Consider the following 56,794-nt stretch of genomic DNA (forward strand, 5'->3'; position numbering starts at 1 on the left):
TGCGCCCGCCGTGCGCCCCGCGAACCCCGAGGACACCACGCACACAGACCCCGCCCCAGCCTCCCCCGCGGCGCGAAGCACTGCCGCCACCTCCTCGCCCGGGACCGAGATGACCACGAGGTCGACCGGCTCTCCGATCGCGGCCAGGCTCGGCACCGCCGCCAGCCCGTCGATCGTCACTGCCTCGGGGTGGACCACGTGCAGGGGACCGTCGTAGGGGGACGACCGGATCGCGTCGAGCAGGCCGTGGCCGTAGCCGCCGGCGGCGCGTCGTACGCCGACCACCGCGACGCTGCGCGGGTAGAGCAACGGCCGCAGCGACAACGCCTCGGCCCGCCACTGGCGGCGATCCGCGGCGTCGACGGCCTCCTGGCTGGCGTCGGTGCGCAGCACGAAGGCGACCTCGCCCTCCTCGGTGCGCCTGGTCCCGGCGAACCCGGCCCGGCGGAAGACCCGCAGCATGCCGTAGTTCTCCTCGAGCACGTCTGCCTCGAAGCGGCGTACGCCGTGGCGCCGGCCGAGCGCGGCGAGGTGCTCGAGCAGCAGGCTGCCCAGCCCTCGGCCGCGGTCCTGGTCGGACACCAGGAAAGCGACCTCGGCCGTCTCCTCGTCGATCTCCTCCGCCGTGGCGAGCGCGAGGATGCGCCCCCGTGACACAGCGACGAGCGCTGCGGACGTGGTGTTGTCGGGATCGAAGAGGTGGGCGACGTAGGTGCGTCCCGCCTCACGGTTGGCGCTGAAGAAGCGCAGCCGCAAGGTGTCCTCGGAGACCTGCTCGTGGAGGTCGAGCACGCCCTGCCGATCTTCGGGTCTGATCGTGCGCAGCACCGCGATGGTGCCGTCAGCCAGCAGCACGTCGGCCGGATCGGCCACCCAGTCCCGAGGAGTCACGCTCCGACTCTGCCACGCACGTCGGTGGTTGAGGAGGAGCCGCTGAGCGACGTCACGGAACCCCCGACGACCGACGTCGGCGCCCCACTCACTCGGGCTCGTGACGGTTGCTGCGCAACCTCCTCGACCACCGATCCTTCGACGACCTCAGCTCAGGTCGAGAGGACCTGGCGGACGGCCACGCCGGTGGCGACGGCCCGCCAGGCGTCGGCCACCTCCGCGAGCGGCCGCACCTCGTGGGCGAGCCGCACCTGCCCGGCCGCAGCGAGCCCGAGCACGCCGGTCAGCGCTTCGGCCCGTTGGTCGGGGGTCAGCGAGTTGTTGGTGTAGCCGAGCACGGTCAGCGACTTGCCGCGCAGCACCGCCGACGAGAGCGTGGCGCCGTCGCCCGCCGAGCCGCCCAGGTTGACCAGCCGGCCACGTGGCGCCAGCGCCCGGCACGCGGCGCCCGCGACCCAGCCGAAGACCGGGTCGACGACCACATCAGCGGGCCCGCCCAGCGCTGCCTGCATCGCCTCGGCGAGCGCGACGTCGTCCTCGCCCTCGGGCAGCGTCACCACCTCGTCCGCGCCGGCGGCGGCCGCCCGGTCGGCCGACGCGCCGGGCCGACACACCGCGACCACCCGTGCCGCGCCGCGCGCCCGGGCGACCCCCAGGGCCACCTGGCCGACAGCGCCACCGGCGCCCAGCACCAGCATCCGCTCACCGTCCTGCAAGGCCGCACGCGTCACAGCACCCCAGGCGGCCACCCCGGAGAGGCCGAGCGCTGCCACCGCGGTGTCGACGAGCGCCACCTCGACTGGTACGACGTCGGCCTGCGACACGACGTACTGCTCCGCGAGCGTGCCGTCACCGGGAGCCATGCCGGCCGACGAGTTCACCCACACGCGCGTGCCGTCGTCGAGCCGGCCGACCCCTTGGACACCGGGCACGTAGGGCAGCGCGGGCGGTCCGAAGTACGACGTCCCGGAGGCGCACAGCAGGTCGAGGGGAACCACCGGCGCCGCGGTCATCCGCACCAGCACCCGGTCGTTGCCGGGCAGCGGGTCCGGGTGCTCGGCGTACTCCGGCGCCTCCCCGTGCGCGGTGACGACGGCTGCCTTCATGACGGCTCCTGCTCGGCGCTCGGGTCGACGTACACGGCGTTGCGGTCGACGGTGAGGTAGGCCTCCATCCCGATGGGGCGGCGCTGCTCCTCGGCGATCTGCCCCAGCAGCCCGGCCGCCCGAGCCAGCAGGGCGAAGCCGCGCAGGAGCTCGACCGGCAGCCCGAGGTCTGCCAGGGCGGCGCCGCAGACCCCGGCGCCGTTCAGCGGCAGGGTTCGTCCGAACACCTCGGGATGCACGCGACCGATCGCCTCGAAGAGGCGCAGGTGCGGGCCTCGCAGCCCTTCCTCCTCGGCGATCGCGAGGAGCCGTGGCGTGCGCGGGTCCTCCACCTTGTGGACCGGGTGGCCGAGGCCGGGCACGAAGGCGCCCTGCTCACGCGTGCGGCGCACGGCGGCGAGCGCGAGCGCGTCCCAGCCCGCCTCGTCGGACGGCAGGTCGCCGTCGACCGTGGCGAGCACGTCGTGGAGGTACTGCCCGCAGTCCTCGGTGACGCCGAGGAACCGCGAACCCCCGCCGAGCAGGCCTGCGGCGAGCGCACCCTGGAGGGAGTCGGGGGCGGAGAGGTAGGTCAGCCGCGCCGCGATCGCGGTCGGCGTGAAGCCGTGGTCGGCCAGCGCGACGAGCACCGCCTCGAAGACCCGGGTCTCCTGGGCCGTCGGCCGGCGCAGCGCCACCAGCCAGAAGGCCAGCTCACCGAAGCCCACCTTGCCCATGAGGTCCTCGGTGAGGTCCTGACCGAGCAGCCTGATCTCGTCGGCGGTCGAGGTGCCCAACGAGGTGGGGAACCGCAGCCCTGGCTCTTCGTCGCTCATCGAGGCTCCTTCAACCATGCCCGGATCTCCTCGCCGTGCTGGTCGAGCCGTGGCGGCGGCCGGTCATAGCTGACCGGTGTCTCGGAGAAGGTGATCGGGTTGCGCACCGACGGCACCGCGTCGGCACCCTCCCCCACGACGACCACAGGGTCGAGGCCGACGCTCTCGGCGAAGGCGACGCCGTCGTCGATGGTGTTGATCGGGCCGCAGGGCACGCCGGCGGCGGTGATGTCGGCGAACCACTCCATCGCCGTGCGCGTCCGCAACCGCTCGACCAGGAGCGGCCGCAGCTGGTCACGGTTGGCCGTGCGGTCCTCGTTGCGCGCGAACCTCGGGTCGTCGGCCAGCTCGGGCACGCCGAGCACCTCGACCAGCCTGCGGAACTGCGCGCTGTTGCCCGAGGTCAGGATCAAGTCCCGGTCGGCGCACGGCAACGGCTCGTACGGGTAGAGGCTCGGGTGTCCGTTGCCCATACGCATCGGCACCACGCCTCCGGCGACGTAGGCGCTCGATTGGTTGACCATCCCCGAGAGCGCTGACGACATGAGGTTGACCTCGACGTGCTGGCCGAGCCCGGACTCGCGGCGTACCTGCAATGCGGCCAGCACCCCGATGGTGGCGTGCAGGCCGGCCATCACGTCGAACACCGAGATGCCGGAGCGGTACGCCGGCCCGTCGGGGCTCCCGGTCAGGCTCATCAACCCGGAGATCGCCTGCACGATCAGGTCGTAGCCCGGGAGCGCGGCCCCCTGCTCCTGGCTGCCGAACCCGCTGATCGACGCGTAGACGACACCTGGGTTGGCGGCCGACACGGTGTCGTAGTCGAGCCCGTAGCGGACCAGGCCACCCGGCCGGAAGTTCTCGATCATGATGTCGGCCCGCGCGGCGAGCTCCTGGGCGACGGCGAGGTCGTCGGCGTCCTTGAAGTCCAGCGCGATGGAGCGCTTGTTGCGGTTGACGCCGAGGTAGTAGGTCGAGATGCCGTCCCGCACGGGCGGCACCCAGGTGCGGGTGTCGTCCCCCGCCGGGCCCTCCACCTTGATCACCTCGGCGCCCAGGTCGGCGAGGAGCATCGTGGCGTAGGGGCCGGCCAGGATGCGGGAGAAGTCGGCGACCACCAGTCCGGCGAGGGGCCCCGTGTGTGCGCTCATCGCGCCTCCTTCGGACAGTCGTCCGGGCGTGGAGATGACTCTTGACACGGGCAATCTAGCGGGACAAGGTGCTCAGATCGACTCGGGTTGACCGTCAGACGGACATGCGTCCGAGAAGGAGTCAGCGTCATGAGCGCGCCAGCAGACCACCGACCGGTGCTCTTCCGCAACGGCACCGTCCTCACCATGGACGACGCGCACACCGTGCTGACCGGTGCCGACGTCCTGGTCGTCGACGACACCGTCGCCGACGTGGGGACCGGCCTCGCCGCCCCCGACGGCGCCGTGGAGGTCGACGCCTCGGGCGGCATCGTGATGCCCGGCATGATCGACACCCACCGGCACATGTGGCAGACCGCCATGCGGGCCTACGGCGCCGACTGGACGCTGACGCAGTACTTCGTCTGGTACTACCTCGAGCACGGCAAGCACTTCCGGCCCGAGGACATCCACGCCGGCAACGTGCTCTCCGCCTGGGAGTCGCTCGAGGCGGGCGTCACGACGACGGTCGACTGGTCCCACGGCCTGCAGACCACCGACCACGCCGACGCGGCGGCCGACGCGCTCGAGTCGGTGCCCGGCCGGTTCGTGCTCGCCTACGGCAACATCCAGGCCGCGCCCTGGGAGTGGACGGCCGACGCGGCCGTGCGCAGCTTCTTCGAGCGGCGTACCCGCAGCGACCGGCTCGGTTTCCAGCTCGCCTTCGACGTCACCGGCGACCCGTCGTTCCCGGAGCGTGCGGCCTACGAGTTCGCCCGCGACCTGGGCCTCGCGGTCACCACGCACGCCGGCGTCTGGGGCGCGACCAACGACGACGGCATCCGGCTCGCGCACGAGGCGGGCCTGATCGGCTCCGACGACGTCTTCGTGCACGCGGCGACGCTGACCGCCGACAGCTATCACCGCATCGCCTCGACCGGCGCGTCGATCTCGGTGTCGACGGAGTCGGAGCAGAGCGCGGGCCAGGGCTACCCGCCCACCTGGCAGGTGCGCCAGCACGGCATCCCGGTGTCGCTGTCGATGGACACCAGCGTCTGGTGGAGCGGCGACCTCTTCACCGCGATGCGGTCGACGCTGGGCGCCGACCGCTCCCGTGAGCACCTCGAGGCGCACGTGAAGGGCGACACCGTCACCCACTCGTCGTTGCGGGCGGAGCACGTCGTCGAGTGGGCCACGCGTGGCGGGGCCGCGGCCCTCGGCCGCGACGACCTCGGGCAGCTCGTCGCCGGCAAGAAGGCCGACGTGGTGCTGATCAAGAACGACCACTCACCGGTGTCGTTCCCGCTCCTGAACCCCTACGGCCATGTGGCCTTCCAGGCCCAGCGCGGCGACGTGCACACCGTGGTGGTCGACGGGCACGTCGTGAAGGCGGACGGGCGACTCGTCGGCGCCGACCTGCCGGCGATGCGCACCGCGGTGGACAACACCGTCGACTTCCTCGTCTCGACCATCGGCGAGGACGCCTGGATGAGCGGGATGAACCCCGACCTGCCGCCTGGGTCCGTGCTCGACAACCCTTACCAGTACACCGACTACAAGTCCGACGCCACCCGCGAGGCCCGCGGCACCATGTTCGGCGACCCCGGAAGCTGATGGCGGGACGAGGGCACGGTCCCGACTTCGTCGAGGCGCTCGCGCGCGGGCTCGACGTGGTCCGCGCCCTCGGAGCCGGGAGGCTGACCCTGGCCGAGGTCGCGGCCGGCGCCGACCTGGCGCGGCCGACCGCGCGCAGGCTCCTGCTGACGCTCGAGGAGCTCGGCCATGTGCGGGTGCGCGACGGGACCTACGAGCTCACCCCGCGCGTGCTCGCGCTCGGCCTGGCGTACGTCGGCGCCCAGGGCCTGTGGGAGGTCGCCCGGCCGCACCTCGAGGACCTGGTCGCCCGCACGGGCGAGTCATCGTCGATGGCCCAGCTCGACGGGTCGGACATCGTGTACGTCGCCCGCGTCTCCGTCCCGAAGATCATCGCCCTGCGCGTCGAGATCGGCACGCGCTTCCCGGCGGCGCAGACCTCCCAGGGCAAGGTGCTGCTCGCGGCGCTCGCGCCCGACCAGGTCGAGGTCACGCTGGCCCAGCCGAGCCAGGCCGGGCTGCCGCCGTACATCGGGCGCACCCCGGAGCAGCTCCAGGACGAGCTCGCCCAGGTCCGCGCGCGCGGCTGGGCGCTCGCCGACGAGGAGCTAGCACCCGGGGTCCGCTCGGTGGCGGTGCCGGTGCGCGACGGCACGGGCGCGGTCCGCGCTGCCATGAACGTCACCGCGCACGCCGCCGAGACCAGCGTCGACACGTTGCTCGACGACCACCTGCCCCACCTGCTGCGGACGGCCGGCGAGGTCAGCGCCGACTGGGCGCTGTGGCAGGCCCGCCCGCACGCCGAGGTCGCCGCGCCCGCGTCTTCTGAGCCGACCTGCCGTCCGACCTCTTGAAGCATCCGCCTACTTGAAGCGGAAGGCCGCCGTGTGCGTCGTCCCGTCGACCAGCTCGACCACGAGCTGCCGGCAGCTGTTGGCCCAGGCCTTCTGCGTCTTCCAGACGTAGGTGTAGGTCTGCGTGGTCGCGTCGTAGCTCAGCCCCGAGCTGCCCGCGGTCGACGTCTGCTCGAGCTCGTCGGTCGGCGTACCGCCCACACAGGCCACTGCTCGCGAGCTCGGCGACCCGGCGGCCAGCACGTCGACACCCTGGTCACCGCCCAGCCCGAACTTCATCGGCACCGCCGCGCCTGCCTTGGTCGTGTTGACGACGGGCGCGGCGTCGATCGGCGCGAAGAAGCCCGACCAGTCGTAGACCACGTCGTACGTGCTCGTCGCGCCGCCGGTCTGCCCGGAGTTGTCGGTCGCGGTCACCACGAACTCGTGCGAGCCCACGGTCGTCGTGTCGACCGCGGCACCGTCGGCGACGGTGCCGACGCAGCTCGCGAGCCCACTGGACCCCAAGCCCCCGTCGGCGCACGCGTAGTCGGCGGCGACCGACGAGCCGAGGACGTACGACGCCCCGTCGGCCGGCGAGGTGATCGTCGCCGTCGGCGGCTCCGGGTCGCAGGCACCCGTCACGTCGTAGATGGTCAGGTAGTGGACGAAGTTGCCGAACCTGATCGCTGCGCCGACGTTGCGCCAGGGTCCGAGCGCGAACGTCTTGTCGTACGAGCCTCCCGCAGCGAGCTGGACCCGGTCGAGCTCGGCCGTGGCCCCACCGACAGCCAGGGAGCGGGCAAGGCCGAGGTCGACGGTCGAGGTCCACCCGTTGTACGCCTGCACCCGCAGCTGACCACAGTTCTCCGTGATCGTCGCCGTGACCGTGTCACAGAACCCGGGGCGCACGTACGTCGTCGTGGTCAGCAGGACCTCGGAGCCGTCCGCGGCCTCCTCGACCACGCGGCTCTCTCCCTGGGACCCCGGCGCCGGGAGGGGCCAGCGGACGAAGAACGTGGCGCTGGCGCGTCGCGACGACCAGCCGGACGCAGGAAACACCTGCACCCCGTCCTGGTAGATCCTCAGGTTCACCGCGCCCGAAGTCGGGTTCTGCACGTTGACGCCCTGGTCGGCGCAGCTGGAGACGTGGCCGTACGCGACCAGCTGCGCATCGGCGTGAGCGACTCCCGGCGCCAGCAGGACAGCCGCCAGGCTCAGGACCAGTGCCGTGATCATCCGGCGCATCGCGCCACCTCCCCCCGCCGGCACGACGGTCGCACCGGACCGTCGGACCGTAGGCCGTGCAGCGCCGCCCCCACATCGGGCATTTGCCCGGGTTCCACGACGACTCGCCGACTGCCCCAGCCGGGGGACGTCGTACGGACGGAGCCTTGGACGGCTCCGCCCGTACGACGTTGCGAGGCGACTACTTCAGGTCGAAGCGGTCGAGCTCCATCACCTTGACCCAGGCCTTCACGAAGTCGGCGACGAACTTCTCGCTCGCGTCGTCGCTGGCATAGACCTCCGACAGGGCCCGCAGCTGCGAGTTGGAGCCGAAGACCAGGTCGACGGCCGTCGCGGTCCACTTCACCTCGTCGGTCGCGAGATCCCTGATCTCGTAGACGTTCTCGGTCTCCTTGGAGGCCTTCCAGACCGTGCCGCCCGAGAGCAGGTTGACGAAGAAGTCGTTCGTCAGCACACCGGGGCGGTCCGTCAGGACGCCGTACGACGAACCGCCGACGTTGGTGCCCAGCGCCCGGAGACCGCCGACGAGCACGGTCATCTCCGGCACGGTCAGCGTGAGCAGGTTGGCGCGGTCGAGCAGCAGCACCTCCGGCTGGAGCTTCTCCCCGGCGTGGAGGTAGTTGCGGAAGCCGTCGGCGCGCGGCTCGAGCGGCGCGAAGGTGTCGGCGTCGGTCTGCTCCTGCGTGGCGTCGGTGCGGCCGGGGTGGAAGGGCACCGTCACGTCGTGGCCGGCGGCCTTGGCCGCCTCCTCGACCGCGACGCCACCGGCGAGCACGATCAGGTCGGCGAGCGACACCTTCTTGCCGCCGGCCTCGAAGTCGGCCTTGACCCGCTCGAGCCCCGCGAGGACCTCGGCGAGCTGCTCGGGCTGGTTGACCTCCCAGGTCCGCTGCGGCTCCAGGCGGATGCGCGCACCGTTGGCGCCGCCCCGCTTGTCGGTGCCGCGGTAGCTGGACGCGGACGCCCACGCGGTCGTGGCGAGCTGCGAGACCGAAAGCCCGCTGTCGCGGATGGCCTGCTTGAGGGCGGCGACGTCGGCGTCGTTGACGAGCTCGTGGTCGACCGGTGGCACCGGGTCCTGCCACAGCTGCGCCTCGGGGACCCAGGGGCCGAGGAACCGCTCGACCGGGCCCATGTCGCGGTGGAGCAGCTTGTACCAGGCCTTGGCGAAAGCGAGCCTGAAGACGTCCACGTCCTCGGCGAAGCGCCGCGAGACCTTCTCGTACTCCGGGTCGAAGCGCAGCGCGAGGTCGGTGGTCAACATCGTCGGACGGTGCTTCTTGGACGCGTCGTGGGCGTCGGGCACGTCGGCCTCCGCGTCCTTGGCCACCCACTGGTGCGCGCCTGCCGGCGACTTGGTCAGCTCCCACTCGTGGGCGAAGAGGTTCTTGAAGAACCCGTTGTCCCAGCGGGTCGGGGTCTGGGTCCAAGTCACCTCAAGACCGCTGGTGACGGTGTCCCCGCCCTTGCCCGAGCCGTAGCTGCTGTGCCAGCCGAGGCCCTGCGCCTCGATCGGTGCTGCCTCCGGCTCGGGACCGACGTGGTCGCCGGACGCGGCACCGTGGGTCTTGCCGAAGGTGTGTCCACCGGCGATCAGCGCGACGGTCTCCTCGTCGTTCATCGCCATCTGGGCGAACGTCTCGCGGATGTCGCGCGCGGCGGCCAGCGGGTCGGGGTTGCCGTTGGGGCCCTCGGGGTTGACATAGATGAGACCCATCTGGACCGCGCCGAGAGGCTTCGACAGCTGACGGTCGCCGCTGTAGCGCTCGTCGCCGAGCCAGGTGTCCTCCGACCCCCAGAAGATCTCCTCGGGCTCCCACACGTCCTCGCGGCCGAAGCCGAAGCCGAAGGTCTCGAAGCCCATGTCCTCGAGCGCGACGTTGCCGGCGAGCACCAGCAGGTCGGCCCACGAGATCGCCTTGCCGTACTTCTTCTTCACCGGCCACAGCAGCCGGCGGGCCTTGTCGAGGTTGGCGTTGTCGGGCCAGCTGTTGAGCGGCGCGAAGCGCTGGGCACCGTCGCCCGCTCCACCACGACCGTCGGAGATGCGGTAGGTGCCGGCGGCGTGCCAGGACATCCGGATGAAGAGCGGGCCGTAGTGGCCGAAGTCCGAGGGCCACCAGTCTTGCGAGGTCCGCATCAGGTCGACGATGTCGGCCTTGAGGGCGTCGACGTCGAGGCCGGCGAACTCCTTGGCGTAGTCGACGCCGTCCATCGGGTTGGATGCCGGCGAGTGCTGGCGCAGCACCGACAGGTCGAGCTGGTTGGGCCACCAGTCCTTGTTGGTACGCGGCCGCCTGTCGGTCGACGGCGTGGGCGCGTCGATCGCGGGGTTCTCGCTCTCGCTTCCCGTCGGGGTGACGCCCTGGCCGTCAGTGGGGTTCTCGGACATGTGCAACCTTTCGCGATGGTGCTGTGTGGATGGGTGTCACGAACGTGTCGTGGTGGGGCGGGTGGACCGGTCGGCACCGGTTGTCGGGCTGGAACAGTCAGCGCAGGTGCCCCAGTAGATGACCTCGGCCTCGTCGATCGCGAAGCCGCTCGCGTCGGAGGCGGTCAGGCACGGCATCTCGCCGACGGCGCAGTCCACGTCGGCGATCGCACCGCAGGACCGGCACACGACGTGGTGGTGGTTGTCGCCGACCCGCGCCTCGTAGCGGGCCACCGAGCCGAGCGGCTGGATGCGGCGTACGAGGCCGGCCGCGGTCAGCGCGTGCAGAGAGTCGTAGACCGCTTGGTGCGACACGGCCGGGAGGTCGCGGCGTACGGCGCCGATCAGCGACTCGGTGTCGGCGTGCGGCAGCGCGCCGACCGCCTCCAGCAGCGCCAGCCGTGGCTGGGTGACCCGGAGCCCGGCCTCGCGCAGCCGCTCGGAGTGATCGGAGAAGGGCACCTGTGAATCCAAGCCGCTATTCCTGAACGAGTCAAGAAACTGGCGCGGCGGCGCCTTCAGGTGGACGGCCCTTCTCATGCGGACGGCCGTCCGGAGCGGGACCGGCCACCATGCGGGAGGCTGGGGCCATGCCGGTCACGCCTGAGTCCGCCGAACGGGTCGCCTTGGTGACCGGGGGCGCCCGCGGCATCGGTGCCGCGACCGTCGCCGAGCTGCTGCGCCGGGGGTACGCCGTCACGGCGCTCGACGTGGCCTCCGGGGCCGACGTTCCGGCTGGTCTGGGCTACCCGCTCGCCACCCCCCACGACCTCGCTGCCGTCGCGGCCCTCGACTCCGACCGGGTGCTGTGCCTGGCCGGCGACGTGCGTGACTGCGAGGCGCTCGACATGGCGGTCAACTCCACGCTCGACCGGTTCGGGCGGCTCGACGCGGTCATCGCCGCTGCCGGTGTCGTCGTCGGCGGCCGTCCCCAGTGGGAGACCCCCGACGAGCACCTCCGGACACTCTTCGCGATCAACGTCGAGGGAGTCTGGAACACCGCCGCCGCGACGATCCCGACCCTGCTGTCCCAGCCGGACCCGTCGGGGTGCCGCTTCGTCGCGGTGACCTCCACCGCCGGCGAGCGCGGGCTGCGCAACCTCACCGGGTACGCCGCCAGCAAGCACGCCGTGATCGGCATCGTGCGCGGCCTCGCGGCCGACCTCGCCGGCACGGGTGTGTGCGCGACAGCCGTCGCACCCGGCTCGACGCGGACCGCGATGCTGTCGGCGACCGCCGACCTCTACGGGACCACGCCCGCCGAGATCGCCGCCCGGCAGGCGCTGGGCCGGCTGATCGAGCCCGAGGAGGTGGCCGAGGTGATCGCGCTCTGCTGCTCGCCTGCGGGCGCGGCGCTCAACGGCGGCGTCGTGCGCACGGACGGCGGCTTCACGGCCTGATCCGTCCCGTTGGTCGAGCTCAGCCGAGACCGGCCACCAGCCCCGCAGCGACCTCGTCCTCGGTCACCGGCGCGAAGTCCGTCAGCGCCCCCAGCGTGGAAGGCACCCACGGCCGGGCGAGCGCGGCCTGCACGTCGTCGAGCGCGCGAGCCAGACCCGGCGAGCGGCGTACGACGACGACCGCGGAGAACAGCCAGGCCCGCCGGGTCACCCGCTGCGCGGTACCGACGACCTTGGCGGTGCCGCCGACGTTGATGCTGTGAGGTCCGGGACAGTACTCACCAGGCACCTCGCCCACCTGGGCGGGCACTCCCAGACCATGCAGGACCTTGAGGATGCGCCCGCCGAGGTCGACGAAACGCTGGTCGATCTCGATGCTGCCTTCGGCTCGCGGCCCGACGACGTCGACGACGACGCAGCCTTCGTCGTAGGCCACCACCTTGCCGCCCGCGAGCCGCTTGACCGGTGCGTATCCGGCCCGCTCGGCCGCGGCCACCGCGGCTGGGTAGAGCGGGTCGTTCTCGTCCCGCGCGGAGAACGCGACGGTCGGACCCGGGCGGTGCACCATCAGTGCGGACTCGCCGGCGGCCAGGAGCTCCCGGCACGCCTCCATCGCGTCGGGCCCGAGCCACCCCACCGGGCCTCCGACGATCCGCATGCGCCCATCCTGCCCTGGCGCCGACGACACCCCGTCCGGTCAGCCTGCGACGGCCCTGTCCTCGGCCTCGTCGTCACCTTCGAGCAGGTGCATCAGCCGAGCGACCAGCCCTCGGTGCTCGGGAGAGATGGCCGACTGGTCACCCTGCACCGTGCTGACCACCTGCTTCGTGCGGTCGGTGGCGAACCCTGCAGGAAGCAGGAAGGGGTCATACGGCTCGTGCGCGCGGATCTCCGCCTGCTCGCAGCCGAAGAAGCTGCGCACGAACCGGACGGTGTCGACCTGGAAGGCCAGCCGCTCGACCTGGCGCTGCTCCGCGGCCCGCTGGCTCGGCGCGGGAGACGGACGGCCCGGCGCTCGGTCGAGCACGTCGTTGGACAGGAAGTAGAGGTCGACGCCGTCGACGGGAAGCCAGTGGGCGGTCGTGGTGAGCGGGATCTCGGCATCGCCCACCCACCGGCGCCCGGCGGCGTCCGCGCCGAGGTCCAGCGGCAGGCAGTAGGTGTCGCTGTAGTCGAGCTGGACGAGGCTCCCGAGCTTGCGGAGCGCATCGAGGCGGCCGCGTCCCGGCGCCACGATCGAGGCCCACTCACCGCGTCGCGACAGCGTCAGGGACGCGTCCCAGAGCTCGAGAGGGGTCCCGCAGGGAACGAGCTGCTGCGAGGGCTCGCAGTCGAAGTAGGTCTGAATGACGTTCACGGTCGGCGCCTCCTTGGCTGGAAGGTCGGCACCCCCGCCCGGATCGTCGTGCCGATGACAGGTGACCGGTGAGCAGTCTTCCTGCGACTCCATTAGACGGCGACGGACGCCTTCACCACATGACCCGGATGCGCTGACGCATTGGTCCTACAGCGTGCAGTCCCGTTGACCCAGGTCATGGAAGACTTCGATCCGTGCCACTCCCATATAGCGCGCCCGCCCCCGGCGTCGACCTACGCCACGGCCGTCGCCGATGAACGACCTCTTCCAACGACTCCAGGAGCTGCAGCTGCTCGTGGAGGACGGCAACCGGCGCGCCCTGGCGAGGTTCGAGATCACTCCGACGCAGTACCAGGCGCTCCGGTCCCTGGACCGCGGACCCCGCGGGGGGATGACCGTCACCCAGGTCGCCGACGCCCTCCTGTGCACCCGAGGCAACGCCACCCGGCTGGTCAGACGGCTGCTCGACCTCGGGATGGTGCAGACCCGCAGCGACGAGCAGGACCATCGGATCGTCGTGGTGAGCCCGACCGCGTTGGGCAAGCGGACCTACCGCGCCGCCGACAAGGTGCTGCAGGCAGCCGGCGCCCGCCGCCTGTCCGGTACGTCGGCCAAGGACCGCGTCCTGCTCGAAGGGCTGATCGACGACCTGACCGTCTCCTTGCGCCGGGACCTCGCCGAGCAGGTTGCGCCGGCTGGCGGGACCGGCGCGACGGCGCGCCGTCGCGCCGCTGGCTGAGCACGGCCGAGCGGCGTACGGCGGCGGCTCAGCGCTCGGGCGGGTCGATCAGCCCGTCACGGACCGCGATGGCGAGGGCCTCGAGCTTGGAGTGCGCGCCGAGCTTGGCGCACAACCGAGCCACGTGGTTGCGCACGGTGTGCGCGCTGAGATAGAGCCGCTTGGCGATGGCGGGGTTGGTGAGCCCTTCGGCGACGAGGGCGAAGATCTCCTTCTCCCGAGGCGTCAGCGTGTGCGCGAGCGAGGGAGGGTCGCCGCCGTGGACCCGCTGCAGCAACCTGCGCAGCAGTGTCGGGTGCACGGCGATCTCGCCGGCAGCGACGCTGCGGACCGCATCGACCAGCTCGGGCAGGCCGCCGCCCTTCGGGAGGAACCCGGACGCACCCGGCTCCATGGCCGTCACCAGGACGGCGTCAGACACCGACCCCGTGAGGATGACGATCTGGATGCCTGGGTGGTCGGCCAGCAACGGGCCGACCGCACTGGCGCCCTCACCGTCGGGCAGAGCGTGGTCGAGCAGGACGATGTCTGGAGCCTTGGCGTTGATCTGCGCGCGAGCCTCGGCGAGCGAACCCGCGATCCCGACGACGTCGATGTCGGGTTGCTCGATCAGCGCGTGGGCAAGACTTTCAGCGACGACCAGATGGTCGTCGACGACGAGGACCCGGATCGTCGTCTGCTCGGTGGAGTCCACCGAGGCAGCCTACGAGATTCCGCGACGAAGCACCGGAGGCGCGAGGAGTCGGCCGGCCGCGGGGGAACCGGGAAGGGACGCCGGCCGACTCCTTCGTCACGTCCAAGAAGGGGCCCCATGTGCACCCTCGTGACCTCTAAGACCAGTGCGAGTCCCTGTGCGCTCTGGTGAAGACAACTCTGCCCCACCCAGGCGTGCCGCGCGTCGGCTGACAGCGTCAATCTGTGCTGGTGCCGATGCACCCAATCGAAGTCGGCGCCCGGAAGGCCCTCGAGACCGGGCTGAGAATCGCCGGAACGGTCGAGGAGTCGGCCGGCTGTGGGGGGACCCGAGGTGGGACGCCGGCCGACTCCTTCGTCACGACCAGGAAGGGGCCGCATGCGCACCCTCGTGACCCATCCGTCGTCTCCCGGACGACGAGATCGTGCTGCGGCGAGGCTTCAGCCTGCAATGCGACGCGGGTGTTCCCAGGCGCTCACGGGGAGCCGGTAGTCCACGACGGTGCCGCGACCAGGGACGCTCTCGATGTTGAGGTGACCACCGACGGCCTGCACCCAGTCGCGCATGCTGCTGACGCCGAGGTGGCCGGGAGCGCTGCGTGCCGGGACCTGTCGCATACCGACACCGTCGTCCTCGATGACCACGCGCAGACTGTCCTCCTCGCGGGAGATCGAGATCGTGGCCTTGCTGGCGCACGCGTGCCGCGCGACGTTGGCCAGCGCTTCCTTGGCGATGCGGTAGGCCATGGTGCTCTCGCCGTCGGTCAGGGGGAGGTCGCCCTCGGGCGCCTCGACGCTCCACGCGGTGCCGACCGGATCGAGGAGGAAGGACGCAGCGTCGCCCAGGGCCGCGCCCAGGTGCGCGCTCGCCTCGGGCGGCTCGAGCTCGAACAACATGGCGCGCAATCGATCGACGGCGCCGGAGACGGCTTCCTGCGCGAACGCGAGGTCGACCACGAGCTCGGGAACCATCCGCTGGGCCTTGCCGGCGATCACGGCCAACCTGAGGTCGACGGCGGCGATGGCCTGGACCTGGTCCTGGTGCACGCCGTCCGCGATACGGCGGCGCTCGTCCTCCTGCGCGGAGACCAGCCGGTCGAGGAGCGCCTCCCGCTCAGCCGCGTACTCGACCGAAGCCTGCTCCGCGTCGATGCGCGACACCGCACCCGCGACCAGTCCGGCGAACGCGCGAGCGAGGTCGACGTCGTCGTCGGAGAAGCGCCCGATCCCCTCGGCGAGCACCGCCAGCACTCCTCCGTGTCCGGTCGACAGCATCGGCACCGCCACCGCGAGCAGGCTGTCGATGCCGGTGCTCGGTGAGGTGACGAAGCCGCCGATCGCGTGCAGGTCGTCGACGACCAGGGGCGAGCCGTTGTTGTGCACGTCGACGATGAGGGGCTCGGTCACGACGAGCCCGCGCGGGAGCTGTCGGGCGGCCGCAGCGCTTGCCGCGACCACGACGAGCGCATCTGCGTCGTCGGCGCCGAGCAGAGCGCCGCAGGGTGCCTCCATCGCGTGGCACAGCTTCTCGACCGCATGGGAGCGCAAGGTGTCGGCATCGTGGATGCCGAGGGCCTCGGCGGCGAAGGAGGCCAGGGCAGCGTCGCGACGTTGCTGTGCAGCGACCATCTGGCCGTTGTGGATCGCCTGCGCGGCGCGATCCGCCAGCGCTGCTACCAGGCCGCGCTCGTCCTTGTCGAAGCCGCCGCTGTCGCGCCGGACGGTGAGGACCCCGAGCGTCCGTCCAGACGCCACCAGGTCCGCGTGCGCGACATCGACGGAGACGTCACGCTCCGAGGACGTGCCGCTGGTAGCGGCCTCGTGCAACTGCGTTCCCGTGACGTCGAGCAGCTGCACCGTGCAGGCCGCGTGGAGCTCGCGCGCCACCTCTGACACGACCGTGTCCAGAGTTCTTCCGAGATCGGGCGAGCTCCCGAAGTCACGGGCCGCGCGGTTGAGCAACGCGAGCCGGTCCCGGCTGCGGATCACCTCGGCCAGGGAGGTGTCGCGCTCGCGTTCCACGGGGATCGCCACCCGCCCCAGCCAGGTGAGCAGCAGGAGAAGACTGGCGATCCACATCGCGATGACCGTGCCGATGCTCCCCGTGGTCGTGGCCCAGTCGTTCTTGAGCGCACCGATCGTGGCGGCACCGACCAGGACCGGGGCCACGACAGCGCCGGCGAACGCCTGCCTCGTCAGACCTCCGACGCTGCCAGGTTCGCGCAGGACGCGCGTGATACCGGCGCTCGGGATCACCGTGACGACGCCGATCCCGGCGATCAGCACGATGACGACGCCTGTCAGCGATATCTTGCCCGCGCCGCCCTGGGCGCCGGGCATCTCACCGCCGTTCAGGAGGGCCGGCACCAAGGGGACCAGGGTGAGGAGCGACACGGTCACGGCCACGACGTGCGCCAGCAGCGGCCAGCGCCGGCGCCAGACGAGCGCCGAGGCCAGGAGGAACATCGTCACCCCGGAGCCGAAGGTCATACGTCCGGGGTGGAGGCTGTCGCCGAGATCGCGCTGGACGTCAGCAAGGACCAGCAGGTCGATGTGCAGGTCCCGACCGGTGACGGCCTGCACCATGGTGAGCGCGGGGATGACGCACGCGAGCAGGGCGAAACACCATGCCGTCGTGGGTCTGCGACACGCTGCGAAGATGACCCCGAGCCCGATCAGCACGGAGTAGATGGCCGAGTTGACCCGCACGTCGGCGAGACCCTCATCAAGTCTTATCAGGACTTCTGTCCGCGTCGCCCATCCGATCAGCACCACGACGCCGATGCCGAGGCTGAGGGAACCGCACCCGATTGCGATCCGACGAGACATCTCCACCGGATCACCACCCTCCACCACAGGCGGGGTCGACCTGACGAGCAGATCCCCCCTCGAAACCATGCGCCAGAGTCGCACTTCAGCGTAATGGTCGACGCTTCGGTGAGAAACAAGAGACAAGTGGCTTTCTGACCCTCTCCGCGTGGGCAATGAGTCCACCAGACCTGGCGGATCCGACAGGCGTCAGAGACGGGTGTAGCGGTGCTTGACCCCCGGCGGGAAGAACTCGGGATCGCCGAACGGCCGCAGGACGAGGTGGGCGACCTGCTCGCGCCACTCCACGCTGAACCTCGGCCAGCACGATCTTCAGGTGGTACGCCGCCCACTCGACACCCAGCGCTGGACGTGGTTCTCCTTGGTGAGCAGGAACGTCGCGTACGCCGGCACCTGCTCGGCCATCCGGTGGAAGAGGGAGCGCGGCCCTGACGACGCGGTCACGCCGTCATCTCTCGCGTCACCTCACGGCGGCGGCGATGGCGCTCCCGAGGTCGACCGTGGTGGCGGTGCCCCCCATGTCGGGGGTGAGCGGCACGTCGGCCGTCCCGCCGAGCACCGACTCGATCGCCGCCAGGACCGCGGCCGCCGCCTCAGGGTGGCCGAGGTGGTCGAGCATCATCGCGCCCGACCAGATCTGGCCGACCGGGTTCGCGATCCCCCGGCCCGCGATGTCGGGAGCCGAACCGTGCACCGGCTCGAACAGGCTCGGGAACTCCCGAGGCGGGTTGATGTTGGCGCTCGGCGCGATGCCGATCGTGCCCGTGCAGGCGGGCCCGAGGTCGGAGAGGATGTCGCCGAATAGGTTGCTCGCCACGACCACGTCGAAGTGCTCGGGCTTGAGCACGAAGTTGGCGGTGAGGATGTCGATGTGGAACTGCTCCCGGCGTACGTCGGGGTAGCGCTCGCCGACCGCGGCGAACCGCTCGTCCCAGAAGGGCATGGTGATCGAGATCCCGTTGCTCTTGGTCGCCGAGGTGAGCCTGCGCTCCGGCCGTGATCCTGCGAGCTCGAAGGCGTAGTCGAGCACCCGGTCGACGCCCACCCGCGTCATCACCGTCTCCTGGACGACCACCTCGCGATCGGTGCCCTCGAAGATCCGGCCGCCGATGCTGGAGTACTCCCCCTCGGTGTTCTCGCGCACCACCAGGAAATCGATCTCACCGGGCCGGGCCTTGGCGAGCGGACTCGGCACGCCGGGGACGAGACGACACGGCCGCAGATTCACGTACTGGTCGAAGCGGCGCCGGAACTGCAGCAGCGAGCCCCACAGCGACACGTGGTCGGGCACCACCTCCGGCCAGCCGACGGCCCCGAAGAACAGCGCGTCGAAGCCTCGCAGCCTGTCGAACCAGTCGTCGGGCAGCATCCGGCCGGTGCGCGACCAGTAGTCGGCGCAGGCGAAGTCGAACTCCTCGATGTCGAAGGCGACGTCGTACGCCGCCGCGACCCGCTCGAGGACCCGCAGTCCCTCTGGGACCACCTCCTGACCGATTCCGTCACCCGGGATCACGGCGATGCGATGGGTCGTGGTCACGTCATCTCCTCGGCGTGGTGACAGGCCACGAGCCGGTCCTCCAGTGGGCGCGGCAACGGGACCTCCGTCGCGCACCGCTCGGTGGCCTTCCAGCAGCGGGTTCGGAACCGGCAGCCCGAGGGCGGGTTCACCGGGCTCGGGACGTCTCCGCGCAGCACGATGCGCTCGCGCGAGCGCTCGACCCGCGGGTCGGGGATCGGGACCGCGGAGAGCAGCGCCTGCGTGTAGGGGTGGAGCGGGCGCTCGTAGAGCACGTCGACCGGGCCCTGCTCGACGATCGTGCCGAGGTACATGACGCCGACCTGGTGGCTCAGGTGACGCACCACCGACAAGTCGTGGGCGATGAAGAGATAGGTGAGACCCAGCTCGGTCTGCAGGTCGTCGAGCAGGTTGAGGATGCCGGCCTGGACGCTGACGTCGAGGGCACTGACCGGCTCGTCAAGGACCAGCACCTCCGGCTCCACGGCGAGGGCGCGTGCGATCCCGACGCGCTGACGCTGGCCGCCCGAGAACTCGTGCGGGTAGCGCGACACGTGGTCGGGGTTCAGCCCGGCCAGCTCGAACAGCTCGCGGACCCGTTCGGCCCGGCGACCCGGGTGCAGGCCGTGCACCTCGAGCGGCTCGGCGACGGCCGCGCCCACGCTGAGGCGTGGGTTGAGGGAGGCGTAGGGGTCCTGGAAGACCAGCTGGACCTGGCGGCGCACCACGCGGAAGGCACGGTCGCCCAGGCCGGAGATCACCCGCTCACCGAGCCGCACCTCGCCTCCCTGGACGTCTGTGAGGTGCACGACGCAACGGCCGAGCGTGCTCTTGCCGCAGCCCGTCTCGCCGACCAGGCCGAAGGTCTCACCAGCCGGGATCCGCAGCGACACACCGGCGACGGCCTGCACGCTCGCGACCCGGCGGCCGAGGATGCCTGCCCGGACGGGGTACTCCTTGACCAGGTCCTCGATGACCAGCGCGTCGCTCATGGTGTCGCCACTCGCAGCTCGTCGACGCGGTGGCACGCGGCCTCGTGCTGGTCGCCGGGCGACCCGACCGCACGCGCTGCCGGGTTCGTCAGCGAGCACGGGTCCTCGACGTACGCCGGGCAGCGCGGCGCGAACCGGCAACCTGGTGGGAGCGCATCGGCCGCCGGCGGCTGGCCGCCGATCTGGAAGAGACGCTGGTCGCGGCTGCGCCGGTCCAGTCGCGGCAGCGAGGCGAGCAGGCCGCGCGTGTAGGGGTGGGCGGGCTCGTAGAAGGTCTGCTCCACCGACCCCTCCTCGACGCGGTTGCCGGCGTACATCACCAGGACGCGGTCGGCGGTGCCGGCGACGACACCGAGGTCGTGGGTGATCAGCATGACCGTGGTGCCGGTGCGCTGCTGCACGTCGCGGAGCACCTGCAGGACCTGCGCCTGCACGGTCACGTCGAGCGCGGTCGTCGGCTCGTCGGCGATCAGCAGGGCGGGCTCGTTGGCGACGCTCATCGCGATCACCGCGCGCTGGCGCATGCCGCCGGAGAACTCGTGGGGGTACTGGCCGACCCGGTCCGCGGGCGACGGGATCCCGACCAGCTCGAGCAGCTCGACGGCGCGGCTCCGGAGGTCGGCGGCGGACTGCTCGGGGTGGTGGACCCGGATGGCCTCCGCGAGCTGCTCGCCGACCGTGAGCACGGGGTTGAGGGCGGCCAAGGCGTCCTGGAAGACCATCGCGATCTCGTTGCCGCGGAGCTCTCGCAGCTCGTGGTCGGCGAGCCCGACGAGCTCGCGGCCCCGGAACCGGATCGATCCCGTGACCTTCGCGGCCGCGGGAAGCAGACCCAGGATCGCGAGGGACGTCATGCTCTTGCCCGAGCCGGACTCGCCGACGATGCCGAGGGTCTCGCCCTCGCGCACCTCGAAGCTCAGGTCGTCGACGGTGAGGGCGGTGCCGCGTTCGGTCTCGTAGGCGACGGTGAGCCCGTCGACCACCAGGAGCGGCGCGTCGGCGCTCACAGCTGCTTTCCCTGTGGATCGAAGGCGTCGCGCAGCCCGTCACCGATGAAGTTGACGCACAGCACCGTGAGCAGGATGAAGAGACCGGGGAAGTAGAGGAGGTAGACCTGCGGCGTCCCCACCAGGCCTGCCGCCTGGCTGAGCATGTTGCCCCAGCTGGTGCGTGGCGGCTGAACGCCGAAGCCGAGGAAGCTGATCGTCGACTCCACGATGATGGCGGTGGCGGTGGCGAGCGAGATGTTCACCGCGACGATCCCGGCCAGGTTCGGCAGCAGGTGGCGCACGAGGATCCGCGGCGTCGACGCGCCGATCACCTTCGCCGCCTGCACGAACTCACGCTCTCGGAGGCTGAGGACCTGCGACCGCACCACCCGCGCGATGTAGGGCCAGCCGAGCCCCGCCAGCACGAGCACGATGGTGAGCGGTGAGGAGCCGAGGGCCTCCAGTGCGAGGGCGAGGATGGCGATGGCCGGGACGATGAGGAAGAGGTCGGTGATCCGCATGACGACCTCCCCGAGCACGCCGCCGACGTAGCCGGCGATCGCGCCGACCGCCGTGCCCAGCAGGGTCGCCGCGATCGCGACGAAGAACCCGATGGCTAGGGAGATGCGACCGGCGTACAGCAGCTCGGACAGGTAGTCGCGTCCGAGGTCGTCGGTGCCGAGCAGGTGCGCTCCCGAGGGCGGAGTCGGGCCGAGCGCGAGGTCCTGGGCACCCTGCTCGGCCGGCGCCAGCCAGGTCGCCCCGAAGCAGGCCACGACGAGGAGGATCAGCACCACCGTGCCGAGGACCGCCAGCCGGTGCTTGCGGAACCGGCGCACCACCTCGCGCGTGCCCGACACCTGGGCGGGCGCGGTCCCGGCCGCCTGCGTGACCGCTGCCATGTCGGTCATCCGAGCCGCACCCGCGGGTCGAGGAGGGCATAGCTCACGTCGGCGATCAGGTTGCAGAGCACGACCGCGACGGCCACGACGAGCATCCACGGCAGCAGCACGAAGACGTCGCCGGTCAACAGAGAGTCGAGGAAGAGGCGGCCCATGCCCGGGATGGAGTAGATCTGCTCGGTCACCACGAGACCTCCGAAGAGCAGCGCCGCGTCGAGCGCCACCACGGTCACGAACGGCGCGAGCGCGTTGCGCCCCGCGTGGCGCAGCACGATCTGCCGGCGCGGGACTCCCTTCGCCCGTGCCGTGCGCACGTAGTCGCTCGACAGCGCGTCCAGCATCGAGGCACGGCCGAAGCGGCTCCACGACGCGACCAGCGTGATGGTCAGGGTCAGGACCGGGAGCACCAGGTGCCTGACGTAGTCGAGGTTGAAGCCGGTCTGCCCGGGTGAGTGCAGCCCGACGAAGTACAGCGGCGGGTCCTCGAGGCCGAGCTGCTGGCGCGGCAGGACGGCGAGCAGCTGGATCAGCACCAGGCCGAACCAGAACGCCGGCAACGCGATCCCGACGTACGACAGCGCGGTCATGACGTGGTCGCCCAAGGAGTACTGACGCACCGCGGAGTAGACCGAGACGAACCCGGCGAGCAGCACCGCGAGCAGCACACCCCACACGATCAGCTGCAGCGTGGGCCCCAGAGCCGAGACGATCAGCTCGCGCACGTCGCCGCCCGTGCGCGAGCTGACGCCCCAGTCGCCGGTGAGGATCCCTTTGAGCCAGAGCACGTACTGCTCCGGCACCGACTGGTCGAGTCCCAGTCGTTCGGTCTCCCGCTGGAGCACCGACGGGTCGCGAGACTGGCGCAGCTTGGCCAGCGGGTCGAAGGTGGCCCGCACGGCCACGAACAGGAGGAACGAGGCCACCAGGACGATCGGCACCGACAGCAGGAGCCTCCTGCCGACGTAGGCGAGCACGCCCTACCTGCTCGAGGCCGTGGGTCGGATCATTCGGCCAAGCCCCACTCGTTGAGGTTCCAGAACGGGCCCTCCGAGGGGTTGATGCTGATGGGTCCGCCCAGCTTGTCGGCCCACAGCAGCACGTTGGGAACGGCGTCCAGCGGGATGGCCGGCACCGCCTCGGCGAGCATCTGGTCGGCGGTGCGGGACGCCTCGGTGCGTGCCCCGACGTCGACGGTCGAGTCGAGCTGGTCGAGCACCTCGTCGAGCCCGTCGATGTCCACGTGGCCGAAGTTGATGCCTGAGAAGCCGTTGGCTTCCGACGGGGCGTTGGTGGACTTGAAGGTCGCAGACAGGTTGAGGGGCTCGGGGAAGGTGTCGATCAGCGTGTAGAGCGCCGCCTGATAGTCGCCGTTGGGCATCGCCTTGCCGAAGAGGTCGGCCGGTGTGGTGTTGTGGATCGACATCTCGAAACCCGCCTCCTCGAACTGGGTCTGGAGGATCTGCAGCGTCAGGTCGCGCCGCTTGTTGCCGGCGAGCGTCTCGATGGTGAAGGCGGCACGCTCACCGTCCTTGGCCCAGTATCCGTCGGAGTCCTTCGTCCAGCCGTCGCCGGTCATCAGGGTGTCGACCTGACCTAGGTCGAGCGAGTACGTGTCGAACGCGGACTCGCCGAACCCGCCGAGGATCGGGGTGAAGAAGGACTGGGCCGCCTTGTCGACCCCGATCGACCCGAAGAGCCGGTTCACGATCGCGTCGCGGTCCATGGCGTACGCCAGCGCCTTCCGGACCGCCTGCGAGTCGAAGGGGAAAGCCACGTTGTTGAGCCAGATCGCCTCGAGGTTGCCGGTGGTCGCGTCGACCTCGGACTTGGTGCCGGGGATGCCGGCCTCGATCTGGCTGAGCGCGTCGAGCTGGGGGCTGGGGTAGAGCGCGTCGACCTGGCCGCTCTTGAGCGCCTGGAACGCGGCCGCCGTGTCGGTGATGAACTGGAAGGTGACCTTGTCGAGGTGCGGCTGCTCGCCCCAGTACTCCGTGTTGGGCACCAGCGTCACCGACGTGCCGCGCTGCCAGCTCTCGATGATCCAGGGCCCACCGCTCCAGTCGTAGCCGTCCTTCATGAGTGCACCGCGGTCCTGGCCCTCGAGGATGTGCGCCGGGAGCACGCCGTAGCTGCTGCTGAAGAGCTGCCGCCAGGACGCGTAGGGCTCGCTCATCGTGACGACCACGGTCTGCTCGTCCGGCGTCTCGATGTCGGCGATCTTGTCGTAGCCCGACTTGTCGAGGATGTCCTTGCCGTCGCGGATCTGGAGCGCGGTGTACTCGAAGTCGGCCGAGGTGATCGGCGTGCCGTCCGACCACACGGCCTCGGGGTTGATCGAGTACGTGATCGTCTGCTCGTCGCCGGACTCGTCCACGATCGGCTCGCCGGCCAGCAGGTCGGAGGCCTGAGGCACCCAGGAGTCGCCGTCGCGCCTGGCGTTGAAGGCCATCGGGATGGTGGTCGCCTGCATGATGTAGCTGCCCCAGATCGAGCCCGAGCAGGTGCCGAGCCAGTCGGCGCAGTCGGGCTCCTGCTCGGCGCCGATCACGATCTCGCCGCCGTCGACGACGGGGACCGGCTCGTTGTCGGTGTTCCCTTCCGACGTTGGGGTGCTGCTGCAGGCGGCTGCGCCGAACAGCACCGCCACCACTGCAGCGACAGCTCGGGTCCTCAACGTCCGGGTGCTACGCAACATGCGGTTCTCCTCGGTCTACGCGCTGCGGCCGGTCCTCGGGGCGCCGGCCGAGCCGGCGCGCCATGCCGATATCGGGATGCTAGGGCGCTCGACACCACATAGCAATAGGTATAGGCATGCAGATAGTCAGAGGCGTTGACTTAGGGTATGCCGTAGGCTCTGACGACCCTGCAGGAGGAGTGGACACACGATGCCAACCGCCAAGTCGGCCCGGCAGACGACACGGGAGACGGCGCCGCGCAAGCGACGGCCGCGCGACAGCCTCAGCCGCGCCGTGATCCTGGAGGCGGCCGAGAAGATCGCCGAGCGGGACGGTCTCGAGGGCCTCACCTTCGGAGCGCTCGGCACCGAGCTGCAGGCGCACTCGACGTCGATCTACCGGCACTTCCGTGACAAGGACGAGCTGGTCCTCGAGCTCATCGACTCGCTGCGCGCGAGGTCCTACGGCAGCGAGCTGGTCTCGACCGGCGACTGGCGCGACGACCTCCGGCTCATCTCACGGCTCATCCACGAGCACTACCTGCGTTACCCCGCCTTCGCGATGCAGATGGCCGCTCGCACGACGCGCCGGCCCACGGAGTTCAAGAACGTCGAGTTCGCCCTCGACGCCTTCCGACGCGCTGGCCTGGAAGACGACGAGGCCGTCGTCGCCACCCGCGTCTTCGGCAACTTCACCCGCGCGGTCTCCGCACTGGAGGCGTCCCTGCAGGTGCTCCCCGATGAGGAGCGGACCATGGACGAGCTCGCCTGGGCGGTTGAGTACCGCCACCTGTCGGCCGACGACTACCCCAACATCCACCGCGTGGCCGACAAGCTGCGGCCGGTAGGCGACCCGCGCCTGTTCTTCGACGGCGTCGAGATGTTGCTGGAGTCGGTCGAGGCCCGGATCGCGGCGAAGAAGCGCAAGAAGCGCGCCAAGTAGCGTCAGGGGCCCGATCGCGTCAGCGACTCCAGCATCGCCGCGACCAGGTCGGCGCGCGCGCTCATCGACTCGACCTCCACCCACTCGTGCTCGGCGTGCGCCCCGTGCCCGGTGGCCCCCAGACCGTCGAGCGTGGGCACGCCCAGGGCGGCGGTGAAGTTGCCGTCCGACCCGCCCCCGACCAGGGCGGCGGCCGGCTCGGGTTGACCCAGGCGGCTCGCCTCTGCCCGGCACAGCGCCACGAGGCCTGCCGCGCTCTCCGCTTCGAGCGGCGGTCGGTTGACGCCGCCGTCGACGGTGATGCCGACGCCGTCGTCGACGCCCGAGCCGGACTGCGCGAGGGCGCGTAGCTCGCGGTCCACCCTGAGCAGCTCGGCGGTCGAGGACGCGCGTACGTCGACGAAGAGCGCGCCATGGTCGGGGACGACGTTCGTCGCGGTGCCGGACGCGGCCCGGGTCGGCGTCACCGTCGTACCCCGCGGCAGGTCGGCCAGGTCGGTGACCAGCAGCGCCCAGCGCGCCAGCGCGAGCAACGCGTTGCGACCCCGCTCGGGCTCGAGACCGGCGTGCGCGGCAAGGCCGTGGAAGGAGATCTCGTAGAACGCGCCGCCCTTGCGGCCGACCTTGAGCGCACCGTCGAGGCTGGGCTCGAGCACCAACGCCGCGGCGGCCGACCTGGCCAGCTCCTCGATCAGCGCGCGCGACGTGAGCGAGCCGGTCTCCTCGTCGCCGGTGACGACCCAGGACACCCCGTCGGTGTCGTTGATCCGTTCGAGGGCGTCGAGGGCGATCACGATGCCGGCCTTCATGTCGAACACGCCCGGCCCGTAGGCGATCCCGTCCTCGACGCGGAACGGTCGGCGCGCGATCGTGCCGACCGGGAAGACCGTGTCGGCGTGGCAGACGAGCAGGACGCGCGCAGGCCCGTCCGAGCGCCAGACCAGGTGCGGCACGCCCTGGTGCACCACACGTTCCGGCGCGCGGCCGACGGCCTGCGTCCCCCACTCCGCGACGAGTGCGTACACCTCGTCGAGCCGGTCCGGATCGCCCGACGGGGACTCCGTCGAGACCAGTCGCTCGAGCCGGTCGAGGGCCCGGGCTCGGTCCCAGGCCGTCACAGGTTCGCCCAGAAGGTCGTCAGGGCGTGCAGGGCCTGCTCGGGGTTCTCCTCGGCGAGGTAGTGGTCGGCCGCCACGGGCGCCGCGCGCACGTCACGGGCGTACTGCTGCCAGACCTGGGGCACGTCGAAGCTGCGACCGACGTAACCCTCGGTCCCCCACGCCACGAGCAGCGGCCGCTCGACGCGTCGTCCGGCGGCGCGGTCGGCCACGTCGTGCTCGAGGTCGACGGTGGCGGCGGCCCGATAGTCCGAGCACGTGGCTTCGACCGCTCCTGCCCGGCTGAACGCCCGCAGGTAGACCTGCAGGGCCTCCTCCTCGAACGCGTACGCCGCCGAGTGACGGCCCTGAAAGCGGGCGCGCAGCCAACGCTCGACGTCGGCGCGGATCAAGCCCTCGGGCAGGCCGCAGGGACGGGTCAGGAAGAACCAGTGGAAATAGGCCTCCGCCATCGCGCGGTCGACGTTCTCGAACATGTGCAGCGTCGGCACGATGTCGAGGACAGCGGCCGACGTCACGATCTCGGGGTGGTCGAGACAGAAGCGATGGACCACCCGCCCGCCTCGGTCGTGCCCCACGAGGTGGACGGACTCCACGCCGAGGGAGTCGAGGACGTGGGCCGCATCGACCGCCATGGCGCGCTTGGAGTAGGTGTGGTCGAGATCGTCTGGTGACGGCGCATCCGACTCGCCGTAGCCGCGGAGATCCATGAGGACGACGCGGTGGTCCGCCAGGAGCGCGGGCACCAGGAAGCGCCACATGTAGGACGACTGCGGGTAGCCGTGCAGCAGCAGCACGGTCGGCCCCGCGCCTCCCGACCAGGCAGCGAGTCCGACGCCGTCGCGGACGAAGCGGTGCGCGTCCAGGCCCGGGATCACCGGCCCTCCCAGCGACCGCCGGCGAGCCGCACCTCCGCGAGCTCCAGCGCCCGCTCGAACTCGAGCTGGATGCCGCGGATGCCGGTCGGCTCGTGACCTGCGTCGAACCACTCGACCAGGACGTCGCCGCCCGCGGCGCGCAGTCGCTCGGCGTACGTGCGCGCCTGCTCGGGCGGGGTGCGGGTGTCGCGGCTGCCCTGGTAGAGCCACGCGGAGCCGGTGACGGACTCCACGTGGTTGATCGAGGAGAACCTCGCCAGGGCCGCCTCGACCCGGCTGTGGTCGAAGGAGCCGTCTGTGCCCATCGACAGGAAGCTCGTCCACGACTTCTTGATGGCCGGGTTCATCTGCGGCCAGGCCGCCGCCCAGTCGGCCATCGCGACGACCGCGAAGGCGCCGGTGAAGAGGTCGGGCAGCCGGCCGAGGGACAGGAGGCTGAGGTGGCCGCCGTACGACGGGCCCGTGATGAAGGTCGACGCCGGGTCGGCGAGACCCTTGGTGCGCAGCCAGGCGATGGCGGCGGCGACGTCCTCGATCTCGCGGTCGCCGGCGCCTCCCCAGAAGCCCTCGCGGAAGGCCCGCCCGAAGGTCACCGAGCCGCGGTAGTTGAGCGACGCCACCGCGAACCCGTGGTCCTGCCAGGCCTGCAGCTCGGGGCGGTAGGCGTCGACGGTGACCAGGTTGGGTCCGCCGTGCACGTCGAGGATCGTGCCCCGGACCGGCCCGGGCGGCGCGGACCACCAGAGCTGGACACCGGTGCCGTCGGCGCTCGTCACGACGGTGGACGCGAGCGCGCGGCCGGGCGGCACCGCGACAGGCGGGACGACGGACTCGGTGCCGTCGGCGGTCAGGCGCAGCGCGTGCAGCGGCGTCGTCCAGTCGGAGGTCAGCACGACCGGCTCGCCGTCCGGACCGAGGAACGACTGCCAGTAGTAGGGAAGCACGGACGCGACGTCGGGGTCGGCATAGCTGCCGCCGGCGTCGTGGACCACCGACCACTCCCCCGTGGCCTCGTCGACGGCCAGGAGGCGCTGGCGGCCGGCCTCGCAGTGGGCGACCAGGATCACGCCCTGGTCCGGAGCCCAGTCGAGGACGAGGGTGTCGCCGGCGAGGTCGGCGAGGTCGTAGTCGCGGCGCTCGCCCGTCAGCGGGCCCCAGATCGCAGGCCGCGCGAACCCCGACCGCTCGGTCCACAACAGGATCCGTTCGTCACCGGGCACGGGCGAGAAGCGGACCGCGCGGACCGGTCCCGCCGGGAGGTCGTCGGCGGTCGCCACCACCTGGCGGGTGCGAATGTCGACGACGGTCACCGCGGCCCGGCGTACGCCGGGGTTGTGCTCGGTCGTGTCGACGCTGGCATATGCCGAGTCGGCGGACAGGTGCCCGAGCCACGCCTCCTCCTCGGAGGTGAACAGGACCTGAGGCTCGGCCGCGCCGCTCATCGAGATCAGGACGAGGTGGTGCCCTGCGTCGTCCACCGCCGTGGCCAGCAGCTGCGCACCGTCACGGCTGAGCTCGAGTCCGCGGAGGACGTAGGGCCCCCATCCGGGCGTGAGCTCGCGGGACTCGCTGCCGTCGACGCGTCGGGCCACCAGGCCGCCGACCTCGGAGCCACCGTCGTCGTCGAGGTCGACGACCCACTCGCCGTCGGGGCTGAGCAGCGTGTCACCGGTGACAGGGATCGGCAGGTCATCACCGATCTCACCCGTGCGCGGATGCCAGACCTGGCCACGGGCCCCCTCGTCACCCTCGAAGACCAACAAGCAGCGCCGCTCGGGCCCGGGCGCCGGCCGAACGGTCAGCAGCCGGCCGGACGGGAATCGCGGGTGGGGCGCACCGATCTCTCGCACGCATCTGCTCCTCCGTGGGATGGGTTCACATCAAACCCTGGCCGGCCCACCACACGCAAGAGCTCTAGACAATGCATTAGTCATTCTTGCTGATTATTGAGCCTCGCCGGGAGCTGAGCCGCCTGCCGCTGCCGAACCCCGGAGACGGGCTGGAGGTTGTCGCGCCCTCGCGCCCGGATCAGCCCGAAGATCCCGATCGCGACCCACACGAGGTTGAGCGCCGCCGACGGCCACGCGTCGTAGTAGGCGGAGTTGACCATCAGCCCCGCACCGCCGAAGAGGTTCATCAGCTGGAAGCGCAACGCCGTGCCCGTGAGCCACCCGGCCGTGACCAGTGCGTAGGCACTGATGAGCAGGGCCATCCCGGCCCACCCGAGCACGTTCACGACGACGACGGTGGTCTCCACCCCACGATCATGACGGGCAGGTCCGGGACAGCGACGGCGCCCTCGGCCCGAAACGACCCAACGGCTCAGCTCAGCCGCGCCAGGTCGCGTCGGACGTAGCGCAGGTGCGCCCACTCCTCTTCGAGGATCACCCGGACGCAGTCACCCACCGTGGGACGCCAGTCGCCGCCCCAGGGGTTGTCGCGCTCCTCGGCGAGCAGCTCCGGCGTCGCGGAGGCGAGGAAGTCGGTCACCAGAACTTGTCGCTCGGCCCGGACCGCCAGGATCTCGTCGTACGACGGCGCGTCGGCCCGGAAGATCGACATGTCGAAACCCATCTCGGCGGCACCGGTGAAGATCTGGCCGATCTCGTGGAAGGGCTGCTCCGTCCGAAGGATCGCGCCACGGAGCCAGGCGTCGGTCGCGAGGATCAGGTGCCGCAGCGTCTCGGCCATCGACCACTCGTCGTCGACGTGGGCGTCGACCAGGTCCGGCGGCGTCTCCGACACGGTTTGCTGCCACGCGGCCTGGACGGCCACCCAGGCGTCGCGCAGGCCCTCGGGTGTCTGCGCCTTCTGCAGCTCGCGCCCCGGGAACTGGCGGTTGAGCTCGGCGTCCACGAGAGGAACCACGTCGACCCCGTTGACGATGAGGCTGCCGAAGAAGAGGTCGTGACTGTCGATGTCGAGCCCGTCCACGTCGACGCCGCGCATCGTCAGGCCGGTGACGTCGGAGAACCTCATGGTCGCGCCCTTGAAGCTCGCCTTGACGAAGGTGGCGCCCTCGAACTCCTTGGTGTCGGAATAGGTCGTCATCGCGCCATCATCGCTGCCGGCGGGGACAACCCCTCGCGGGTGAGGCTCAGGCTCCCGCGGGCTGCCCTCCACGAACCAGCCCGTAGAGCTTGCAGCCCACGCACAGCCCGGCGGCGGCGTTGAGGGCTGCCGCGGCGAGGGCGAGGCTCGCGAACGCGTAGCCGACGACGTTCGTGCCGATGATGAACGCGACCAGGGACACCGCGGTCAGCACGAAGCCGACGAGCTGCGCGAACCGAGGCGGTCTCGCGTCCTCCAGGCGGGCCGGCGCCTCGAGCCTCGGCCAGACGACCCGGGCGAAGACCTGCGCCCACACCGACCACTGAAAGCTCACGAACGCCGTGAACGCGAACACGGCGACCTGCGTGGCGAGCAGGAAGAGTCCAAGCGGGCGCACAGCGTCGACGACCAGGAGTGCGGCAGCGAGCACGAAGGCTGTCGCTCCGGCGCTGAACCGCAGGAGGCGCGGATCGACCCGTCCGCGGAGGGGACACGCGGCGACGGCGTTGGGCACGACGGTCTCTTCTTCGAAGCGGGCGGACTTGTCGGGGTGCTACCCCTGACCCTCCCGAGCGAAGGCCACCCGAGCCGCTTCAGGGTCGCACTGCGCGCGGCCTTCGACAACTCGATTCGGCACGGGCCATGACAGGCACAGCTCGCCGGTGCCACTCTGACGCATGGACTCGCCTAACAGGGTCGCAAGGATCACTGGAGGGGCCGGACTGGTCGGGGATGCGATGTTGTTCGGCGCGATCAGGCCGTCGCCCGACACCGCACAGCAGCTCGAGCATGGAGGCTGAGGTGCGCGCCGTGCTGCGCGAGCTCGGCGACCGCCTTGCAGCCACGGGGATCGCGGACGCGCTGTGGGTGGGTGGCTCGCTCGCTACCGGCGACCACGTGGTCGGCGTGAGCGACCTCGACCTGGTCGCGGTCACCTCGGAACCCCTGACGGGACCAGCCCTCGCGCAGGTCGCCCTTCTCCACCAGCAGCTCGACGACGGCGCCGCGAGGGGGATGGACCTCGGGTGTCAGTACGTCGATGCCGGACGACTCCTCGACGTCGCGGTCGAGCACCCCACCTGGACGCACGGAGTGATGGTCCACCGCACCGTGTCGCTGATCACCCGCGCCGAGCTCGTCCTGCACGGCTTCGCGGTCATCGGTCCCCCGCCGGAGGAGCTGCTGCCCCCCGTCACCCCCGACGGCGTACGCGAAGCAGCTCATGCCGAGCTGGCCGGCTACTGGTCGTACGCCGCGCGCCGACCCCACATGTTCTGGAGCCTCCCGGTGATGGTCGACCTCGGACTCACCGCGATGGCGCGAGGGCGGCACGCCCTCGCCGCAGGCGAGCTGCTGACGAAGACAGCCGCCATCGAGCAGGTGCATGCCCCTCGCTGGCTGCAGGACGACCTTCGTGCGCGCCGCCGCGGCGAGCACGTGTCCTCACCGCGCCTGCGTGCGGGCCTCGCCGCTTGGTGGGACGTCAGACGGACGACATCCGCGGCTGCGCCACCACCGCAGTAGCGGTCGGCCTCGCGAGGACTGCTCGGCGTCGCGCCCGGCTTCCTCGGAGCGCAGGACCGGAGGCACCGACCTCGTCACGAACATCGGCCCCACTACATCCACGTTGGACAAGACGACGCAACGCGTCAGAGGTTGACCGACCTCCCTGACGGCAGGTCTCACGATCGACATCCCAGCATCTGCGATTCCGTCGGCCGTGGTCACGCTCCACGCCGCCTGGTCGCCTGATGCTTCCCACTTCTGCCAGGCGGCTTCGTAGTCCTGCTCCAGGTTGGGCAGGCGCAGCATCCGCACTGCGTGCTGCGTGCTGCGTGCTGCAACGCGGCCGACCTCGAGGGGAGACCGGCGGTGCGGACGTACTCGTCGAGGATTTCCAGGTCCTCCTCTGCCCTCGACCGTCGGCGCGGCGTCTGGCCGTGCCACACATCGGGGAGGCTGAGCGTCCAGCGCCAGGTCTAGACAGGGCTTATGGGCACGGCGGCGTGTGCCTAACTTTCAAGCATGACCCGCGCTTCGAGACGATGGGGTCGTCGCCTTGCCCCGCTGACCGCTCTGACGCTGACCGGTGCACTCGTGGTGCTTGTCCCGGCACCAGCCATCGCCGCCCAAACGACCACCTTCGGCCAGACCGACGACATCTTCGTCGGTAGTCCCGACCACGAGCCTGCGAACACCGGCACCATCACCATCACCGATGCCGCTGTCGCCTCGCCGTATCCATCGGCCGTGACGGTGAGTCACGCCGGCCCGATCACCGACGTGGACGTGCAGCTCAACAGCTTCAGTCACCTCTTCCCCGACGACGTGGACGTCCTCCTGGTCGGCCCGGGTGGCCAGCAGGTGACGCTGATGAGCGACGTGGGGGGGCCGAATCCCGCTGGGCCCATCGACCTGACCTTCAGCGACGAGGCCGCCGCCGGTCTGCCCGACGGCACCGCGCTCAGCGAGGGCACCTACAAGCCCACCAACATCGGCGCCGGCGACACGTTCCCGGCGCCCGCACCGGTCAACGCGGACAACACCTCGCTGTCTGTCTTCGACGGCACCAGTCCCGTGGGGACGTGGAGCCTGTACGTCGTCGATGACTCCTTCGGCGCCTCCGGACAGATCACAGGCGGGTGGCAGCTCTCCATCGACCAGGAGACGACGCCTTACCCCAGCACGATCTCGGTCAGCGGAATGCCGGCCGCCACGGACGTCAACGTCACCTTGGAGGGGATGACCTCGACGTTCCCCAACGATGTCGATGTCCTTCTGGTCGGTCCCGGCGGACAACAGGCGACCGTGATGAGCAGCGCTGGAGGCGGTGACCTCATCTCCGGCGTCGACATCACCCTGGACGACGAGGCTGCTGCCCCGTTGCCCGACGAGACGGCCCTGGCGACGGGTTCGTACCGACCTGGCAACTACGGCAACATGGTGGACTCGTACCCCGCACCCGCCCCGGCGTCCAACGGAAACTCGGCTCTGTGGGTGTTCGACGGGCTGAGCCCGAACGGTCAGTGGCAGCTGTTCGCGGTCGACCGCGTCAGCAAGGATGTGACATCGCTGACCGGCTGGTCGTTGGACATCTCCTGGACCGACAGCGTGAGCCCGACAGGCACGCTCTCGATCAACGGCGTCGCCGGCACGACCACGAAAAGATCTGCGACCCTGAACGTCAGCGCGAACGACCCCGCCCCAGCCAGCGGCGTGAAGGAAATGCGCTTCAGCAACGACGGAGTCACCTATGGCACCTTCATGCCCTACGCCGCCACGGCGGGGTGGACGCTGACAACGGGTGACGGGCTCAAGACCGTGTACGCGCAGTTCCGCGACGGTGACGGAAACGTGTCGACGCCTGCGTCGGACACCATCGCGCTCGACGCCACGGGGCCGCATTCGGTGAAGACGAAGCCGAAGAACAAGAGCGAGGGTGTTGCGGTGACGACCGCGATCAAGATCAAGGCCAACGAGGCCCTCGCGAGAACGTCTGTGAACAAGAGGACAGTCATTCTCAAGCTCAAGGGCGGAAGCAAGGTCCTGGCCAAGGTCAGCTACAACTCTGCTAAGCACCAGATCGTGCTCACGCCGAAGTCGGACCTGAGGTCGGGCCAGACTTACCGGGTCAAGGTCAAGACCAGCGTCAAGGATCTGGTGGGGCACGGCTGGGACGAGAGCACGTCCCTGGCAGGCGCCCAGGCCCTTAAGTTCAGCTTGCAGACCTGACTGGTGATGACGAACCCGCCCTCGTGAGCGTTTCCCCACATGAGGGCGGGTCTCGGATCGAGTTGAGCTGAGGGGATTCGAACCCCTGACCTTCTCATTGCGAAGGGCGCTGGAACGCCGTTGCATGCATGGCTGAGCGTGATTGAAGACCTCGCGACCCTTCTCCGAGGCCCCGATTGCGGCACGGGGGTACGCCGGGGGTACGCGTCTCGTAAGTTGGTGCAAACCAGATGGCAACAACGAGCAGCACGCACGGCAGGTCGACTTCGGTCGCTCCTTCTCTCGGGGTGCGCAACATCTCTTCCGACTCCGAACCAGTGCGGCATCGCGCCGGCCCGTAGGCGGGTCATGACGTGAGCTGCGGGCCAACCTTGACGGGATCGTCCTGCCGGCCGTTGGCGTGTCGAACCAGGTCTGCTCCAGAACCTAGGCCTTGCTGATCGGCAATGAGCGCGTTGGTGGTGTCGAGGTCGCTGTCGAAGGACTGTCGTACGCCCAGGGTCCATAGCCCCAGCTGGCGGTCGAGCTCGGGCTGGCGCCGTTCGGGCGCGACCGTCTTGAGGTCCTCGAGTGCCGCGCGCAGCCGGCGGGCGACCTGCGGTGAGCCTGCTCCTGCGATGCGGAGCTCGTCGAAGGCGAGCCGGACGTGGCCCGTCCAGTCCGGGGCCGGCGTGGTGAGGCGCAGGTTCCCGTGTTCGTCGTGGTGTTCCCCGGTGGGGATCGTGCGGTTCGCCAGCTGGCGCAGTGCGTCGTGCAGACGGTCGATGGCCTGCACGGTGGTGGTGGGGTCGGCGAAGGGGTTGGAGACCGCGCGCTCGGCGATGTCCACGAGCTGGCGGAACCCGTAGGCCGGGTCGTCCGGATAGGAGCGCTCGTTCTTCAGCGACACCAGGCTGGCGAGGTGTCGGTGGTCCAGTCGCGAGCCGTCTCCGTCGATGAGGAGCAGGGGCGACCCGGCGCAGACGAAGTCGCCCATCGCAGGGATCATTCGCAGGGAACAGTCGGCGGCAGCGGCGGCTGCAACCAGGCCCGGGAGGTCGAACATGACGACGACCCCCGGCGTCGGTGCAGTGACCACCTGTGGGTCGGGGTCCGCCTTGGCGCTGTCGTAGGCGGGGTAGGCGCGGTGCAGCTGCTCGTGCAGGTGGTCGCCAACCAGGTCGATGAGCCCGGCGACCCGCAGGGTCTGACCGGCGTGGTGGACGTAGAGCACGAGGGCCACGACGCTGCCCAGCATGAGCAGGTAGGCGATCAGCATGGTCAGCCCGGGCACATAGCCGTCGCCCCCGGCGGCTACATCGTCGACCTGCGGGATCGCCAGTAGCGCGTAGACCAGGGTGGCCGCGAAGAGGCCGTGGGTGAGCTGGCTTGATCGGTCGCAGCAGCGCACCGACGATCCGGGGTGAGAACTGTCCCATCGCCAGCTGTACGGCCACCGTGACAACGGTCAGGACCAGGGTGAGCAGAGTGACCAGGGACGTGACGATCGTGCTCAGCACCGTCTGCGCCGCAGTGGTCGTGCCCGTTACCCAATGCGGCGCGAGGGGGGGTTCCGGCGGACCGGTCGATTGCGGCGGCGGCCATGCACAGGCCGACGCCGCCGAGCAGGCAGAGCAGCGGCACCACCCAAAGGCTGAAGTTCTGACGCATGCCGTGGCTCAGGTGCCCTCCGTGGGCCAGGTCGAGGCCGAGGATGGTGTCGCCCGCTGAGAGCAAGGCCATCATCGCCGCTGCGTTCGCCGTGGCGCCGGAGTGCGGCTGGACGTTGGCGTACGTCGCGCCGAAGAGCTCCTTGACGCGGTCCTGGGCCAGGCGCTCGATGAGGTCGATGAACTCGCACCCTCCGTAGTAGCGGCGGCCCGGATAGCCCTCGGCGTACTTGTTCGTCAGGACCGACCCCTGGGCCTCCATCACCGAGAGGGGAGCGAAGTTCTCCGAGGCGATCATCTCCAGGGTGCTCTGCTGGCGTCGAAGCTCGTCGGCGATCGCGGCGTCGATCTCGGGGTCGAACTGCGCCAACGGCGACTCCAAGACGTTCACGGTCACGCTCCGGCGCCGAGAAGGCGTTCGTACGCCGCCGCGTCGAGCACATCGGGCATTCGGTCGATCCGCAGCTTCAGCAGCCAGCCCTGGCCGTAGGGGTCGGTGTTGACGAGCCCAGGGTCCGCGACCGCGGACTCGTTGACCTGGGCCACGTCGCCGTCGGCCGGCGCGAACAGATCGCTGACGGACTTGGTCGACTCGATCTCGCCACACACCTCCCCGGCCGTGATGGTGGCCCCGACCGCCGGAAGGTCTAGATAGACGACGTCACCGAGCGCGTCGGCGGCGTACTGGGTGATGCCGATCGTGACGAGGTCTCCGTCGTTCTTGATCCATTCGTGCTGAGCGGTGTAGCTGAGCTCGGTGGGGACGGTCATGGCTCTCCTCTGGGTCAGGGACGGGCGGGGTGTGGTGTCGGGTGCGGCTCGGGTCCCTAGTCGGCTCGCTTGTAGAAGGGAAGCGTCACGACCTCGACGGGTTCGGTGCGTCCGCGGATGTCGACGGCCAGGTATGTCGCGGGCTTGGCGGACCTGGCGTCGACCAGCGCCATCGCGACGGGGTGACCCAAGGTCGGGGACGGCGCTCCACTGGTGACCTGCCCCACGGCCTCACCGGTTGTCGCCAGGACGTCGTATCCGGTGCGAGGAGCCCTTCTGCCGCGACTGGTCAGGCCCACCAATTGCCGGACCGGCCCGCGATCTCGGGCCTCGGCCAGGGCGTCGTCGCCGACGAAGCCGTCCTCCTTGTCGAACCGCACCACCCTGCCGAGACCGACCTCGAAGGGGTTCACGTCGACGGTCAGTTCCTTGCCGTACAGAGGCATCCCTGCCTCCAGGCGCAGGGAGTCGCGACAGGCGAGTCCGGCCGGGATCATCCCTCGCGGAGTTCCGACCTCGGTGAGCCGCGCCCACACGTCGGCGGCGGCCGTCGCAGGACAGTAGATCTCGAACCCGTCTTCGCCGGTGTAGCCGGTTCGAGCGACGAGAGCTTCCTGGCCGTGGATCGATGCACGGGCGATCGAGTAGTAGCGCAGGGTCGCGACGCCGTCGTCCGCGGCGTCGGCCACGATGCCCGCCGAGCGGGGACCCTGGACGGCGATCAACGCCCATGCGGTGGACGCGTCATGCACCTCGCAGGCGTAGTCGGCGACACGCTCCACGAGCTCGGCGTGCACCGTGGAGACGTTGCTCGCGTTCGCCACGACCAGGAAGTGCTCCGTGCCGAGGCGGTACACCACGACGTCGTCGAGGATCCCACCGGAGGACGAGACAAGCATCGAGTACCTCGCTTGACCGACGCGCATGTCGCTGGGCTTGCCGACGAGGGCGTAGTCGAGAGCCCTGTCCGCCCGGGAGCCGCGGATCTCGAGCTCGCCCATGTGCGACAGGTCGAAGATGCCGGCCGCGTTCCTGACCGCGTGGTGCTCGGCGGTCTCCGACCCGTACTTCAGGGGCATGGACCAGCCCGCGAAGTCGGTGAGGGTGGCGCCCAGACCGGTGTGGACGTCGTGCAGGGCGGTGGGTGTGCTGGTGTGGGTCATGGCTGCTCCCGTGGGGCGGCGGGGTTCTCGAAGTACTCCGGAGGTGGGCAGGAGCAGACCAGGTAGCGGTCGCCGTGGGCGTTCTCGAGCCGGTTCACAGGCGGCCAGTACTTGTCCTGGTCGTGCCCGGCCGGAAAGGCTCCGCGTTCCCGGGTGTAGGGACGGTCCCATTCCCCGATGAGGTCGCGGCTGGTGTGCGGAGCCAGCCGCAGCGGGCTGTCCTCCAGCGGCCACGTCCCGTCGACGACGGCGTCGACCTCGGCGCGGATGGAGATCATCGCGTCGCAGAAGCGGTCGATCTCGGCGACGGTCTCGCTCTCGGTCGGCTCGATCATGAGGGTTCCGGCGACCGGGAACGACATGGTCGGGGCATGGAATCCGTAGTCGGTGAGCCGCTTGGCGACGTCGTCGACGGTGACGCCGCTCTGCGCCGTGAGGGGACGCAGGTCGATGATGCACTCGTGGGCGACAAGGCCGTTGGCCCCGGTGTAGAGCACCGGAAAGTGCGGCGCCAGCCGACTCGCGATGTAGTTGGCGCTGAGGACGGCCACCTCGGTCGCCGTCGTCAAGCCCTCGGCGCCCAGCATGGCGATGTACGCCCACGGGATGGGCAGGATCCCTGCGCTGCCGTAGGGAGCACCACTCACCGCACCCGATCCGCCGCGACGAGCCGGGTCCGGGTGCTGCTGGTGCCCCGGGAGGAACGGAGCCAGGTGGTCGGCCACGGCCACCGGGCCGACGCCGGGACCACCGCCTCCGTGCGGGATGCAGAACGTCTTGTGCAGGTTCAGGTGTGAGACGTCGCCGCCGAACTCGCCGGGCCTTGCGATCCCGACCAGGGCGTTCAGATTCGCACCGTCGATGTACACCTGCCCACCGTGGTCGTGCACCAGCTCGCACAGGCGGGTGATGCTCTCTTCGTACACGCCGTGCGTCGAGGGGTAGGTGACCATGATGGCCGCCAAGGCGTCCGCGTGCTCCGTGCAGGCGCGCTGGAGGTCGTCGAGGTCGATGGTGCCGTCTGGCCGGGTCTTGACCACGACCACTCGCATGCCGGCCATCACCGCCGAGGCAGCGTTGGTTCCGTGCGCGCTGGCCGGGATGAGGCACACGTCGCGCCGCGGTTCGCCACGGGCGAGGTGGTAGCCACGGATGGCCAACAGGCCGGCGAGCTCACCCTGACTGCCGGCGTTGGGCTGGACCGACACCTTCGCGTAGCCCGTGATCTCGGCGAGCCACGTCTCCAGCTCGTCGACCAGGATCCGGTAGCCGCGGGCGTGGTCGGCCGGGGCGAAGGGATGCAGGTCGGCGAAGCCGGTGTGACCGATGGCTTCCATCTCGGTCGTGGCGTTGAGCTTCATGGTGCACGAGCCCAGCGGGATCATGCCGCGGTCCAGCGCGAAGTCGCGGCCGGCCAGACGCTGCAGGTAGCGCAGCATGCCGGTCTCGGTGTGGTGGCTGCTGAACACCGCGTGGGTCAGGAACCGGGACGTGCGGGCCAGCTCGGACGGCAGGTGGTCGACGCTCGCGCCGCCGTCGCTCTCTGCCGCGTCGAACGCGGCGAGGACGGCGGACACATCCTGGTCGGTGGTGGTCTCGGAGCAGCTGATGGCGACGTGGTCGGCATCGACCTCCCGAAGGAGAACGCCGCGCTCGCGTGCCCGGCCCACGACCTCGCCGGCCACTCCGGGCACCTCGACGAGGACGGTGTCGAAGAAGCTGCCGTGGACGATCCGCCGGCCCGAGGCACCCAGGGCGTCGGCGATGCGGGCGGCGCATCGGTGGGTTCGCCGCGCGATCCCGGTCAGCCCTGCAGGCCCGTGGTAGACCGCGTACATGGCCGCGACCACGGCGAGCAGCACCTGGGCGGTGCAGATGTTGGAGGTCGCCTTGTCGCGACGGATGTGCTGTTCGCGGGTCTGCAGAGCCAGCCTGTATGCCGGGTGGCCGCTGGTGTCGACCGAGACCCCGACCAGACGACCGGGGACCTGGCGCTCCAGGCCCTCGCGGACGGCGATGAACCCGGCGTGTGGGCCTCCGTAGAACATCGGCACCCCGAACCGCTGCGCGGAGCCGACGGCGATGTCTGCGCCCTGCTCCCCTGGTGGCGTGAGCAGGGTCAACGCCAGGAGGTCGGTGGAGACGGCCACGAGAGCACCCCGAGTGTGAGCCCCCACGATGAGCTCCTCGTGGTCGCGGATCTCGCCGGAGCATCCCGGGTAGGCCAGCACGACGCCGAAGAAGTCCACGTCCGCGGGCAGTCCCCGCCGGGGATCGAACACGAGCACGTCGATGCCGCTGGGCGAGAACCGGGTGCGGAGCACCTCGAGGGTCTGTGGAAGCAGGTCGTGGTCGACGAGAAGCGCTCCGCCGGCCGGGTTGGCGCGCCGCATGAGCGCGCCCGCCTCCGCGACGGCCGTGGGCTCGTCGAGCAGGGACGCGTTCGCGGTGGGGAGTCCGGTGAGGTCTCCCACCATGGTCTGGAAGTTCAGCAGCGCCTCGAGGCGGCCCTGGCTGATCTCGGGCTGGTACGGCGTGTACGCGGTGTACCAGGACGGGTCCTCTAGCACGTTGCGGCGGATCACCGCTGGTGTCTCGGTCGGGTGATACCCCAAGCCGATCATGGCGGCGGAGACCTCGTTCATCGAGGCGAGGACGGAGAGCGCACGGCGCACCTCCGCCTCATCGCGTGCCGGCGGCAGGTTCAACGGCTTCGACGAGCGGATGCCTGCCGGAACCGCCGCGTCGACGAGTGCCGCCAGGCTCGGGTAGCCGACGTCGGCGAGCATCTTGGCCTGGTCGGCGGGACTCGGGCCGATGTGCCGGGACACGAAGCCGGTCTCGGAGCGCGTGTCGCTGCCCTGGGCGCGAGCGGCGTGGTGGTGAGTGTCGATGTCCATGCGGGAGTCTCCTTGACGAGGCCGGTTGCTCCGGCCGATGATCCGGGCATCCCCGCTCTGTGAGGTGCCATGAGCTCAACCCCTCCCCCTCGGGAGGAGCTCGCATCGGGGCGCAGGATCGAGGCGATCCTGACCTTCCTGATTCACCGCACCTGGCGGTAACGGTGGGGGGTGCCTGAGGGTGTGTGGGAGTCGGCGGGTGCCGGCCTCAGCCGGGCCTCAGGGGGTCTGGCGCCGCGGAGTCCGGTGGATAGAGGCGGGCCGCGACGTCGAGCCGGTGGGCGTCGCCCGGGATCAGCCGACCGGACTTGCGAGTGCCGAACACGAACCGCGCGAGGCTCATGACTCCGATCACGAGCCACACGAGGTTCAGTCCCGCGGACGGCCAGGCCTGATTCGCGGCCGAGTTCAACAAGAGCCCCGCGGCACCCACCAGGTTCAGCCCTGCCGAGCCTGGGCGGTCTGTCGGGAGGAGGCCGGACGCAGCCAACCCGTAGGCGCCGACGACCGCCACGGCGCCTATCCACCCGACGACCTCGATCACGAGGTTCACCACCGTCGCCTCCTGTCTCGGTCCGCACCTGGCGCCGAGGTCACCGGCACGGTCCGAGCGTTCGACGTGATGGCCCGGATGAGGAGGGGCTCGTGTCCCCGTCGCCATCGCGGGGTGTGGCACTGGCAGGGATCATCGGAGAGCCTCCTCGACAGACCCCGCATCCATTCCGACAGCCTCGCTGACACGATCATTGGTCAGCCGCCCGGCGTGGGTGTTCAGACCAAGCGCCAGGCTGCGGTCGTCGCGGCACGCCTGCTGCCAGCCCTTGTCGGCCACGGCGACGACGTACGGGAGGGTCGCGTTGGTCAGCGCGTACGTCGAGGTGCTCGGCACCGCGCCGGGCATGTTCGCCACGCAGTAGAAGATGGAGTTGTGCACCTCGTACGTCGGGTCGGCGTGCGTGGTCGGACGGGTGTCCTCGAAGCACCCTCCCTGGTCGACGGCGATGTCGACCAGCACCGACCCAGGCTTCATCCGCGAGACCAGCTCGTTGGACACCAGCTTCGGTGCTGCCGCGCCGGGGATCAGCACGGCACCGATCACCAGGTCCGCCTCCATCACGTGCTCCCGGATCGCCAGCGTGGACGATGCCAGGCCGTGCACCCGGTTGCCGTAGCGCCAGAACGACATCCGCAGCTTGTCGAGGTCGGTGTCGAGCAGCGTGACGTCGGCGCCCATGCCGAGCGCGATGTTGGCGGCGTTCTGCCCTGCCACGCCGGCGCCGATGACGACCACCTTCGCGTTCGCCACGCCGCCGATCCCGCCGAGCAGGACTCCTCGGCCGCCGTAGGCGCGCAGCAGTGAGTACGCGCCGACCTGCGGGGCCAGGCAGCCGGCAACCTCGGACATCGGGTAGAGCAGCGGCAGCACGCCCGAGGGCAGCTGCACCGTCTCGTAGGCGATCGCGGTGACCTGGCTGGCCAGCAGGGCCTGGGTGAGCGGCTTGTCGGCCGCCAGGTGGAGGTAGGTGAACAGCGTCAGGCCCTCACGAAGCCGGTGGTACTCCTCGGCGATCGGCTCCTTGACCTTGAGCACGGTGTCGGCATTGCCCCACACCTCGTCGGCGGACTCCAGGATCTTCGCCCCGGCCGCGAGGTACTCCTCGTCGGGGACCTGCGAGCCGATGCCGGCGCCCGTCTCCACGAAGACCTCGTGACCACGCTCGGTCAGCTCGTGCACGCCGATCGGCGTGATCGCCACCCGGTACTCGTGGTCCTTGACCTCCCTGGGGACACCGATCCTCATGACGCGACCTGCCGGATCACCTGGGCCAGGGCGCGCACGCCCTCGACGCAGTCGGCTTCGTCGGCGTGCTCCTGCGGTGAGTGCGAGACACCTGTCGGATTGCGGACGAAGAGCATGGCGCTCGGCACGCCGGCCGCGGCCATCGTCCCGGCGTCGTGACCAGCGCCGCTCTCCAACACGGGCGCGTCGTCCAGAAGCTCGGCCAACGACTCCGCGAGCGGCCCGTCGAAGCTCTCGCGCGAGGTGAAGAAGTCCTGGACGCTGTCGACTCCCTCGATCGCGGCGACCTCGGCCGCGACCTCGTGGACCAAGGCCTCGTCGGGCCCTCGAGCGTCGAGCCAGGCGGTCACGCGCGCGGGGATCGCGTTCGCCGCATTGGGGTCGACGTGGAGCTTGCCGATCGTGGCGACGCAGTCGCGTGCGAGCGCGGCCTCGCAGGTCCTTCGGACCACCTCGGCCAGGACGAGCATCGGGTCCTGTCGGTCGACCATGCGGGTCGTCCCGGCGTGATTGCCTTCGCCCTGGAGGACCAGCCTCCAGCGCCCATAGGGGCGGATGGCTGAGCCGACCGCCACCGGGCGGTCCAGGTCGGCGAGTCCTCGACCCTGCTCGATGTGCAGCTCCACATACGTCCCGATGCGCGCCGTGGCCTCGGGGTCCGGCCCGAACGCATCGGGGTCGGCCCCGCTCGCGCGCAAGGCCTCGGCCATGGTGACCCCGTCGGGGTCGCGCAGGGCGAGCGCCTCCTCGCGCGGCAGGGATCCCATCAGCACGCGAGAGCCGAGGCAGGTGATCCCGAACCGGCTCCCCTCCTCCTCGGCGAAGGAGACGACCGCGACCGGGGCCGCAGGCATCTGCCCTTCGTCCGTCAGCTGGTCGATGGCCGCGAAGGCCGAGACGACGCCCAGCGCGCCGTCGAAGGCGCCGCCTCCGGGTACCGAGTCCAGGTGTGATCCCACGACCAGGGGACGCTGCCCTCGGTCCCGCGCGGCGTCGGGGTCACCGAGCCAGGCCCAGTGGTTTCCCGCGCGGTCGACCTCGACGTGCATTCCTCGGCTCGCCGCGGCCCCCACGAACCACTCCCGCAACTCGAGCTCCGCGCTGGAGCCGAGGATCCGGTGGTAGCCGCCCCACCGGTCAGCCCGGCCGACGGGCTGGGTCTCGGCCCAGAGCTGCTGGAACGTCACCGGCGATCCCGGCTCAGTTGTTCTCGAGCTCGGGCATGCCGAGGTCGGTCCAGGTCTTGCGCTCGTTCGCCGCGATCCGGTGACCGTACTTCGCCTTCGCGAACAGGTCTCCCGAGATCTCGGACTTGGCCACGAGGCTCATCAGTTGGCTCTCGCGGGTGTGCAAGGACACCGTGCGGATGTCTCGCCAGGCCCGCTCGAGCGGGTTGAACTTGAACAGCGCCCTGGTGCCCACGACATCGAAGGCCTTGGTGGCGACGAAGATGCCGTTCGTCTTCGCCGAGTGCAGGGCCCGGAGGGAGGCGACGGACGCCTCGTCGTATCGGCCCACGTCGTAGAGCCACTGGGCGTAGCACCACGACGCGCGGGTGGCCTGGAGGCAGCTGGACATCTCGCCCAACGTGTACTTCAGCCCGTCCTCGTCCGCGAGGTAAGGGCGCTCGTTGAAGACCTTGATCACGAAGTCGTAGGCGCCCTGCGCGATGCCGTGGAGCAGGGCGGCGTAGGTCAGCTCGAAGAGGTACGGGTGCTTCTGGACGTAGTCGCCGGGTTGGCCGAGGACGTCCTTGTTAGCGATGGGCACGTTCTCGAACTTGGTGGGCCCGGACAGGGACGCTCGGATGCCGATGACCTCCTCCCACCCAGGCAGGAAGTGCACGCCCGGGTCGCCGGCGTTCATCACGCCCAGGACCAGGCCCTCGGAGGAGTTCTCGGTGCCGGGGGCGAGTGCCCAGTAGAGGATGTACGTCGAGGCCGCAGCCATCGACGTGAAGCCCTTGGTCCCGTTGGCGACGAACCCGTCCTCGGTCTTGCTGAACTCCGCGTTGAACTGGATGCTGCCCGTCTCCTTGCCGGTGGCCAGACGCTGCTGCGGGACGACCTCGCTGCCGACGGTGGCCATCAGCACGCCGTTGTCGACGATCTCCTTGAACAACCAGGCCTGCTGGTCCGGGCTCCCCAGTCCGGCGATCAGGCCGTGACAGTGGTACTGGGTGGTCAGTGCCCACGCGGTGCTGGCACAGGCAGAGGCGATCACCTCTATGACACTGTGCGGCAGGAAGTGCGCGAAGCCCGCGGAGGTGCCCAAGCCGCCGAACTCGGCCGGGACGGCCAGTTTCAGGAAGCCCTGCTCCGTGAGGAGCTCCATGTTCTCCTTCGGCCACGAACCTTCCTCGTCGTACCTGCGGGCGCGCTCCGCGAGGATCGGCCTGAGGGCCTCAGCCTTGGCGACCCATTCCGCGACCTCGGGCGAGGGAGCAAAGTCCATGTCGAGTCTTCTTTCTGTGCGTGGTGGAGGTTGGACATCATCCGAGGCAGCTGCGCCCCAGGGCCGCCGCCGGAGGCGACACAGCCGCTCAGCCGACCTGGCGAACGAGACGGTGGTAGGCGCGGTTCCAGTACACGAGCGCGGATCCTTCGCGGCTGCGCCCGGCGACCATCGTTCCGATGACGATTTGGTGGTCGCCCGACTCGACGATGTCCTGGACCACGCACTCGGCGAACGCCAGCACACCATCCAGACGTGGCGCGCCGGTGTGGTATCCGGGCGTCCAGGACACACCGGTGAACTTGTCGAACCGGTTGGAGGCGAAGCGCGCGGACAGCAAGGACTGGTCGTCGCACAAGAAGTTGACCCCGAAGCGGCCGGACTCGCAGATCGCGTCGAGTGTGTACTTGCCGCGCTGGAGACAGACGAGCAGCTGCGGAGGGTCGAGCGAGAGCGCCGTGACGGCGCTCACGGTCATGCCGACCGGCAGCCCCATGTGATCCGAACACGTCACGATCGTCACGCCCGTGGGGAAGGTCCCGAACACGGCGCGGAACGACTCCCCACTCGCGACCGTGGTCCCCGCGATCGGCTGGCGCTGTGCTGCGGCGACAACCCCTGCGGGAACCCTCTCGGTGAGATTGGCGGTCACGCGGCTCTCCTTCGGTCGGACGAGTAATTGGATCTTGGGAGCAGCATGCTGCATGCAATTGCTGATGTCAAGGAAATCTCCCCCGACGCAGCGCTCAGCGAAGGGCCACCAGCCCGTGGGTCCCCTGCACGACGACTTCGAGTGCGGGGGTCACGCCCCAGACCAGGGCAGGCCGGACACCGAGTGCCACCAGCAGCCGACGGATGCGCGCCGGCTGGGGGTGGCTGAGCCTGAGACCGACCAGGTCGACGCGCGGCAGGTTCGGTGCGGGATGATCCGTGGTCCCCCAGTCCACGAGGAACGGGACGACCCCGTCCTCGAGGACGTCGGGGCGTTCGGTGAGCCGCACCCGGACCTCTCCTCCCGCGGCAGCGCGGCGCAGTTCTCCGACCTCCCCCAGTGGCGCACCGGCCGCGTCGGCTCGGGTCCGTGCCGCCTCGAAGTCGTCGGCCGTCACGGCCCACGTCACCAGGCGACTGGGACCGAAAGCCTTGTCCAGGCCGAAGAGTCGCGGCTGATCCGGCTCCGGTTGGGCTTCGTCTACGGCGATGACCTCGAGGTAGCAGGTGTCGCCGAGGCCGACCAGGTAGTTTCGGGTGCCCCGCCCGATGTGCGCGCCGCCCTCGACCGGTCGAGTGCCGAGAACCTCGTGGAGGTCATCCACTGTCTGGTCGAGGTCACGAGTGGCGATCACGAAGTGGTCGACCGTGGCGCGCGGGGTCGCGTCGGCCGTCTGCGTTCCCGTCGTGCAGCGAGACCTCAATGGTTCAGTACGGCGCGCAGGAAGTTGCGCGTGTGGGGGTTGGTGGGGTTCTCGAAGATGACCTCGGGTGGCGAGTCCTCGGCCACGACACCGTCCTCCATGTAGATGACGCGGTTGGCGACGTCGCGGGCGAACCGCATCTCGTGCGTCACCAACAGCATCGTCATCGACGTCTCGGTGGCGATGTCACGGATGACGTTAAGAACCTCTCCGACCATCTCCGGATCCAGTGCGGAGGTCACCTCGTCGAACAGCATCACTTGCGGCCGCATTGCGAGCGCGCGCGCAATCGCAACACGTTGCTGCTGACCGCCCGACAGACGACTCGGGTGTTCGTCGACCTTGTGCCCCAGACCCACCTTCTCCAGCAACGCCACCGCAGCCGCGCGCGCCTCGTCCTTAGGCTGCTTGAGGACCTTCACCGGCGCCTCCATGACGTTCTGCACCACTGTCTTGTGCGGGAAGAGGTTGAACTGCTGGAAGACCATCCCGATGTTGCGTCGCACCTCGGCGATGTGTCGCCGGCTGTCCGGCACATAGCCGTTGTCCGTGCGGCGTACGCCTAGGGGCACGCCTCCGACCTCGATCACGCCGGCGTCGGGTCGTTCCAGCGTCATCACCAGCCGCAACAGGGTCGTCTTGCCCGAACCGCTGCGACCGATGAAGGCGACCTTCTGTCCGGCCGGGATGTCGAGGTCCACGCCACGAAGGACGTGGTTGTCCCCGAACGACTTCGTCAGGCCGCGGATCGACAGAGCCGGAATCTGGGTCTCGGCGGGCTCGAGCTGCCCCGTGTCCACGGCACTAGGCGTTGAGAGCTCCATGGATAATCCCTTCGTAGACCTTGGTTGTCGCTGTCACGGCTGAGAGAGAGACCCACTCGTCGGGTTGGCCCGAGAGCGAGGGATAGTCGTCTCCCTCGGTGGCTGCCGCGGCGTACGGGCCGAACATGACGGTGGGAATCCCGAGGTCCCGCGACAGGTAGTGGGCGTCCTGGAAGCCGGCGGTTGCCCCGAAGCGGACCGGCGAGCCGACGGTCGCCTCGTAGGCACGCTGACAGATGGCGACGATCGGGCTGTCGACCGGTGTCTCCATCGGGTCGACCGATCCGGCCAGCTCGACGCTGGTGTGGCAGTCGGGACTGGTGGCGGCGCCGATGGCGCGGATCTCGTCGACCAGCTGGGCGGTGTCCGCGTCCGGCAGATGCCGTAGGTCGATCTCGGCTGTGCACCGGTCCGCCACCACGTTGATCTTGTGGCCACCCGCGACGAACCCGATGTTGAGGGTGTTGTCCGGCAGCAGCGGATGCTGAGTGCGCCTCAGCGTCGTTGGGGCCCATTCCTGGAGGGCGGCCAGCCAGGAAACCATCCCGTTGATGGCGTTGCGGCCGAGCCAGGGGCGCCCGCCGTGTGCTGACCGCCCGGCAGTTTCGAGTCTCAGCCACAAGGCACCCCTGTGCGCCAGGTACAGCTCAGTGCCTGTGGGCTCGCACACCACGGCAAAGTCTGCACGCAACCGCTGGTCGACCAGCCGCTTAGTACCCTGCACTCCGCCACAGACCTCGTCGGCCACGGCCGTGAGGACCAACTCGCCGCGATCGCGGTCGGTCGCCGCGTAGTTCACGGCCGCGGCGGTCATGGCGGCGAGCCCGGCCTTCATGTCCTCGGCACCTTGACCGTAGAGCCGGTCTCCGACGACCACGGCGCCGAACGGGTCGACCGTCCAGCCGCGCCCGGGTGGCTGCACATCCATGTGGCCGTTGAAGAGGAGCGTGGGCCCTGGTCCGAAGCGTCGACGGCCGATGACGTTCGCGCGGTCGGAGTCGAACCTGTCGATCTCGACCTCGAAGCCGGCCAGGCGCCAGACCTCGCCCAGGTACTCGGCCACGGGCAGCTCGCCTCCCGGGGGATTGGTCGACGGGATTCTCACCAGGCTCGAGAGCAGCTCGACGAGCTGGTCCTGTCCCGGACTGACGGCGGAGCGCGGCTCCGCACCGGCGTGGCTCATCGGCGACCATCCTCGTCGATCTTCGCGATCAGGCGCTGGGCGTGGCGGGACACGTGCTCGTTCATCGCGGCCTCGACACCCGCTGCGTCGCGCTCGGTCACCGCGCGGACGATCCGTTGCAACTCCTCGTACTGCCTCTCGATCTCGGCCTGCGAGGTGATGTGCTCCCCATAGACGTTGCGGATCCGCACCAGATGAAGCTCCAGGTTGCCCAGGAACGTGCTGAGGAGCTCGTTGTCGGCGCGCTCGGCGAAGAGCCGGTGGAGCTTGGCGTCGAACTCGAAGACCGCCGACTTGTCCGCAGGTCCCCCCGCCTTCGACAACGCCTCGAACGCGACTGAGAGTTGGGACAGGTCGGTGTCGGTCAGGTTGGCAGTGGCGTCCGCGGCGGCGCGCGCCTCGAGCGCGGTCCGCACCCCGTACACGTTTCGGACGAACTTCGAAGTGAGCACCGCGACCCGAGGAGCCTTGAAGGGCTCGGACTCCACGAAACCGTCCTGCTCCAAAGCCGTGAAAGCCTTGCTCACGGGCGACCGGCTGACGCCCAGGTAGTCGGCGAGCGCCGCCACGCTGATCACCTGCCCACTCTTCAGCTCGTTGGTGATGATCATCTGCTTGATGGCGTTGTAGGCCTCGTCGACGATGCGGGCACGCGGCGGAATGCTCGCGGCCGGCGTGCCTCGGCTGACGAATCTCTCCGGAACCTCGGTCAAAGCTCTGCCTTCTCTCCATGAAGCGGCTGTCCTGTGCGCCGAGGTCTGGGGGTCACCCTGACCCGTTGACTTAGAAGTCATGCTGGATCACTATTCCGTCCTTGAGGATGCCGCGCAGCCTTCTCGGATCGAGGAGGACACCGATGTCCTCGCACGGGTTGCCGTCGAGGATGAGCAGATCCGCGAGCGCTCCCTCGGCAACCACGCCGAGCTCGCCTTCCTTCTGCAGGATCTCGGCGTTCACCACCGTGGCGGACTGGACGAGCTGGAGCGGGCTCTGCACCTGGGCCCGCAGCTCGAACTCGGTCATCTGATAGGGGTGGATGATCCCCTCCAGGTCGGTCCCGAACCCGACCGGGACACCCGCCCGACCGCAGATCTCGATCCCTCGAAGGCCTTCTGCGATCACGTGGGTCATGATGTCCCGCACCTCGTGACTGATTCCCAGTTCGTCGGCGTGGCGGAGTCGACCGTCGAGCGCGGACAGCGTCGGGACGAGATAGGCCCGGCCGGCGATCTTCTCGGCCACGGCCTCCGTGATCAGGTTGCCGTGCTCGATGGTCCTCGCGCCGGCCTCGACAGCGCGCAGGATCGAATCGGCGGCATAGGCGTGCGCCATGACATAGGTGCCGACCGCCGCGGCCTCGTCGCAGGCCGCCTTGATCTCCTCCACGGTGAAGTGGGAGAACGCTAGCGGCACTCCGCCGGCGATGCCGCCTCCCGCGAAGATCTTGATCTGGTCGGCGCCCCGGCGGAGCTCCTCGCGAACGGCGGCGCGGACTGCGTCGACGCCGTCGGCCACGCGGCTCATCGAGCCCAGCGAGTGGGTGCAGTAGTCCGGGAGAGCGACCTCTTCCAACTCTCGGAAGTCACCCTGGCCGCCGGTCTGCGCCAACCCCTTGCCTGCGATGAACAACCGGGGGCCCGGGAGCAACCCGGTCCGGACGGCCTCGGCCAGGCCCCAGTCCGCGCCTCCGGCATCCCGCACCGACGTGAACCCACGCATGAGCATGTCGCTCAGGATCGACGCCGCCTTGGCGGTCAGGAGCGTGGACGACTGCTTGGGCAGCATGGACAGTTTGAGGTCCGAGGCCATGACGTGCACGTGCGCGTCGATCAGCCCCGGCATCACGACCCGGCCTCCGACGTCGACGCGGTCGGCATCTCCGGCTCCGGCAGAGCCCGCGATCTCACGGATCCGCCCGCCCTCGATCCGAATGGCGCGATCGCTCTCCACGTCGCCCGTGCGGACGTCGAGCACCGCACAGTTGACGAGGGTGAGTGAGTGGTCGTTGGTCATGGGGCGGCTCCCGGGTCTGGTCGAGCGGCACCTCGGGCGAGGCACCGGGGTCGGAGGGTGTTCATCACACGCGCCCGTTGGTGGCCAGCCGACGGTCGACGAGCGACAGGAGGAGGGCGCTGACCAGGCTCATCGCCAAGAAGAAGACGCCCACCATGATGATCGGCTCGGTGTACTTGTAGGTCCGCCCGCCGGCGTTCATGGCCTCGGACAGGATCTCGGCAACGCCGATGGTGAACAGCAGCGGCGAGTCCTTGAACATGCCGATCATGAAGGTCCCGAGCGCCGGCACCACCCGGCGTACGGCCTGGGGGATGATGATGCCGGCCCACGTGTGGAGGGCTCCCAGGTTGAGGGCGCGGCTGGCTTCCCACTGGCCGCGGGGGACGCTGTCGATGCCGGCTCGGTACGTCTCGGAGACGTACGCCGCGTACTGCAGGCCGAGCGCCGCGACTCCGGTGGCGAAGACCGGCAGCGAGATCCCGACCTGCGGCAGGATGTAGTAGAGCGCGAAGATCTGGATCAGCAGCGGGGTGTTCCGCAGGAACTCACCGACCCACCGTGCCGTCATGCGGACCGGCCGGAACGGCACGTACCCCATGACGCACAGCACGAGGCCGACGACGCAGGCCGCGACCATGCCGAGCAGCGTGGCGTAGACCGTGATGAGCGCCCCGCTCGCCAGGTCGGGGAAGATCTCGCGGGCGTACTCCCAGTCGAAGGTCATGCGTTCACCCTGTGGACGTGCAGACGACGGGACAGATGGCTCTCGGCCACGCGGAACATCCCGGAGAAGATGAAGGACAGCGCGAAGTAGATGAGGAGGATCATCAAGTACAGGGTGTCTCTGTGTCCGTCGACTAGGGCGATCCGGTTGGCCTCGGCGGTGAGCTCGGTGACCGCGATCAGGGATGCCAGGGCGGTGGCCTTGAGCAGGATCACTTGCAGGGTCGCGAGCGAGGGCAGCATCATCACCAGGGCCTGAGGGAGGATGATCCGCCGCAAGGCCATCCCCGGTGGCATGCTCAGCGCCACCGAGGCCTCCATCTGGCCCTTCGGCACGGACTCGATCGCCCCGCGGACGACATCGGCGCCGTACGCGCCGATGTTCACGCCGAGTCCGATGGTGGCCGCTTGGAACGCGGTCAAGGGGATCGCGAACAGGGGTAGCACGTAGAAGCAGAAGAAGAGCAGGACCAGTGCCGAGACACCGCGAAAGAGCTCGACCCAGCATCGCGCCGCCCAGCGCACTCCCCTGTGCCTGCTGGTCAGGCAGATCCCGAGGGGAAGGGCGGTGGCGAGTGCCACCGCCCCCCCGGAGAGAGCCAGCACGATCGTGGTCAGCGCACCCCGCGCAAGGTCAGGGGCGTAAGCCTCCAGGACTGCCCACATGTGAACCTCCGGCTCGGCTGGTAGGTGATCGACGTGTCGGCGCAGCTACTCTGCGCTGCAGAGATCCTCGGCGGTGAGGTCGGCCGGCGGGATGTTGTCGGGGCCGAACCCGAACTCCGCCATGATCTCCTGGTAGGAGCCGTCCTCACGGGCCTGCGCCAGCCACTCGGTGTAGGCCTCACGCAGATCTTCGGACTCCTTCGGGAACACGGTCCCGCCGTAGCCGACAGCCGGGTTCCCCCGCACGTCGATCGGGGGCTCGGTCAGGTCGACGTACTCGACGCGGTCGGAGTCCAACGCCTCCAGCGTCGACTTCAGACCCATCTGCTGCTGCGCCATCACGTCCACCCGACCGGCACCCAGTGCCGCGGCGGCGTCGGCGTACGACGGGTAGATCTTGATGCGGTCCTCGGGAACGCCCGCCACCTCGGCGTACTCGATCTCGGCGACGCCGCTGGACGTGGCGTAGACCGCGTCGCTGTCGACGACATCCTGGTAGCTGGTGATCCCCAGCGGGTTGCCCCGGGCCACGGCGAAGGCGGTGTTCATCTGGTACTCAGGAGGGCCGAAGTTCGCGATCTCGCAGCGCTCGGGGAGGATGTACATGCCGGCACCGACGATGTCGTAGCGATCCGCCTCGAGACCGGGGATCAGGCCTGCGAACTCGACGACCTCGCCCTCGACCTCCACGTCGTGCTCGGCGAAGAACGCCTTCAGGAGCTCCATCGCGGTGCCCGTGAGCTCGCCGCCTTGCTGGTAGGCGTACGGCGCCTCGTTGGCGTACCCGACCTTGATCACGCCTGCTTCCTTGATGTCGTCGAAGGCGGAGCCGCCGCCCCCGCCGTCTCCTCCGCCTCCCCCACAGGCGGCAAGTGACACGGCCAGGACGGCCGCGACCAGCGATCGGGCGGCCGAGCCGCCCGCTCGGCGCCGGCGGTCGGACGTCGATAGTGAACTACTCAGGATCCTGCGCATGCACTCGTTCTCCGTTCAGGGGTGGAATGGGACGATCCGAGAAATCCGGGGCAGCCGATGGCTCACTCGTCGTAGACGAGGCCGATGTCGGCGTACTCGGCGTGGGAGATACCGAAGAGCAGCTCGACGGTCTCCGTGCCGGTGGCGCGCAAGGCATGGGTGACGCCGGCGGGGATGTAGAACACACTGCCGCGCTTGGCGGGGTGGTCGACGCCGTCGAGGTGGACGAGGGCTTCTCCCGCGAGCAGCAGGTACCACTCCGATCCAGCGGGGTGGTGGTGCTTGATGTGGTAGTCACCCGGTTCGAACCGGCAGATGCCGATGTGCACGTCGGGTGCGCCCGTGAGGGAGCCGGAGATGAGCTCGAGGATCCGACCGTCCTCACGCGAGTCGATGTTGTCGGCATAGTCGCGCAGAGCCACGAACTCGTCGTCGAGCAGTGAGAACTGGGCAACGTGCCCGCGGGCGGTCTGGCGCATGTGGTCGGTCCCGTCGAATCCGCGTGGACCGGCGCAGAGATCACACCGCCGGCCCTCTGACTAACATTGCATGTAAGATGCAGCATGGTGCACACAGCCGAGCGTGTCAATGGCCATGACGACACCGGTGGGCAGTCACTCCCGGGCCGCGGGGGAAGGCCACCTACCCGATCAGCCCGCCTTTGCGCTCGGCATGTGGGGCCTCCCTTTCGGCGTGAGGAACTCGTCGCCTTCAGGTGGAGTCCTGAGGCCGGACTCGACCACTCATGTCGACGACGCTTGACTGACGTTCCAGGACAGGCGAACATAGGTCTCCCTTCGCGGGTCGGCTCCCTCCCATTTACATTCGCCATGGCTCCGCCAAGCCGCCGGTGCGCCGTCCTTGTGGATAACTGCGGTTGACGTGCTGCTGTGGATCGTTCAGGTGAGCACCCGGAATTGCGAGCGGCGGTTGCCGTGCAGTCGTCACGCTGGTTCGCGATGGTCCCCGCAAGTGGAGCGGCGTTGGGGGCTCGTGCTGGTCTACAACTGGCGGTCGGGCATCCCGGACGCTGCGACGCGTGAGGCGCTTGTCTTTGCTGAAGAGGTCGCGGTAGGCGGCAACCACTCGGACCTCCGCCAATCTAGCGCGACTATAGATCTCTTCCGTCGCCCAACGGCCGGACTGCGCTCCAAGCACTCGCCCTCAGGCGCTCGATGCCAGTCGCGATGACCAGGAGACTGGGCGGAATGGGCGACTCCTCGATCGAGGGGGTACGCCGGGGGTACGCGAACCCGAAGAACGCTTGACATAACTGATGAGTGAAAGGGAGCGGCTCAAACAAAACCGCAGGTCAGCGCGGTGTGCGCGTGGTGGAGCTGAGGGGATTCGAACCCCTGACCTTCTCATTGCGAACGAGACGCGCTACCAACTGCGCCACAGCCCCAGCCGCACCAGTCGCCTGATGCGAGTGGCAACGGTATCAGCCGATCTGGCCCCTTCCGAATCGACCGCCGGGGTTGCTAGCGCGACGGCAATCAGGCGCGCAGGGTGGTCTCGACGCGCTCGAGGGCGAGCGCGGCGTACCGGCGCCACATCCAACCGAAGACCGGCATGAGGGGGCGCCCAGGCAGGGTCGGGTGGAGGGTCCAGTCCCAGCCGATGCGCACGCCGTCGCGCTCGGGCGCCACCGACCACACCCCGTCGACGGTGTCAGCCAGGATCTTGAGCGGCCCGGTCACGTCGCTGAGCACGTAGCCGAAGTGGCGCGGCCGGTCGACCGAGGTGAGGGTCTCGAGCAGGGTGCCGCCGTCGGCGAGCACGATGGTGCGGGTCTGGCCGACCGTGCCCCAGTCGCCGTCCTGGCCGCGCACCTCGCGCACCGCCGACAACGCCAGCGCCCGCCGGTCGAAGAGCTGGGGCAGCGGCGCCGCGATCAGCGCGTCGTACGCGTGGGGCGCGGTCACACCGCGCACGAACCGGGATGCCTCGACGTGATAGCTCATCGCTTCGAGGCTAACCCTCGGCGGCGACGCCCGGGATCGGCCGAGAGGTCAGGATCCGACGACGCGACGGCCGTCGCCACCCTCACGACGGGTGCGCCCCTCGCGGCCCTCGCGCTCTGCGGCGTCGGCCTCACGGGCGATGGCGCTGTCGGACTCGGAGCGGCCCGACGACCACACGCCGGTGGCGTCGAGGTCGATCGTGCGGACAGTACGACGCGCCGTCGACTTCGACACGTACGTCGGCAGCGTCATCGGCAGCGGGTCCCAGAGCGCGGGATCGGTCCCTTCGTCGACGGCGACCTCGACGACCATCGGCGCCGGCGACGCCATCGTGTCCTCGAGCGGCGAGTCGCCGTCGGGAGTCTCCATGATCGCCTGCTCGACGAGCTCCTCCACCGAGTGCGCCTCGATGAGGCGGGTAGGCCGCTGGCGACGCTCGGACTTGACCATCAGCCGGCACGCGACCAGCCACGCCACGAGCAGCCCTGCCGGGGCGGCCTGCCACCACCAGCTGATGAGCGACATCGCGGCAACCACGGCGGCGGCGGCGTTGACGACCAGGAGCAGCCCCAGCACGCGACGACGACGGCGGGCCGCCATGGCTGCGGACTCTCGGCGTTGGCGGGCCTCGGCAAGGAGCGACCCCTTCGCCGTCGCGACCGGCGGAGCGGCCGAGCGGGTCGGCGTCACCACCAGCCGGGTGTTGCGGCCGTTGACCGGCTCGCGCCGGGCCAGCACCCGCATCCGGTGGGAGAACCGCTCGACCGACCGGCTGCGCACGACCTCGTCGTGGTGCTGCAGAGCCTTGGGGATGAGGTAGGCGGCCCAGGCGACCGCGAGGGCCACGAAGATGAGTCCGCTCAGTTCCACGACTCAGAGGTTAGGAGGGCGCGGCGTACGACGCCCGCAGGCGGCGCCGTGTGTCGCAAGAAACTCGTGTGACTGGTGTGGTTCGTCGACAGATCGAGCCGAGTCAGGTGACCGCGGCGTCGAGCCGCGCCTGCAGACCGCCTTCTGGGCACTCCTCGACGGTGATCGCGTAGAGACGGTGGTCGCGCCACGCGCCGTCGATGTGCAGGTAGCGCCGCGCGTAGCCCACCTCGGGGATCCCGAGCTTCTCCACGACCCTCAGGGAGTTGGAGTTCTCGGGGCGGATCGCGATCTCGATGCGGTGCAGTCCCGCCGTGAAGAAGCAGTGGTCGATCGCCATCGCCACGGCGCGGGGCATCACCCCGCGGCCGGCGTACTTGAGGTCGATCCAGTAGCCGATGGACGCGAACTGCGCGGACCCGCGCACGATGTTGCTGACCGTCAGCTGTCCGGCGAAGGCGCCGTCGACGTCGATGGCGAAGGGGTACGCCGACCCGTGCCGGGCGGCCCGGCGCAGCGTCCGCACCAGGGCACGGAACGACGCCGGCCGGCCCTGGCCACCTGGCGGGACCGTGGCGTCCCACGGCGAGAGCCAGTCGGCCGAACCCTGCCGGGCCGCCCGCCACGCCGCGGCGTCGCTGTAGGCGAGCGGCCGCAGCGTGATCGCACGGGACGTGAGGACCACCGGCCAGGCGTGCGCGGGCCCGTTCAATGGTCGCTCCCGACGATCTGCTCGACGGCGTGCCGCAGCCACGGGCGCAGCACCGCGAGCCCGTCCTTCACACCGCCCCGCGATCCGGGGAGGTTCACCACCAGGCAGTCGCCGACGACCCCGGCGACACCGCGTGAGAGCACTGCGGACGGCACGCCGGCCGCGACGCCGGCGGCCCTGATCGCCTCGGCGATCCCGGGCACCTCCCGGTCCAGCAACGGCCGCGTCGCCTCCGGGGTCCGGTCGGTGGGCGTCAGGCCGGTGCCCCCAGTGGTGAGCACGACACGCGCCCCGGCCGACACGAAGGCCGAGATCGCCTCGCCCACCGGGTCGCCGTCGGGCACCACCTGGGGGTTGCCGACGACGAAGCCCAGCTCGGCCAGGAAGTCGGTGATGAGCGGCCCGGTCGTGTCGTCGTACACCCCGGCCGCCGCGCGGTTCGACGCGACCACGACTCCTGCGGAGAGCCCCGTGGCGTCAGGGCCGCCGGGGGTCATCTCGACCAGTCCCCGCTCTTGCCCCCGGACTTGGTCTCCACGCGCACGTCGGTGATCACGGCGCCCTTGTCGACGGCCTTGACCATGTCGATCACCGTCAGGGCGGCCACCGACACGGCCGTCAGCGCCTCCATCTCGACGCCGGTGCGGTCGGTGGTGGAGACGGACGCCGCGATCTCGACGGCGTCGTCGGCGACCACGAGGTCGACGGTGACCGACGACAGCATCAGCGGGTGGCACAACGGGATCAGCGACGGTGTCTGCTTGGCGCCCATGATCCCGGCCAGCCTGGCCACAGCCAGCGTGTCGCCCTTGGGTACGCCGGCACCGCGCAGCAGCTCGACGACGGCC

54 protein-coding genes, 1 tRNA gene and 2 pseudogenes (2 of these 57 running past the window's edge) are annotated in these 56,794 nt (G+C 70.0%); 8 read left to right on the forward strand and 49 right to left on the reverse strand.

All coding sequences use genetic code 11. From position 1 onward, the window contains the following. The 4 genes from ABD295_RS16395 to ABD295_RS16410 all read right to left on the reverse strand — a co-directional run. Positions 1 to 891, reverse strand: the start of a protein-coding gene (locus ABD295_RS16395) for a bifunctional acetate--CoA ligase family protein/GNAT family N-acetyltransferase (protein WP_344304876.1). 1,785 nt of this gene lie to the left of the window's left edge; the window shows 891 of its 2,676 coding nt (coding positions 1–891); the start codon lies at positions 889 to 891; the stop codon falls past the left edge of the window. Positions 892 to 1,043: 152 nt separating this feature from the next. Next, positions 1,044 to 1,997 carry a quinone oxidoreductase family protein gene (locus ABD295_RS16400; protein ID WP_344304877.1) on the reverse strand — a complete coding sequence of 318 codons (954 nt, stop codon included), beginning with the start codon at positions 1,995 to 1,997 and terminating at the stop codon, positions 1,044 to 1,046. Continuing rightward, entirely contained in the window at positions 1,994 to 2,812 is an 819-nt protein-coding gene (locus ABD295_RS16405) for a citryl-CoA lyase (RefSeq protein ID WP_344304878.1), read from the reverse strand. Before ABD295_RS16405 ends, ABD295_RS16400 begins: the two co-directional genes overlap by 4 nt. Continuing rightward, a complete protein-coding gene (locus ABD295_RS16410) occupies positions 2,809 to 3,963 on the reverse strand; it encodes a CaiB/BaiF CoA transferase family protein (RefSeq protein ID WP_344304879.1) in 1,155 nt (384 codons plus the stop codon). Before ABD295_RS16410 ends, ABD295_RS16405 begins: the two co-directional genes overlap by 4 nt. A gap of 129 nt (positions 3,964 to 4,092) precedes the next feature. Here ABD295_RS16410 and ABD295_RS16415 point away from each other — a divergent pair, with 129 nt between their 5' ends. Beyond that, the gene (locus ABD295_RS16415; RefSeq protein WP_344304880.1) at positions 4,093 to 5,556 is read left to right on the forward strand and encodes an amidohydrolase family protein; all 1,464 of its coding nucleotides are present in this window, start codon (positions 4,093 to 4,095) and stop codon (positions 5,554 to 5,556) included. Then, positions 5,556 to 6,389 (forward strand): IclR family transcriptional regulator domain-containing protein, encoded by an 834-nt coding sequence (locus tag ABD295_RS16420; protein ID WP_344304881.1) that lies wholly within the window; start codon positions 5,556 to 5,558, stop codon positions 6,387 to 6,389. The genes ABD295_RS16415 and ABD295_RS16420 overlap by 1 nt, the downstream gene beginning before the upstream one ends. Before the next feature lie 9 nt (positions 6,390 to 6,398). Here the strand turns inward: ABD295_RS16420 and ABD295_RS16425 are convergent, their stop codons facing one another. The 3 genes from ABD295_RS16425 to ABD295_RS16435 form a co-directional block, all read right to left on the reverse strand. Further along, on the reverse strand, positions 6,399 to 7,616 hold the full coding sequence (locus ABD295_RS16425) for a PxKF domain-containing protein (protein ID WP_344304882.1): 1,218 nt from the start codon (positions 7,614 to 7,616) through the stop codon (positions 6,399 to 6,401). A gap of 181 nt (positions 7,617 to 7,797) precedes the next feature. Then, positions 7,798 to 10,008, reverse strand: a complete 2,211-nt coding sequence (gene katG, locus ABD295_RS16430) for a catalase/peroxidase HPI (RefSeq protein WP_344304883.1) — start codon at positions 10,006 to 10,008, stop codon at positions 7,798 to 7,800. 36 nt (positions 10,009 to 10,044) lie between these two features. Next, entirely contained in the window at positions 10,045 to 10,509 is a 465-nt protein-coding gene (locus ABD295_RS16435; RefSeq protein ID WP_344304884.1) for a Fur family transcriptional regulator, read from the reverse strand. Positions 10,510 to 10,637: 128 nt separating this feature from the next. Between ABD295_RS16435 and ABD295_RS16440 the strand changes: the two genes are divergently transcribed. Continuing rightward, positions 10,638 to 11,447: a mycofactocin-coupled SDR family oxidoreductase gene (locus ABD295_RS16440; RefSeq protein ID WP_344304885.1), complete on the forward strand. Its 810-nt coding sequence runs from the start codon at positions 10,638 to 10,640 to the stop codon at positions 11,445 to 11,447. Positions 11,448 to 11,466: 19 nt separating this feature from the next. Here the strand turns inward: ABD295_RS16440 and ABD295_RS16445 are convergent, their stop codons facing one another. Both ABD295_RS16445 and ABD295_RS16450 read right to left on the reverse strand, forming a co-directional pair. Beyond that, on the reverse strand, positions 11,467 to 12,105 hold the full coding sequence (locus tag ABD295_RS16445) for a lipoyl protein ligase domain-containing protein (protein WP_344304886.1): 639 nt from the start codon (positions 12,103 to 12,105) through the stop codon (positions 11,467 to 11,469). A gap of 39 nt (positions 12,106 to 12,144) precedes the next feature. Beyond that, on the reverse strand, positions 12,145 to 12,804 hold the full coding sequence (locus ABD295_RS16450; protein ID WP_344304887.1) for a hypothetical protein: 660 nt from the start codon (positions 12,802 to 12,804) through the stop codon (positions 12,145 to 12,147). A gap of 253 nt (positions 12,805 to 13,057) precedes the next feature. Between ABD295_RS16450 and ABD295_RS16455 the strand changes: the two genes are divergently transcribed. Continuing rightward, positions 13,058 to 13,543: a MarR family winged helix-turn-helix transcriptional regulator gene (locus tag ABD295_RS16455; protein WP_344304888.1), complete on the forward strand. Its 486-nt coding sequence runs from the start codon at positions 13,058 to 13,060 to the stop codon at positions 13,541 to 13,543. A 28-nt stretch (positions 13,544 to 13,571) separates the two neighbouring features. Here the strand turns inward: ABD295_RS16455 and ABD295_RS16460 are convergent, their stop codons facing one another. From ABD295_RS16460 to ABD295_RS16500, 9 genes are all read right to left on the reverse strand, one after another. Continuing rightward, complete coding sequence (locus ABD295_RS16460; protein ID WP_344304889.1) at positions 13,572 to 14,237, reverse strand: response regulator; 666 nt, start codon at positions 14,235 to 14,237, stop codon at positions 13,572 to 13,574. 440 nt (positions 14,238 to 14,677) lie between these two features. After that, positions 14,678 to 17,065 carry a sensor histidine kinase gene (locus ABD295_RS16465; protein WP_344305460.1) on the reverse strand — a complete coding sequence of 796 codons (2,388 nt, stop codon included), beginning with the start codon at positions 17,063 to 17,065 and terminating at the stop codon, positions 14,678 to 14,680. 312 nt (positions 17,066 to 17,377) lie between these two features. Continuing rightward, positions 17,378 to 17,509 (reverse strand): hypothetical protein, encoded by a 132-nt coding sequence (locus tag ABD295_RS16470; protein WP_344304890.1) that lies wholly within the window; start codon positions 17,507 to 17,509, stop codon positions 17,378 to 17,380. A 16-nt stretch (positions 17,510 to 17,525) separates the two neighbouring features. Further along, the gene (locus ABD295_RS16475; protein ID WP_344304891.1) at positions 17,526 to 18,602 is read right to left on the reverse strand and encodes a tartrate dehydrogenase; all 1,077 of its coding nucleotides are present in this window, start codon (positions 18,600 to 18,602) and stop codon (positions 17,526 to 17,528) included. Continuing rightward, entirely contained in the window at positions 18,599 to 19,573 is a 975-nt protein-coding gene (locus ABD295_RS16480) for an ABC transporter ATP-binding protein (RefSeq protein WP_344304892.1), read from the reverse strand. The genes ABD295_RS16475 and ABD295_RS16480 overlap by 4 nt, the downstream gene beginning before the upstream one ends. Continuing rightward, positions 19,570 to 20,580, reverse strand: a complete 1,011-nt coding sequence (locus ABD295_RS16485; protein ID WP_344304893.1) for an ABC transporter ATP-binding protein — start codon at positions 20,578 to 20,580, stop codon at positions 19,570 to 19,572. Before ABD295_RS16485 ends, ABD295_RS16480 begins: the two co-directional genes overlap by 4 nt. Next, a complete protein-coding gene (locus ABD295_RS16490) occupies positions 20,577 to 21,464 on the reverse strand; it encodes an ABC transporter permease (protein ID WP_344304894.1) in 888 nt (295 codons plus the stop codon). Before ABD295_RS16490 ends, ABD295_RS16485 begins: the two co-directional genes overlap by 4 nt. A gap of 5 nt (positions 21,465 to 21,469) precedes the next feature. Further along, a complete protein-coding gene (locus ABD295_RS16495) occupies positions 21,470 to 22,438 on the reverse strand; it encodes an ABC transporter permease (RefSeq protein ID WP_344304895.1) in 969 nt (322 codons plus the stop codon). Positions 22,439 to 22,467: 29 nt separating this feature from the next. Beyond that, entirely contained in the window at positions 22,468 to 24,159 is a 1,692-nt protein-coding gene (locus ABD295_RS16500; RefSeq protein ID WP_344304896.1) for a peptide ABC transporter substrate-binding protein, read from the reverse strand. Between the two features lie 190 nt (positions 24,160 to 24,349). Between ABD295_RS16500 and ABD295_RS16505 the strand changes: the two genes are divergently transcribed. Then, positions 24,350 to 25,081, forward strand: a complete 732-nt coding sequence (locus tag ABD295_RS16505; RefSeq protein WP_344304897.1) for a TetR/AcrR family transcriptional regulator — start codon at positions 24,350 to 24,352, stop codon at positions 25,079 to 25,081. Between the two features lie 2 nt (positions 25,082 to 25,083). Here the strand turns inward: ABD295_RS16505 and ABD295_RS16510 are convergent, their stop codons facing one another. From ABD295_RS16510 to ABD295_RS16535, 6 genes are all read right to left on the reverse strand, one after another. After that, positions 25,084 to 26,199 carry a M20 family metallopeptidase gene (locus tag ABD295_RS16510; RefSeq protein WP_344304898.1) on the reverse strand — a complete coding sequence of 372 codons (1,116 nt, stop codon included), beginning with the start codon at positions 26,197 to 26,199 and terminating at the stop codon, positions 25,084 to 25,086. Next, positions 26,196 to 27,077, reverse strand: coding sequence for an alpha/beta fold hydrolase (locus tag ABD295_RS16515; protein ID WP_344304899.1), 882 nt, complete (start codon positions 27,075 to 27,077; stop codon positions 26,196 to 26,198). The genes ABD295_RS16510 and ABD295_RS16515 overlap by 4 nt, the downstream gene beginning before the upstream one ends. Further along, entirely contained in the window at positions 27,074 to 28,927 is a 1,854-nt protein-coding gene (locus ABD295_RS16520; protein WP_344304900.1) for a S9 family peptidase, read from the reverse strand. Before ABD295_RS16520 ends, ABD295_RS16515 begins: the two co-directional genes overlap by 4 nt. 80 nt (positions 28,928 to 29,007) lie before the next feature. After that, positions 29,008 to 29,334: a CBU_0592 family membrane protein gene (locus tag ABD295_RS16525; protein ID WP_344304901.1), complete on the reverse strand. Its 327-nt coding sequence runs from the start codon at positions 29,332 to 29,334 to the stop codon at positions 29,008 to 29,010. Between the two features lie 65 nt (positions 29,335 to 29,399). After that, positions 29,400 to 30,128, reverse strand: a complete 729-nt coding sequence (locus ABD295_RS16530) for a DinB family protein (RefSeq protein WP_344304902.1) — start codon at positions 30,126 to 30,128, stop codon at positions 29,400 to 29,402. Positions 30,129 to 30,174: 46 nt separating this feature from the next. Next, positions 30,175 to 30,642, reverse strand: coding sequence for a DUF4395 domain-containing protein (locus tag ABD295_RS16535; protein ID WP_344304903.1), 468 nt, complete (start codon positions 30,640 to 30,642; stop codon positions 30,175 to 30,177). A 275-nt stretch (positions 30,643 to 30,917) separates the two neighbouring features. On the opposite strand from ABD295_RS16535, the gene ABD295_RS16540 reads away from it, so the two are divergent. Beyond that, complete coding sequence (locus ABD295_RS16540) at positions 30,918 to 31,652, forward strand: hypothetical protein (RefSeq protein WP_344304904.1); 735 nt, start codon at positions 30,918 to 30,920, stop codon at positions 31,650 to 31,652. Between the two features lie 501 nt (positions 31,653 to 32,153). After that, entirely contained in the window at positions 32,154 to 33,860 is a 1,707-nt protein-coding gene (locus ABD295_RS16545; RefSeq protein ID WP_344304905.1) for an Ig-like domain-containing domain, read from the forward strand. A gap of 346 nt (positions 33,861 to 34,206) precedes the next feature. On the opposite strand, the pseudogene ABD295_RS16550 reads toward ABD295_RS16545, so the two are convergent. Continuing rightward, positions 34,207 to 35,359 (reverse strand): annotated as a pseudogene (locus ABD295_RS16550) (DUF2254 domain-containing protein). On the opposite strand from ABD295_RS16550, the gene ABD295_RS16555 reads away from it, so the two are divergent. Continuing rightward, a complete protein-coding gene (locus ABD295_RS16555) occupies positions 35,340 to 35,570 on the forward strand; it encodes a hypothetical protein (RefSeq protein WP_344304906.1) in 231 nt (76 codons plus the stop codon). The pseudogene ABD295_RS16550 and the gene ABD295_RS16555 sit on opposite strands and share 20 nt — an antisense overlap. Here ABD295_RS16555 and ABD295_RS16560 read toward each other — a convergent pair. The 24 genes and pseudogenes from ABD295_RS16560 to moaC form a co-directional block, all read right to left on the reverse strand. Further along, positions 35,508 to 35,906: pseudogene (locus ABD295_RS16560) on the reverse strand (serine hydroxymethyltransferase); the annotation flags it as partial. The gene ABD295_RS16555 and the pseudogene ABD295_RS16560 sit on opposite strands and share 63 nt — an antisense overlap. Continuing rightward, positions 35,903 to 36,280 (reverse strand): glycine cleavage system protein GcvH, encoded by a 378-nt coding sequence (gcvH, locus tag ABD295_RS16565; RefSeq protein WP_344304907.1) that lies wholly within the window; start codon positions 36,278 to 36,280, stop codon positions 35,903 to 35,905. The gene gcvH and the pseudogene ABD295_RS16560, both read right to left, overlap by 4 nt. Positions 36,281 to 36,336: 56 nt before the next feature. Further along, positions 36,337 to 37,443 carry a glycine cleavage system aminomethyltransferase GcvT gene (gene gcvT, locus ABD295_RS16570; RefSeq protein WP_344304908.1) on the reverse strand — a complete coding sequence of 369 codons (1,107 nt, stop codon included), beginning with the start codon at positions 37,441 to 37,443 and terminating at the stop codon, positions 36,337 to 36,339. Continuing rightward, complete coding sequence (gcvP, locus tag ABD295_RS16575; RefSeq protein WP_344304909.1) at positions 37,440 to 40,343, reverse strand: aminomethyl-transferring glycine dehydrogenase; 2,904 nt, start codon at positions 40,341 to 40,343, stop codon at positions 37,440 to 37,442. Before gcvP ends, gcvT begins: the two co-directional genes overlap by 4 nt. Before the next feature lie 208 nt (positions 40,344 to 40,551). Beyond that, positions 40,552 to 40,899, reverse strand: coding sequence for a CBU_0592 family membrane protein (locus ABD295_RS16580; RefSeq protein WP_344304911.1), 348 nt, complete (start codon positions 40,897 to 40,899; stop codon positions 40,552 to 40,554). A gap of 129 nt (positions 40,900 to 41,028) precedes the next feature. Further along, entirely contained in the window at positions 41,029 to 42,144 is a 1,116-nt protein-coding gene (ald, locus tag ABD295_RS16585; RefSeq protein ID WP_344304913.1) for an alanine dehydrogenase, read from the reverse strand. Beyond that, positions 42,141 to 43,331 (reverse strand): allantoate amidohydrolase, encoded by a 1,191-nt coding sequence (locus ABD295_RS16590; RefSeq protein ID WP_344304914.1) that lies wholly within the window; start codon positions 43,329 to 43,331, stop codon positions 42,141 to 42,143. The genes ald and ABD295_RS16590 overlap by 4 nt, the downstream gene beginning before the upstream one ends. 13 nt (positions 43,332 to 43,344) lie before the next feature. After that, the gene (locus ABD295_RS16595) at positions 43,345 to 44,598 is read right to left on the reverse strand and encodes an acyl-CoA dehydrogenase family protein (protein WP_344304915.1); all 1,254 of its coding nucleotides are present in this window, start codon (positions 44,596 to 44,598) and stop codon (positions 43,345 to 43,347) included. An 88-nt stretch (positions 44,599 to 44,686) separates the two neighbouring features. Then, the gene (locus ABD295_RS16600) at positions 44,687 to 45,250 is read right to left on the reverse strand and encodes a flavin reductase family protein (RefSeq protein ID WP_344304917.1); all 564 of its coding nucleotides are present in this window, start codon (positions 45,248 to 45,250) and stop codon (positions 44,687 to 44,689) included. 94 nt (positions 45,251 to 45,344) lie between these two features. Beyond that, positions 45,345 to 45,944: a VOC family protein gene (locus ABD295_RS16605; protein ID WP_344304918.1), complete on the reverse strand. Its 600-nt coding sequence runs from the start codon at positions 45,942 to 45,944 to the stop codon at positions 45,345 to 45,347. 65 nt (positions 45,945 to 46,009) lie between these two features. After that, entirely contained in the window at positions 46,010 to 46,714 is a 705-nt protein-coding gene (locus ABD295_RS16610) for an amino acid ABC transporter ATP-binding protein (RefSeq protein ID WP_344304919.1), read from the reverse strand. A 103-nt stretch (positions 46,715 to 46,817) separates the two neighbouring features. Continuing rightward, positions 46,818 to 48,020, reverse strand: coding sequence for a M20 family metallopeptidase (locus ABD295_RS16615; RefSeq protein ID WP_344304920.1), 1,203 nt, complete (start codon positions 48,018 to 48,020; stop codon positions 46,818 to 46,820). After that, a complete protein-coding gene (locus ABD295_RS16620) occupies positions 48,017 to 48,733 on the reverse strand; it encodes a GntR family transcriptional regulator (RefSeq protein ID WP_344304921.1) in 717 nt (238 codons plus the stop codon). The genes ABD295_RS16615 and ABD295_RS16620 overlap by 4 nt, the downstream gene beginning before the upstream one ends. A 70-nt stretch (positions 48,734 to 48,803) precedes the next feature. Further along, the gene (locus tag ABD295_RS16625; RefSeq protein ID WP_344304922.1) at positions 48,804 to 50,033 is read right to left on the reverse strand and encodes a metal-dependent hydrolase family protein; all 1,230 of its coding nucleotides are present in this window, start codon (positions 50,031 to 50,033) and stop codon (positions 48,804 to 48,806) included. A gap of 64 nt (positions 50,034 to 50,097) precedes the next feature. Beyond that, entirely contained in the window at positions 50,098 to 50,760 is a 663-nt protein-coding gene (gene ehuD, locus ABD295_RS16630) for an ectoine/hydroxyectoine ABC transporter permease subunit EhuD (RefSeq protein WP_344304923.1), read from the reverse strand. Beyond that, entirely contained in the window at positions 50,757 to 51,425 is a 669-nt protein-coding gene (locus ABD295_RS16635) for an amino acid ABC transporter permease (RefSeq protein WP_344304924.1), read from the reverse strand. Before ABD295_RS16635 ends, ehuD begins: the two co-directional genes overlap by 4 nt. Before the next feature lie 45 nt (positions 51,426 to 51,470). Further along, positions 51,471 to 52,400, reverse strand: coding sequence for a transporter substrate-binding domain-containing protein (locus tag ABD295_RS16640; protein ID WP_344304925.1), 930 nt, complete (start codon positions 52,398 to 52,400; stop codon positions 51,471 to 51,473). A gap of 62 nt (positions 52,401 to 52,462) precedes the next feature. Beyond that, the gene (locus ABD295_RS16645; protein ID WP_344304926.1) at positions 52,463 to 52,879 is read right to left on the reverse strand and encodes a cupin domain-containing protein; all 417 of its coding nucleotides are present in this window, start codon (positions 52,877 to 52,879) and stop codon (positions 52,463 to 52,465) included. A gap of 850 nt (positions 52,880 to 53,729) precedes the next feature. Then, a tRNA-Ala gene (locus ABD295_RS16650) sits at positions 53,730 to 53,805 on the reverse strand. A 91-nt stretch (positions 53,806 to 53,896) separates the two neighbouring features. Continuing rightward, a complete protein-coding gene (locus ABD295_RS16655; RefSeq protein WP_344304928.1) occupies positions 53,897 to 54,364 on the reverse strand; it encodes an SRPBCC family protein in 468 nt (155 codons plus the stop codon). 48 nt (positions 54,365 to 54,412) lie between these two features. Then, complete coding sequence (sepX, locus tag ABD295_RS16660) at positions 54,413 to 55,234, reverse strand: divisome protein SepX/GlpR (protein WP_344304929.1); 822 nt, start codon at positions 55,232 to 55,234, stop codon at positions 54,413 to 54,415. A gap of 103 nt (positions 55,235 to 55,337) precedes the next feature. Continuing rightward, positions 55,338 to 55,919: a GNAT family N-acetyltransferase gene (locus tag ABD295_RS16665; RefSeq protein WP_344304931.1), complete on the reverse strand. Its 582-nt coding sequence runs from the start codon at positions 55,917 to 55,919 to the stop codon at positions 55,338 to 55,340. A gap of 23 nt (positions 55,920 to 55,942) precedes the next feature. Beyond that, entirely contained in the window at positions 55,943 to 56,443 is a 501-nt protein-coding gene (locus ABD295_RS16670; protein WP_344304933.1) for a MogA/MoaB family molybdenum cofactor biosynthesis protein, read from the reverse strand. Continuing rightward, positions 56,440 to 56,794: the 3' portion of a cyclic pyranopterin monophosphate synthase MoaC gene (moaC, locus tag ABD295_RS16675; protein ID WP_425574104.1), read on the reverse strand. Its footprint extends 113 nt past the window's final position; the window shows 355 of its 468 coding nt (coding positions 114–468); its start codon lies beyond the right edge, outside the window; it ends in the stop codon at positions 56,440 to 56,442. The genes ABD295_RS16670 and moaC overlap by 4 nt, the downstream gene beginning before the upstream one ends.

This window comes from Nocardioides bigeumensis (assembly GCF_039531755.1).
Taxonomy (GTDB): domain Bacteria; phylum Actinomycetota; class Actinomycetes; order Propionibacteriales; family Nocardioidaceae; genus Nocardioides; species Nocardioides bigeumensis.

Excerpts from the sequence above, each read along its gene's own strand:
- ABD295_RS16410 (WP_344304879.1), bottom strand. The coding sequence starts at position 3,963 with ATGAGCGCACACACGGGGCCCCTCGCCGGACTGGTGGTCGCCGACTTC.
- ABD295_RS16445 (WP_344304886.1), bottom strand. The coding sequence starts at position 12,105 with ATGCGGATCGTCGGAGGCCCGGTGGGGTGGCTCGGGCCCGACGCGATG.
- ABD295_RS16500 (WP_344304896.1), bottom strand. The coding sequence starts at position 24,159 with ATGTTGCGTAGCACCCGGACGTTGAGGACCCGAGCTGTCGCTGCAGTG.
- ABD295_RS16415 (WP_344304880.1), top strand. The coding sequence starts at position 4,093 with ATGAGCGCGCCAGCAGACCACCGACCGGTGCTCTTCCGCAACGGCACC.
- ABD295_RS16440 (WP_344304885.1), top strand. The coding sequence starts at position 10,638 with ATGCCGGTCACGCCTGAGTCCGCCGAACGGGTCGCCTTGGTGACCGGG.
- ABD295_RS16655 (WP_344304928.1), bottom strand. The coding sequence starts at position 54,364 with ATGAGCTATCACGTCGAGGCATCCCGGTTCGTGCGCGGTGTGACCGCG.
- ABD295_RS16625 (WP_344304922.1), bottom strand. The coding sequence starts at position 50,033 with ATGACCAACGACCACTCACTCACCCTCGTCAACTGTGCGGTGCTCGAC.
- katG (WP_344304883.1), bottom strand. The coding sequence starts at position 10,008 with ATGTCCGAGAACCCCACTGACGGCCAGGGCGTCACCCCGACGGGAAGC.
- ABD295_RS16425 (WP_344304882.1), bottom strand. The coding sequence starts at position 7,616 with ATGCGCCGGATGATCACGGCACTGGTCCTGAGCCTGGCGGCTGTCCTG.
- ABD295_RS16530 (WP_344304902.1), bottom strand. The coding sequence starts at position 30,128 with ATGACGACCTATTCCGACACCAAGGAGTTCGAGGGCGCCACCTTCGTC.
- ABD295_RS16505 (WP_344304897.1), top strand. The coding sequence starts at position 24,350 with ATGCCAACCGCCAAGTCGGCCCGGCAGACGACACGGGAGACGGCGCCG.
- gcvH (WP_344304907.1), bottom strand. The coding sequence starts at position 36,280 with ATGACCGTCCCCACCGAGCTCAGCTACACCGCTCAGCACGAATGGATC.
- ABD295_RS16540 (WP_344304904.1), top strand. The coding sequence starts at position 30,918 with ATGGAGGCTGAGGTGCGCGCCGTGCTGCGCGAGCTCGGCGACCGCCTT.
- gcvT (WP_344304908.1), bottom strand. The coding sequence starts at position 37,443 with ATGACCCACACCAGCACACCCACCGCCCTGCACGACGTCCACACCGGT.
- ABD295_RS16465 (WP_344305460.1), bottom strand. The coding sequence starts at position 17,065 with ATGTCTCGTCGGATCGCAATCGGGTGCGGTTCCCTCAGCCTCGGCATC.
- ABD295_RS16670 (WP_344304933.1), bottom strand. The coding sequence starts at position 56,443 with ATGACCCCCGGCGGCCCTGACGCCACGGGGCTCTCCGCAGGAGTCGTG.
- ABD295_RS16420 (WP_344304881.1), top strand. The coding sequence starts at position 5,556 with ATGGCGGGACGAGGGCACGGTCCCGACTTCGTCGAGGCGCTCGCGCGC.
- ABD295_RS16615 (WP_344304920.1), bottom strand. The coding sequence starts at position 48,020 with ATGAGCCACGCCGGTGCGGAGCCGCGCTCCGCCGTCAGTCCGGGACAG.
- ABD295_RS16545 (WP_344304905.1), top strand. The coding sequence starts at position 32,154 with ATGACCCGCGCTTCGAGACGATGGGGTCGTCGCCTTGCCCCGCTGACC.
- ABD295_RS16405 (WP_344304878.1), bottom strand. The coding sequence starts at position 2,812 with ATGAGCGACGAAGAGCCAGGGCTGCGGTTCCCCACCTCGTTGGGCACC.
- ABD295_RS16400 (WP_344304877.1), bottom strand. The coding sequence starts at position 1,997 with ATGAAGGCAGCCGTCGTCACCGCGCACGGGGAGGCGCCGGAGTACGCC.
- ABD295_RS16480 (WP_344304892.1), bottom strand. The coding sequence starts at position 19,573 with ATGAGCGACGCGCTGGTCATCGAGGACCTGGTCAAGGAGTACCCCGTC.
- ald (WP_344304913.1), bottom strand. The coding sequence starts at position 42,144 with ATGAGGATCGGTGTCCCCAGGGAGGTCAAGGACCACGAGTACCGGGTG.
- ABD295_RS16595 (WP_344304915.1), bottom strand. The coding sequence starts at position 44,598 with ATGGACTTTGCTCCCTCGCCCGAGGTCGCGGAATGGGTCGCCAAGGCT.
- ABD295_RS16645 (WP_344304926.1), bottom strand. The coding sequence starts at position 52,879 with ATGCGCCAGACCGCCCGCGGGCACGTTGCCCAGTTCTCACTGCTCGAC.
- ABD295_RS16635 (WP_344304924.1), bottom strand. The coding sequence starts at position 51,425 with ATGTGGGCAGTCCTGGAGGCTTACGCCCCTGACCTTGCGCGGGGTGCG.
- gcvP (WP_344304909.1), bottom strand. The coding sequence starts at position 40,343 with ATGGACATCGACACTCACCACCACGCCGCTCGCGCCCAGGGCAGCGAC.
- ABD295_RS16490 (WP_344304894.1), bottom strand. The coding sequence starts at position 21,464 with ATGGCAGCGGTCACGCAGGCGGCCGGGACCGCGCCCGCCCAGGTGTCG.
- ABD295_RS16640 (WP_344304925.1), bottom strand. The coding sequence starts at position 52,400 with ATGCGCAGGATCCTGAGTAGTTCACTATCGACGTCCGACCGCCGGCGC.
- ehuD (WP_344304923.1), bottom strand. The coding sequence starts at position 50,760 with ATGACCTTCGACTGGGAGTACGCCCGCGAGATCTTCCCCGACCTGGCG.
- ABD295_RS16455 (WP_344304888.1), top strand. The coding sequence starts at position 13,058 with ATGAACGACCTCTTCCAACGACTCCAGGAGCTGCAGCTGCTCGTGGAG.